Here is a 57,245-nt window from a genome sequence, read left to right as displayed (position 1 = left end):
CATTTGTTAGTTTTCGATTACCTGCGAACGCTTAATAATTTTTGAGTTAAGTCTTCCGCTTGCTCTATTTGCAAAGCTGACATTTTATTCAAAAGGCTATTCTTTATGAAACTAACTTTCAGGTAAAACTCATTGTTATTAGTAGTTTGCATTGCGTATTCAGCAAAAGCAACAGCCTTTACAATGTTTGGTTGCAATGTCGCGGGGTCAAAGTGTTGAAACCCCTTGATTAAACGAAGTTGTGATTTTTCACCACCATTCACTGCAAGTTTTTGAGCTAGTGCGTATTTCATATTAATGAATTTTACTCGATGCTCAAATACTACTTGTTTAGAGCTTGTGTCTACTCCAGTACTTTCAAAGTACTCAATGTCAGAAACAGCCCAAAGCTCATTTAAAGCGTCATCGGAGCCTTTTTCTATTGCTAATAATAAGATTTTAATAAAATTATGCTCTTCATTTTTTAGCTCTGAACAAAGGGCGAACCTAGATGAAACATCTTCGATGAACTCATAAGGCTCACCAATGCGAGTGGCTTTATCTATCCACACCGTAAGTTCATCTCTCGTCTTGGGTACACCTTTGCAGCGCCTAACGTTCTTTGCAGATTCTAATAGTTGTTGAGGGCTTAAACTTGGTGTGTTTGAAGTGTTCTTATTATTAGTTCTAGTCGCTGAGGTTTTAAAGTTAGAGGGTTGAAAAGCCTGAGGTTGAGCCTTTTCGATTTGTGCATTGCTAGAAACGTCGGTTTCAAAAGGGGCGTTAATTAGAAGCAAAGTAATACTAATAGCAATCGTAGAAAAAATGACAATTCGTTTCACTAAGCTTTCCTAGGTAAACTAACGCTTTGCTAATAGGAAAATAATGGTTGGCTATAATCGCGGAGCGATGGCCAACTGTTATTTTTCCTTTTAAGCAACTTGTTATGATTTTGCAGTCTTTTTATGTCTAAATGCCGCCATTTTCTGATTCCTCGGGTGTCCCCAATCACCAATGATTTCGACCTTTAGTCCAGCTAGCTCAGCTATATATTCAATCTCTTGATTCGAATAATGAAATGGGTCTCGGTCATATTTTGTAACCTTCCCACCAGGCTTCTGTTCCAGGTCATCCAAATAAGCAGGGAAAGGAGATTCAAAGTAAGTAGCGTAATAAGTACCTGTTTCCGTTAGACTCTCTCGTGCTTTGATTAAACACTTGACAACATTCTGAAGCGGTAAGTGAGTAAATAATGAAATCGAAACCATATAATCAAACTGCGTTCCAAATTTTTCAAACTCAAAGCTGTCACTTACTATCAAATTTGCCTGTTTTTCTTCTAGTTTATATTCTTCTATTTCTTTGTAAGCTGCTTTAATAAGGGACTCATTAATATCAACACCGTGATAGTGTTGAAGATCTAAATAGTCTATATATTTAACACCTCCTCGAAGGCATCCACAACCTATATCTAGCAGTTTGTGCTTAGGTTTCAATCCTGAGTTTACAAGAAATTCAAACTGGAGTGCTCCGATTTCATCCCACATCCCACCAACGAATCCCCTATGCTTTTTCTCTTCAATATCTTTGCTAGATAATTGTCTAAAATAGGAATTTATACCTTCCATTATGTTCATATATTTGTCCAAGTTAATTTACGGAATCATAACGCCTGGTTAAGAGGCGAGTTTTAGCTTGCTAAAATTTTTGCCGAAGGCTCGAGCAAGCTTTTACGAGACCTTCTTTAACCACTTGTATGGATAATACACCCACCAAATTTAACTATTTCCGGTAAAGTGAGACCCAAGCCTTAGCTGCAACTAAGGCCTTTCTATTTGGTAGTTCGATTAGGCATAGGCTCCTCAGTTGAGAGACCGATAACAAGAATGAACACCAAATAGGACTCCAAGCAAAATACTCGAATAGTCTACTGGGTCTCGAACCCGCATTATGCAAGCAGGAGTTAGCTTATTATGAAATCAGAAATGAAGCAAAACATTAACGTCGGTGTCGATACTGGTAAATTTCAGCTCGACATTTACATTCGTCCTCTCGATATTTTCTTTAGTGTCAGCAATGATGAAAACGGAATACGGGAAGCCGTCAAAACGATAAAGCAGCACCAACCCGAACGCATTATTATAGAGGCCACTGGCCGACTCGAAATGCCTTTCATTATGGCTTGTGCAAAAGCCAATTTACCGTTTGTAATTGCTAATCCAATACACATAAAGCGCTTTGCTGGAGCCATTGGTCAGTGTGCTAAAACCGACAAGCTCGATGCGCAGATCATTGCTCATTACGGTGAAGCTATTCAGCCTCCACTATCCACGTTAAAGCCAGACACAATGCAAGCTATGAGTGATTTAGTTGCTCGCAGAAGCCAATTACTGGGTATGCAAACTATGGAAAAGAACCGCTCACAAGTACTCTCTAAAAGTCTTCAAATGACAATAAAACCGATATTAACAGCACTTAAAAATCAAATAGAAAAAGTTGAAAGTAGAATAGTGTCACTCATCGAAAGTTGCCCAGATTACCAGGCCAAAAACACCATCCTTCAGAGCATGAAAGGCATAGGTAAAATTGCTTCAGCTTCAATTATTAGCAACCTACCTGAGCTTGGTTATATGACAAATAAACAAGCCGCCTCACTCGTTGGAGTCGCCCCCATGAACCGAGAAAGTGGTGTATTTAAAGGGAAACGAACAGTCCAAGGTGGAAGACATCAAGTGAGAACGGTTTTATACATGGCAATGATGTCCGCCATTCAATCAAATCCGGTTTTTAAGGAGACTTATCAGCGGTTAGTTGAAGCAGGAAAGCCTAAAAAAGTCGCCATCATTGCGTGTGTCAGAAAGATGGTTGTGATCTTGAATTCGATGCTAAGAGACGGTGTATTGTGGGAAGCGCCAAAAGCTAAGATTTAGCTATTGACGCCATAGTCTCTTGTTAGGTGAATTGTGCTAAATCAACTCTTTCTCTAGCACCTAGTTTTCTTAAATGAATTGCTTCGACGTAGCGTCTTATTATTTGCCAACTCTCATCATTGAGTACCTGTGAACGCGGCAGCTTAACTGTCATGGTCAAATTTTCTTGATTAGGTTCAGGAGCTTGGCTTAAAAGTTGCCAGTAAGCCGCTCGTTCGGAAGCTACGTATTTAACAAGTATTGCTACAGGTAAAAGATCCCATAAATAGTTATATGTTGATACATCTAGTGTAATCCGCTCATACAACCCGTCAGAAGTTACATTTGATTCTTGTGATGCTTTTAACTGAACAAGTAATTCTCTTGATGATGCTCGATTACTTTCAATTATACCAACTACTAGGTCTACACCAATATCGGGATTCGGTTTATCCGCAGTCCACCCTCTTGGCATCACCGCTCTAAAATGCTGTTCTGAATCAGCTTCTAGCATATTATTTTCTATTATTATTGGTCGTTGCATACACTACACCTCCTGATTCACCTAACGCCTGGTTAAGAGGCGAGTTTTAGCTTGCTATAATGTTTGCCGAAGGCTCGAGCAAGCTTTTACGAGACCCTCTTGAACCACTTGTTAACTATCACTAGCCAACGTTGAATATTCAGAAAACCACTTTACCTAAATTCCTTTCTAAATCAACTCGCTAATTACTCAGAAAAACTAAGGCCTACTACTCGAATAGTTCGGAAGCCAAGCCATGAGCGCGGCGATGGTAAGAACCAAAAGAAAAAAGCTCCAAAGCTTTTAGCAACTTTAAGCAACAGAAGTTGAAACTAATTTAAACCTTGCTGAACGTTCTTATTGATTTGAACTTTCAATAGCCAAGCGGCTAGGCTTGGCGTTTCGTGATACTGGCCAATAGTTTTTGAAAGCAGACTCAAAAATTCAGAATAAAGAGAAAAGGGGACTTTAATTTAATGACACCAATATATTGCGACAGATTAATTATATTGCAGAATTTTACGTGAAGTTAACGCCTGGTTAAGAGGCGAGTTTTAGCTTGCTAAACTATTTGCCGAAGGCTCGTGCAAGCTTTTACGAGACCCTCTTGAACCACTTGTTAACTATCACTAGCCAACGTTTAATATTCAGAAAACCACCTTACCTAAATTCCTTTCTAAATCAAACGTCTATTTACTCAGAAAACCGAAGGCCTACTACTCGAATAGTTGAAAAGCCAAGCCATGAGCGCGGCGATAGTAAGTACTAAAAGAAAAAAACTCCAAAATCTTTAGCAACCTTAAGCGACAGAAGTTGAAACTAATTTAAACCTTGCTGAACGTTTTTATTGATTTGAACTTTCAATAGCCAAGCGGCTAGGCTTGGCGTTTTGTGATACTGGCCAATAGTTTTTGAAAGCAGACTCAAAAATTCAGAATAAAGAGAAAAGGGGACTTTAATTTAATGACACCAATATATTGCGACAGATTAATTATATTGCAGAAATTTATGTGAAGTTAACGCCTCAATAAGAGGCTAAAAATTAATTGGTTATACTTTAGCGGTGTTTGCGTTGTAAACCAATTGGTTTTTGTCCACTTAATTGACTTGTTATTTGCCCGTTGTTGCAATAGTATTAATGCGCAATGATTATGCGCATGAGGTGCGATATGAGAAATGAAAGCTTTAATAAGCCATCCAAAAAAGCCACTAACCTGAGCTTAAGCAGTGATTTACTAGCTGAAGCTAAGCGATTAAATATCAACCTATCAGCAACGATGGAAAAGGCATTAAAACAAGAAGTAAGCGAAAGGTTAAGTGAAGAGTGGTTAGAGAAAAATAGCGATGCAGTTAATGCATGTAATAAGTTAACTGAAAGTTTTGGTCTATTCTCCGACGCTTACAGGAAGTTTTGATGTCTCAATTTTTTCTATATAAGAACCAAGACAGCTCTTCTTCAAAAGCGTACCCATATTTTGTTAACGTACAGTCAGATTTGTTAAGCAGCTTGGATTCCAGAATGGTTATACCATTAACTCCATTAGAGCTAATTGAATCGAAAGCGCCGAGTTACTTGTGTCCAATTATTCATATAGAGCAAGGTGATTTTGTTATTTTGACTCAACAAATGACGAGCGTACCAGTGAAGATACTAAAAGATGAAGTAAACGACCTAAGCACATTTCGAAATGAAATTGTCGCTGCACTCGATTTCCTGATTACGGGCATATAACGCCTAATTAACAGGCAAAAAATAGTTGGTTAAAATAAGCGACGAAGGAGCAAAAGCCAACTGTTTTTTGTCCTTGTTTAATTTCTTGTTAGCTTTCTATTCAAATGCACTCTGAATCAGCTGATATTATTGCGCCGTAGATATTGTGATCGCCTTCTAATACAACTTTTCCTTGCTCAACGAAAGTGACCAACATTTTACTATTTTCTAAACGATGAATAGAAGGCTTAGCTATATTGCCAAAGTCATGTTGAACAACTAACTCTTCATTACCTAACCCACCATTAGTATTTATACATCTACGCCACAAGGACAAACCTTTTCCTTCCTGAATAGGATAAACATAATAAATATCAATATTACCATCAAGCCGTAAAATAGCTTTGGCATCATGAACAGTATCATCAGTTAGGGTAATAGGAGTATATTCACTCCATGTTTGACCATAATTATTCGAGACTCTAAAGTGTGATTTCATTATATAAATAGGCTTTCCGTTAGATTTTTTTTTACTTGAACCGAAAGACTTTTGAAACAGATAAAGTAGTTTTCCATCAGAGAAAGATGAAAGGTGAGGCATAAAGCCAGAATTTCCGATATACCTTGGTGTTTCAAATTTAACACCATCTTTACTGACTGAAAAATACAACTTACAACATTTTTTATCGGTATAAACAAGAGCAACATTGTTATTATTCATGGCATGCCAACGGGCATTACTTGATGGTGATAACGTTATTTCTAAAGATATTTTTTCTTGTTCTACGAGAGCGGAATCTTTTAATTTTGCTCTGTAAGCAATAGCATCAGATTTAAATCTATTTGATTCAATAAAATAAAGCCAATCTACTCCATCTATTCTTACGTGGCTTATAGAAGATCTAATCAATGTGTTTTTATTAGGTAAAACAACTTTAGCGGTATCAAATTCAATCTTTTCGTTTAATACGGTTAACTCTGCATAGTGCAAATCTCCTTCATTCATTTCAAACCCTTTCCATGATTCATATACTAGAGTACTTGTATCTTTATTTTGAATTAGAGCGCTAATATATTGAATTTCTGGTGGGTATTCGATTCGGGAAATACTGTCTTTCTGTAGAGGTAGTTCGTTTGCAGATAACGAAAACATGCTAATCATAAAAGTTATGAAAATGAATAACTGTTTTTTAACAGATTTATGACTGCACTGCATGATGGTTCATCCTTGAAAGCTAACGCTCCGTTAAGGAGCGAGTTTAGGCTTGCTAAACTTAGTGACGCAGGAGCCCGGCAAGCCGTGACGAGACTCTCTTAAACGCCTTGTTATAGCTCTGCAATATGGGAGAGTGTTTCAGGATGCCTTTGCACTAATTTCAAAAGCGTAACAGCTTGTCCATTTGGAGCACTTCGGCCTTGTTCCCAGTTTTCCAATGTGCGAGATGAAGTGTGAAGTAAGTGGGCAAATACACCTCTAGACATATTAAATTGCTCTCGAAGGTTTACAATTTCGTCTGGTGATATATTTAAGTCAGTTATATCATTAACTTCATGATTTTTTAAAGTCAGTTTACCTTTTGAGTGCTCTTTAGCCTCTAGTAATGCAGAGCTTAATTCATTAAATAAGTTACGATTGCTCATTGCGCCATGCCTCCATAAAGGATTTTAGTTGTTTCTTTTGTTCCGATGTTAAATCAGACACTTCGTTCTTTGCATATATAGTCAAAAGATAAAAGCGGTGCTTGTGATCTAAAAAGTAATAGATAACTCTAGCACCTCCACGCTTCCCTTTTCTTTTGCTAGCGACTCTAATTTTTCTTAGGCCGCCAGTGCCTTGAATAACATCGCCAGCCTTTGGATTTGACATTAACTCAGCTTGGAAAAGTCGAAAATCTTCCTCTGATAGATAATCATTTCTCCACTTTTCAAAAATGGATGATTCAATAAAAATACTTTTCATCAGCCAAGTATACGCAAATTGCGTACAAAGACAAGTGAAGGAATTGAGAGCTATAACGCCCCACTAAGAGGCAAAAATAGTTGGTTATAATTGCGACGCAGGAGCAAAACCAACTGTTATTTGTCCTGCTTGAGTGGCTTGTTAGGGGCTGCCAGCCAGAAAGCTAATGCTCCTACCATGCCACATACACCTAAAAATGATACACCTTGTAAAAACTGTAACCAACCATCTAAAGTGGGCACGCCATCAATCATAGTTTTTACACCATTTACCGAAGCTGATGTTTTCATTTCAGGATACCTTAGCGGCCATGTGAAAATTGCCATTGGTATAGCTCCTAAAACAAAGCCTGAAATTAAAGTAGCCCACCAATTAACCGAATTAAGCTTACGTAACAGAAAGTAAGTAGGAAGTCCTAAAAACACAACAAAGCCAGCTGAAACTGTAATACAGATAGCTAGAAAGCCTCGCGTACGCACCCAGATATAAGGATCATCATGCTCGAAAGTAACAAATTGACCATACAAGTACCAAGCAGTAATTAATAATGCTGGTAAAAGTATGGCTGCCAGAAATGCGAAGACAATCTTCATAGGCCCCTAACGCTTGCCTAACCGGCGCGAAATAGCAGGCTAAAATTAGCGACGAAGGAGCGCAAGCCTGCTGTTTTGCGTCCTTAGGTTTAGGCACTTGTTATACCTACTTTACCCAATGGATGTCTGTAATTACCATATAAGTAAAACCAGTTTTATCAGTAGTTCTGTAAGCGCCTTTAGCATTTAAAAGGTAACTTGTGATTGAAGTCATTTCCCAACCATCTACCTCATCGGCAGACCATTTTTCATTGATGAGAGCTTCATAATTTTTAGATACACCATACTCTTTCACTTTATGCATTTGGTCTTTTACATTGTCTAAAATTGTGTTGTTCGCCCAAGACCAAAGCCAAGTATCAGACTTAGTAGAAACGGAGCCTACGAATTGTACTTTAGCAATAACTACTGGCTTACCGTCGTTGGAAAACACCAAAGTTCCATTCTCTTGATCCCAGTCGAATCGTTCATGCTCTCCGATTTTATACTCAGCCATAATCGACTCTTGCTTTTCTGACAGAGAGTTATGAGCAGTTGTGACAAAACCCACCCAATCATCTGAAGCATTGGCGCCAGATGCAAATAAACTAAATATTGATGCTATGAGCTTCTTCATACTTTCCCAGTAGGTATAACGCCTGGTTAAGAGGCGAGTTTTAGCTTGCTATAATGTTTGCCGAAGGCTCGAGCAAGCTTTTACGAGACCCTCTTGAACCACTTGTTAACTATCACTAGCCAACGTTGAAATTAATAGAAAACCACTTTACCTAATTTCCTTTCTAAATCAACTCGCTAATTGTTCAGAAAACCGAAGGCCTACTACTCGAATAGTTGATAAGCCAAGCCATGAGCGCGGCGATAGTAAGTACCAAAAGATAAAAGTCCCAAAACCGTTAGCAACTTTAAGCAACAGAAGTTGAAACTAATTTAAACCTTGCTGAACGTTCTTATTAATTTGAACTTTCAATAGCCAAGCGGCTAGGCTTGGCGTTTCGTGATATTGGCAAATAACTTTTTAAAGCAGACTCAAAAATTCAGAATAGAGAGAAATGGGGACTTTAATTTAATGACACCAATATATTGCGACAGATTAATTATATTGCAGAATTTTACGTGAAGTTAACGCCTGGTTAAGAGGCGAGTTTTAGCTTGCTAGACTGTTTGCCGAAGGCTCGTGCAAGCTTTTACGAGACCCTCTTGAACCACTTGTTAACTATCACTAGCCAACGTTTAATATTCAGAAAACTACTTTACCTAAATACCTTTCTAAATCAAACGTCTATTTATTCAGAAAACCGAAGGCCTACTACTCGAATAGTTGAGAAGCCAAGCCATGAGCGCGGCGATGGTAAGTACTAAAAGAAAAAAGCTCCAAAACCGTTAGTAATTTTAAACATAACTTGTTGAAACTAATTCAAACCTTGCTGAACGTTCTTGTTGATTTGAACTTTCAATAGCCAAGCGGCTAGGCTTGGCGTTTCGTGATACTGGCCAATAGATTTACAAAGCAGGAACTCAGAATAAAGAGAAAAGGGGACTCTAATTTAATGACACCAATATATTGCGACAGATTAATTATGTTGCAGAGTTTTACGTGAAGTTAACGCCTGGTTAAGAGGCGAGTTTTAGCTTGCTAAACTGTTTGCCGAAGGCTCGAGCAAGCTTTTACGAGACCCTCTTGAACCACTTGTTAACTATCACTAGCCAACGTTGAATATTCAGAAAACCACTTTACCTAAATACCTTTCTAAATCAAACGTCTATTTACTCAGAAAACCGAAGGCCTACTACTCAAATAGTTGATAAGCCAAGCCATGAGCGCGGCGATAGTAAGTACTAAAAGAAAAAAGCCCCAAAATCCTTAACAACCTTAAGGGACATTTGTTGAAACTAATTCAAGCCTTGCTGAAGGTTCTTATTTATTTGAACTTTCAATAGCCAAGCGGCTAGGCTTGGCGTTTTGTGATACTGGCCAATAGCGTTTCAAAGTAGACTTAAAAACTCAGAATAAAGAGAAAAGGGGACATTAATCTAATGACACTAATATATTGCGACAGATTAATTATATTGCATAATTTTACGTGAAGTTAACGCCCGCCTAACACGCAATGTGTTGGCATGGCTTTTTGCGATGTTTGCCAAAACCATGACGACTAATCATTGTCGGAGTTAAGGCGCTTGTTAGCATTACTTATCAACCAAGACAGGTTCTTATCCGTTGGATATGCACTTTTTTCAACTGGATATTTCAAACGATACTGCAACATATGTTCATAATAGCGATGATTCACTGGGAACTGAAGGTTTATATAATCAAAGTAAATTGAACGTGACTCAACCAAATTGCGATTAATTTCAATAGATGAATCTAAATTGCTCTCCAAAAATGAAATGGTTTTCTCTTTGCCGTTTTCACGCAATGATTTTAAAGCGACGAAATTTATCGATGCATCAACAAATAGCATATCAGCACCAGCATCTTTTAATCCTTGGTTATACGCATAAACGAACACAGTCACTATAGAGGTAATTAAAATTACTATTTGTAAAAAAATTCTCATGATGTGCAACTACTTCCTTGTAATGCTAACGCCTGGTTAAGAGGCGAGTTTTAGCTTGCTATAATGTTTGCCGAAGGCTCGAGCAAGCTTTTACGAGACCTTCTTTAACCACTTGTTAGCTTTAATTACTTCCCTTGCTTTTGTTCTGGTGGTTTTACTTTCGGCATTGGTGTTCTAGTTGATGACGGTGGCAATTGTCTATTTTTTGCATCAGTACTACTTTGTCCCGTTAGTTTTGGGGTATTGTTTTGGGATTTTGTCATAGTATATTTCCTTAATAGTATGTTGAATTTAAATATACATCAGTTTCAGTCTCGGCTGCGGTAAGAACTGCTTTATCTTTAGGTAAAGTTATTCCTTTCAAGCACTTGTTTTCTGCAGAAAGTGCATCGTCTTTCAAATCAGCCCATTTTGTATGAATTACCTCTTCAGTCAATTTTCCCTCAGCGACAAAGTACCAATCTCGTTCCGCTTTTAGCGCTATCAACGAGAGCATATCGGCTAATTTATTCAACGCTGACAATCTTTTTTTGAATGGAAGTAAAGGTTTAATGGCGGTTATTACTTGTGACACTGCAATAATTAAAGCCCAAACAAATTGGTAGTCTTCCCATAATGCCCACGCAGCTATACTTGTTGAAGAAGTTATAGCTAGAAATATATTAATCATTTGATCATATTTATTTTGTTTGACCGCGTAGCCTTGAACATAATAAACATGCACTTTTAATTCTTTGAGTTGGTTCCAATATCTCTGTTGATACATGACTATCCTTGTAAAGCTAACGCCTTGCTAAGAGGCGAAAAATTGTTGGCTAAAATTAGCGACGAAGGAGCAAAAAGCCAACTGTTTTTTGTCCTTTTGAGCAACTTGTTAGCTTTACCTTGGTGTGTGATAAAGCATGACAGCAATCTTTACTGTTCTATTTCTGTCACCGTTTAGATGAAACTCGTAATTGAACCATGTTTCATCTTTTTCGTTTACAAACTTAATAAAGTTTTCATGTTCATTAACTGATGATTTGGCAACGTCAACTGCACTACTGAAATCTTTGTTTGGTACAAACATAATTACAGCAGCCTTTGAATCTCGCCAAGTCAGGTAACCCAACAATTGGCTTATAGTCGCTAGAAAGCTTTTTTGGCCTTTCCAAAACTTACACTCACCAATAAATACATTAGTATTTTCATAGCGCAAAAGAATATCTGTTTTTCCCGTTTTGTTAAAAGTTTCGCCAGTCGCAGAACCATTGAAATTTGGTTCAAGCATCATTAGAAAGTGATCCCTTAAATGCTCTTCCTCCTTTTGTGCATATAGACTTGGTAAACGTTCAAACTCTTTGCCTACATCGTGAATCATCTGAAGGATATCGTTATATACTGATTGGTCTAAGCTTGGCTCTGGGCTATATCCTACTTCATTGACTTCAGGCTTATTTAGGATAACCTTTTTTCGTTTCTGCGGAGCAGGAACGGCAAAGGTTGGTGATGTTTCAGAAGTCTTTTTTATGGGTACACCCAATGAAGCTAAAACACCTGACTTTGCTCTAACTCTACTTTTATTTGATTCAAACGCTGATTTAATTTGTGTCTCAAGACTAGAGTTAAAGCGCTCTACATCTCGTTGAACATGAGCTAGTTGTTGCATGATACTTTTAAGGTTTGCATCTTTTTCTCTAACAATGCTCTCAGGGTCATTAAAAAAGTTAATTATTTCAAAACAGAATTCATTTCCATTTACTTCTATGTTCATTGACCACATAAGGCTAGTACTTGGCACACAGTGTAATAATTGAATATTTCCGCTTATTGGAACATGGAATTTAATAACATCTTTCTTATAAGATTTACCAGAGTAAACATGAAGTGAGCTAGGGAAGTGTTCTGCGGGAATCATTCTTTCAGACGAGGAAGCATAAATTTGATCTTCATGTATTTCTAATTGCTCAATGACCGCTTCTGAGAGTTTATGCGCAATGTAGTCGCTTTCGTTTACATTAAGAATATAGTCATCTTTTAGTGATTCCATTGATGATAAAACATTGGATTTAGATGCTTCGAGAAAATCACTAAGCTCTCTTTCACCAAAAACTCGACTTGTTCGCATGTGCTCGAATATCCTTATGTAAAGCTAACGCCTCAATAAGAAGCTAAAAATAGTTGCATATACTTTAGCGACGTCGGAGCAGGAGGCAACTGTTTTTTGTCTTTCTTAATTGACTTGTTATGTTTTTGGTACCAAAATATATTTAATATTGGTACTGGAGGTTGGTATGGCGAAAAATACAAGTGTTACATTAGGTGAACATTTTGATTCATTTATTTCTCAACAATTAGAGTCTGGTCGGTATGGATCTGCAAGTGAAGTTCTAAGGGCTGGTTTACGAGCTTTAGAAGATCAAGAATTGAAAATGAACAATTTAAGAAATATGTTGATTGAAGGAGAAAATAGCGGAATAGCTGACTATTCATATGACACACTCTTAAGTGACTTGGATAAAGAAAATCATTGATATGAAATTTAATTTATCTAAAAAAGCTAAATCAGATTTAATAAAAATTGCTCGCTACACGCAACTTAATTGGGGCAGGCAGCAGAGAAATGACTATTTGAAATTACTTGATAGTGCCTTTCATCAAATTGCAGCAGAGCCTGAACTAGGTTATGCCTGTGACTACATTAGAGAAGGCTACAGAAAAAGACCGCAAGGAAGCCATGTAATTTATTACAAAGAATTCGGAAGAGAAGAGATTGTAATTATTCGAGTTCTGCATAAAAGCATGGATGTACACCGGGCTCTCTGAAAACATAACGCCTGGTTAAGAGGCGAGTTTAGCTTGCTAAAATGTTTGCCGAAGGCTCGAGCAAGCTATTACGAGACCCTCTTGAACCACTTGTTACATGTACGTTGTTAGCCATTCCCAAATTTTACCAAGGTCAATCCAGGCTGGTGATTTAATTAAACCCGATTGGAAAGCAGCAAAGAAAGCCAATATTGCCGTAAGCCTCAGCATCCAAGAGTTTGCAGACTTTGCAGACTTTGCTCTCGCTGTTTCAATTTGGTACTGCTCTAGAGTAGCAATAGCCTTGCCAGTAATTATAAAGTCAAAGCTACCGCCTTGGTTTTTCAACTCACCCGATGAAACAAAAGAAGATAAATACAAATCCATTTTCTTTCGTAGCTCTGTTTTCTGTGGGTGTAAATACCACCTAATTGAATACATATAACTCATTAGATCAAGCGATGAAAATGATTTATGAGGTTCTTCTGATTGTTTAGCAATAATACTTTCTAAAACCTTCATTCTCTTTGGGAGTTGCAAGGTTTTCTTGTTGAAGAAATATTGTGGAACAGAATGTTTTGCTAAAGCATAAAATGATTGCAGCTTATAAAACCAAGTCCACTCATGAAGGATATAATCCCAAACACCATTATATGTATGTGTTACTAATCCGTGATAATGCTCAATTCGTAAGTTTAAGCCACTATAAAGTGAAAAAGGAATTACAGCATCAGTACGGAAGCCACCACCTTCAAAGTGATTACCATTTAGTCCATTTTCTTCAATAGAATTAACTAACATGATAGGAGCATCGCCTTCGTAAAGGCTTATGGAGTAGCAATTAACTTGCTTTCCTGATTCTCCAGTTCTAGGTATTTGCAAAGGGCATGGCTTGTTTAACAGCCTACTCAAAATCCATTTCGTAACTTTATTCATGCCACCTCAAGTTGATAGTACATGTAACGCCTAACTAAGAGGCAAATAATAGTTGGTTAAAATAAGCGACGAAGGAGCAAAAACCAACTGTTATTTGTCCTGCTTGAGTTTCTTGTTAGGTTTTTCTGCTCTAGAGAGGTCAATAATTGCCGATTTTACAGGCATTGTTAACTCCATTGATTTTATAGTTGATTTTGATTTAACCACTATAGTGCCTTTAGAGTTATCCCAAAGGAAGAGAAAACCACCAGCCCAACCCACATACTTTTGATTAGATATTTTGCCATTTATTTTAAATATTTGATCACTAACTTTTGCTCGTTCAGCGTGAACTGCTCCCCAACCATAGGAATATAATAAGGTTACAGATAAAATACTAACGACAAGAACCCTAAGTTGTTTGTTATTAATATAGTCTTTGGCAAATTCTGCGTCACCGATCATTATAATAACAGGAACACTTAAGAAAACCGCAACTTTGAACCAGCGAGTATTACCGACCTCGAAAAATATAAGATATAAAGCGAAAGCTACAATAACCAGTGCCATAAGTCGAAAGAACCAACGAAAGTATTTTGCTTCTGGGAGATCTTTACCTCCTCCAGCGGGCATTTTTTTACTTAATGGAGCTGTAACTACATTACCTATAGTAAGTCCAAATACAATGAATATTGATGAGTAAATTAATGGGTATAGTGCATTCTTGATTACATCAGTTAAAGCTATGTATTCGAGGACATTAACATTAAAAGTCCCCCAAAATCCAAATAAGTACAATAGTGATACCACCAAACTATATGGGGCAATAAATGTGATTATTTTCTGCAAAATTTATGCGACTCCGATGAAAACCTAACGCCTGGTTAAGAGGCGAGTTTTAGCTTGCTAAACTGTTTGCCGAAGGCTCGAGCAAGCTTTTACGAGACCCTCTTGAACCACTTGTTAACTATCACTAGCCAACGTTGAATATTCAGAAAACCACTTTACCTAAATTCCTTTCTAAATCAACTCGCTAATTACTCAGAAAAACTAAGGCCTACTACTCAAATAGTTGAGAAGCCAAGCCATGAGCGCGGCGATAGTGAGTACTAAAAGAAAAAACCTCCAAAATCCTTAGCAACCTTAAGCGACCGATGTTGAAACTAATTCAAGCCTTGCTGAACGTTCTTATTGATTTGAACTTTCAATAGCCAAGCGGCTAGGCTTGGCGTTTTGTGATACTGGCCAATAGTTTTTTAAAGCAGGTTTATAATTTCAGAACAAAGAGAAAAGGGGACTTCAATCTAGTGACACCAATATATTGCGACAGATTAATTATATTGCAGAATTTTACGTGAAGTTAACGCCTGGTTAAGAGGCGAGTTTTAGCTTGCTACACTGTTTGCCGAAGGCTCGAGCAAGCTTTTACGAGACCCTCTTGAACCACTTGTTAACTATCACTAGCCAACGTTGAACATTCAGAAAACCACTTTACCTAAATTCCTTTCTAAATCAACTCGCTAATTATTCAGAAAAACTAAGGCCTACAACTCGAATAGTTGAGAAGCCAAGCCATGAGCGCGGCGATAGGAAGTACTAAAAGAAAAAAGCTCCAAAGCCTTTAGCAACTTTAAGCAACAGAAGTTGAAACTAATTTAAGCCTTGCTGAACGTTTCTTATTGATTTGAGCTGTCAATAGCCAAGCGGCTAGGCTTGGCGTCTAGTGATTCCGGCAAATAACTTTTTAAAGCAGACTCAAAAACTCAGAATAAAGAGAAAAGGGGACGTTTAAATCCGTGAAACTCTTATATTCCGAAAGATTAATTATATTGCAGAATTTTACGTGAAGTTAACGCTTCGCATAAACCGCGAAGCAAGTTGGACGCTTTTTTGCGCCGTGTGTTTTGCAAAAAACCGGCCTGCTTGCGGAGTCAGATTTGATGCGTTTGTTATAAATACTAATACACAAGTACCCTTTTTATAACACTACCTGTGGAGTATATTATGTCCTCACTTGGGCAAGAATATTTAGGTGTAGACAATTCACAAGGTTGATTAGGTTTATCAAAACAGAAATCAAACCGAGTTTGAGTTTTTACTGGCTGAGTGAGAATGCTTTTAGGTAAATCTGACCATTTCCAGTTTTTAATCACATCTTCAGCCGCTTTAGAAAAGTGCTTATTTGTCGAAGTTATAACAGTTATGTCTCTAACTTCATTTTGTGGTGTGATTACATATTCAATGGTGGCGCAACCTTCAATAGACTTCATTACAGCCTGTTTTGGATACCTAGCAGGAAACCGATTTAGTTGACTCCATTTCGAAGATTGAATTTCATTGTGAGTAACTGATAAGTGCGAATACTCTTTCTCCACTTTCGTTGATGCACATCCACCAATAATAAGAGTAGTGATTAGAATGCCAATATAATTTTTCATAAACGAAACTTCCTTGTATTTATAACGCCCGTATAAGCAGCGAGCAATGTGGGACGCATTTTTGCGCCGTTTCTCTTATGCAAAAATCTGGCACACAAGGTGAGTCAGCTTTATGCGCTTGTTATTTCGACGGTACACTTCGGTCTGTCAGGAATACCGGCATTTAATACACTCGTCAGCTCAGAATAAAAATGACACTGAGTGCTCCTTTTACCTACTATTTCTAATCGAGGCGAATACCTTATCGAAGCTAGCTTCTAATCCGTATTCACTGCGCTTAGAAATACCATGAAATATTTCGTAAAACAACGTACCTCAAGTCCAGTATTTTGCCGAACTGAGTCCAGTTTAACAATTGGCTGTTGAGCTTCATTCCTACCGTCGTTATAACGCCTGGTTAAGAGGCGAGTTTTAGCTTGCTATAATGTTTGCCGAAGGCTCGAGCAAGCTTTTACGAGACCCTCTTGAACCACTTGTTAACTATCACTAGCCAACGTTGAACATTCAGAAAAGTACTTTACCTAAATACCTTTCTAAATCAAACGTCTATTTATTCAGAAAACCGAAGGCCTACTACTCGAATAGTTGAGAAGCCAAGCCATGAGCGCGGCGATGGTAAGTACTAAAAGAAAAAAGCTCCAAAACCGTTAGCAATATCAAACATTATTTGTTGAAACTAATTCAAGCCTTACTGAACGTACTTATTTGTTTGAACTTTCAATAGCCAAGCGGCTAGGCTTGGCGTTTCGTGATGCTGGCCAATAGCCTTTTAAAGCAGACTCAAAAATTCAGAACAAAGAGAAAAGGGGAATTTAATTTAATGACACCAATATATTGCGACAGGTTAATTATATTGCAGAATTTTACGTGAAGTTAACGCCTGGTTAAGAGGCGAGTTTTAGCTTGCTAAACTGTTTGCCGAAGGCTCGAGCAAGCTTTTACGAGACCCTCTTGAACCACTTGTTAACTATCACTAGCCAACGTTGAATATTCAGAAAACCACTTTACCTAAATTCCTTTCTAAATCAACTCGCTAATTACTCAGAAAAACTAAGGCCTACTACTCAAATAGTTGAGAAGCCAAGCCATGAGCGCGGCGATAGTAATTAACAAAAGATAAGAGTCCCCAAACCGTTAGCAACTTTAAGCAACAGAAGTTGAAACTAATTTAAGCCTTACTGAACGTTCTTATTGATTTGAACTTTCAATAGCCAAGCGGCTAGGCTTGGCGTTTCGTGATACTGGCCAATAGCCTTTTAAAGCTGACTCAAAAATTCAGAATAAAGAGAAAAGGGGATGTTCAAATCCGTGAAACTCTTATATTCCGACAGATTATTTATGTTGTGAGATCTTTGTGAAGTTAACGCCTGGTTAAGAGGCGAGTTTTAGCTTGCTATAATTTTTGCCGAAGGCTCGAGCAAGCTTTGACGAGACCCTCTTGAACCACTTGTTATATTTCTTTTTGCAATGAGCTTACTTGACCCTCAATACTGTTATCAGGAATACGCTTACTAAGAATATCTAATAACTGGTCATAACTTGCTGACTTATAATGATAGTTGTGAGAGATCGTTGCAATAATAAGAGCAATTGCCGCGTAAGCAAACTCCTTTGAGTCAATGTAGCCTAAGTACATACAAAGAACAGTTATGAGCATCAGTACTAACAGGAAAAGCTGTACAAGATGTTTGGACTTCCGTTCTCGGATAGCTGATTTAACTAATCCAATTTCTTTGTCTGATAATTCCATTTTTGATAAAACTCCACTGGAAATATAACGCCCGTATAAGCAGCGAGCAATGTGGGACGCATTTTTGCGCCGTTTCTCTTATGCAAAAATCTGGCACACAAGGTGAGTCAGCTTTATGCGCTTGTTATTTCGACGGTACACTTCGGTCTGTCAGGAATACCGGCATTTAATACACTCGTCAGCTCAGAATAAAAATGACACTGAGTGCTCCTTTTACCTACTATTTCTAATCGAGGCGAATACCTTATCGAAGCTAGCTTCTAATCAGTATTCACTGCGCTTAGAAATACCATGAAATATTTCGTAAAACAACGTACCTCAAGTCCAGTATTTTGCCGAACTGAGTCCAGTTTAACAATTGGCTGTTGAGCTTCATTCCTACCGTCGTTATAACAGCGTATTATGCAGAACTCCGCATTTGCACTTACACAAAGCACGAGTTGCTAACGCTTTTTAATTTAATATAAACAAAACTTTATATGATTATTTATCACATTACTAGGCTCATAAGTTCTGGATATAGAGAAGTATATTGAATTTATGGGGTTCAGGTTTTTCTCGGTTTGTTTTATCGGAGTGTTGGTAACTTATTGTTTTATAAAACAGCGTGTCAGATACGGAGGGTTAAGGTGTAGTACAGTTTTCTCGGATTGGGTTTTATAAAGTGGATATTATATTTATTTTCGTCTAAAACTACTGGTTAGAAAACCAGTGGAGGGCGTATGGCACGTTCACAGTTTATTGAAACTATTCGAAAGCAGCTTCGTGCTCGTCACTACAGCATTCAAACGGAAAAAGTTTATTTAGCTTGGATTCGAGATTACATTCGATTTTGTAATTATCGTCATCCAGATGAAACGGGTAATACGGAAATAGAAGAGTTTTTGAGTCACTTAGCCAATAGCCGAAAAGTGAGTGCTGCAACCCAAAATCAAGCCTTGTGCGCGTTGATTTTTATGTTTCGACATATTCTAGATAAGGAGATTGAAGGCCTCAGTTATAGCTTCACTAAACGAGAAGTAAGAATGCCCACTGTGCTTGACGCTGTTGAAGCATCAACCATTATTTCTAATATGACAGGCAAATATCAATTAATCGCTTCTTTGTTATATGGATCAGGTTTACGAATAAACGAGGCTTTAAAGTTAAGAGTTCAGGACTTGAACTTTGATAACAAAACGATTTTGGTGTTTAGAGGGAAGGGTAAAAAAGATCGTTACACAATTTTACCTGAATCGTTAATTCCTAGCTTAAGAAACCAAATTGAAGCAGCAAGATGTGTGCACTTTAAGGACTTAGAGGACGGTGAAGGTTTTAGTTCAGTTGGTCCGGGGCTTAAGAAAAAATACGGGAGTGCATTAAAAGACTTTCATTGGCAGTTTTTGTTTCCATCTTCAGTTCGGTGTGTCCACCCTTACGATGGTTATGTTTGCCGACATCATATTCATGAAACTGCATTTAGAAAGCAGTTGCGAAAAGCTGTGTTAGCAAGCCAAATCACCAAGCGAGTTACTGCCCATACATTTAGACATTCATTTGCGACTCAACTTTTACATATGGGAACAGATATTAGGACCGTACAAGACTTACTAGGTCACAGCGATTTGAAAACCACAGAGATTTATACGCATGTACTAGGCAGTCGCTTTGGTTTCACGCGCAGCCCAGTTGATCTCGCTAACTTAAATAAGCCTTAACCTAGGTATCGAAAAAGTTGTGCTGTGACTTGTCCTGCAACTTTGTGTTTAACAAGTTCAAACCGTGATGAAAACTCACTGTTTTCAAGAGAAAAGTTAGCGTCATTTTCCTTTTCTATGTAAAGGATGGTATCAACCTTGAGCTTTTCGCTTTCTATAAGAGCGTTAATCGTTGGTTCAATAAGGTTTTTGTGAAATGGAGGGTCGATAAAAATGAGGTCAAATTTCTCATTTATATTCAGTATTTTCTGGAAAAAGTCACCTTGTATAACAGTGACCTGTGTATTTGCGTTTAAAGCTTGGCAGTTTTCTTTGAGTTGCAATGCAGCTTGTTTGTCTTTTTCAAAAGCAATTACTTGCGACGCACCGCGAGAGGCGGCTTCAAATCCAAGTGAACCTGCACCTGAGAAGCAATCTAATACTTGTGCGTTTCGTACATCTGTCATGAGCCAGTTAAATAAAGTCTCTTTAAGTCGGTCGGTTGTTGGACGCAAGCCTTCTTTGTCGTGAACTTTTAATCGTCTTCCTCGCCATTGACCGCCAATTAGACGAATTTCGCCTTTGGTTGTACTTTTTGATGGTTTCTTTTTGTTGCGGCTTGGGAAATTTGAAGATGGTTTCAAAGTTGCACCTTTATTCGTCAATTGAATAGTTAAAATCTGTCTGGATTTACGATAACATACTGCGCATATTATCCCGCTCATGCGTTCACATTTAAAGGTTTTTTTAATGGCAAAGAAGTCAGGTTTCTTTTCTTGGTTTAGTAAAGATAAAAAAGAGGCTCCTAAAGTAGAGGAGTTACCAGTAGAAACAGCAGAAGAAGCGGTAGACATTCCCGGTTCAGATGCCGTTTCGGATTCCGCGAATAGGGATGTCGCCGACACTAATTTAATAGAAGAAACAGTTGATGTAACTGTTGACTCAGCACAGGCAGTTGCTCCAACTTCTACAGACACAGACACAGACACAGACACAGACACAGACACAGACACAGACACAGACACAGACACAGACACAGACACAGACACAGACACAGACACAGACACAGACACAGACACAGACACAGACACAGACACAGACACAGACACAGACACAGACACAGACCAGCTGGTGTATGAAGAGTTAGTTGTTGAAGAAACTATCGTTTTAGCGACTAATGACTTAAAAACTGAAACTGAAACTGAAACTGAAACTGAAACTGAAACTGAAACTGAAACTGAAACTGAAACTGAAACTGAAACTGAAACTGAAACTGAAACTACGCTACAGCCTCAGCCGCAGGAAAAGTTAGGTCTGTTTGAAAGATTAAAGCGCGGGTTAGCTAAAACACGTCAGCAAATTGGTGGTGGTTTCTTATCTCTGTTTGCGGGCAAGCAAATTGACGATGAGCTTTACGAAGAACTTGAAACACAGTTGTTAATGGCTGATGTGGGTATGGAAACCACAATGAAGTTAATTGACAGCCTGACGGATCATGCAGATAGAAAGCAATTGAAAGACGCCGACGCACTTTATGGCCTATTAAAAAGCGACATGACTGAAATACTTGCTAAAGCGGATCAACCGCTAGTAATTCATAATGAAGACGGCCCATTTGTTATTTTAATGGTAGGCGTAAATGGTGTTGGTAAAACTACGACTATTGGTAAATTAGCGAAGCAATTCCAGCAGCAAGGCAAGTCAGTGATGCTAGCCGCGGGTGATACGTTTAGAGCGGCAGCCGTTGAGCAACTTCAAGTTTGGGGCGAGCGTAACAATGTTCCAGTAGTTGCACAGCACACGGGTGCTGATAGTGCGTCGGTTATTTTTGATGCTTATCAGGCAGCAACAGCTCGAAATGTTGATGTTTTAATTGCGGATACTGCAGGTCGTTTGCAAAACAAAGATAACTTAATGCAAGAACTTGAAAAAATAGTTCGTGTTATGAAAAAGATTAACGCCAAAGTACCTCATGAAATCATGCTAACCATTGATGCGACAACCGGTCAAAACGCCATGAGTCAAACTAAGCTGTTTAATGAAGCAGTTGGGTTAACGGGTATCACGTTAACAAAACTGGACGGCTCAGCTAAAGGCGGAGTGATTTTCTCAGTGGCAGCGCAACACAATATCCCAATTCGTTATATAGGAGTTGGTGAAGGTGTTGATGATTTACGAAACCTTTGAGCACAAAGCCTTCATTGATGCGTTATTTGATTAGACATTTTAAGCAACAAGGCTTAGGTTAATCGTTACAAAAATATAATTATAAGAATCATAGAGCGGCAATGTCGCTCTGACGTTTAGGGAAGCGAAATGATCCGATTTGAGCAAGTCAGTAAAACCTATCCTGGAGGCTTTAGAGCACTTGAAAAAGTGTCCTTTGAAGTTGAGAAAGGAGAAATGGCATTTTTGACCGGTCATTCTGGAGCAGGTAAAAGTACCTTATTAAAACTGATCAGCATGATAGAGCGACCATCTATAGGTAACGTTTTTATTAATGATAAGAACTTAAACTTAATTACACCTAGTAAGGTCCCATACGCTCGCCGAGATATCGGCATGATTTTCCAAAACCACCGTTTGTTACAAGAACACACCGTATTCGACAATGTTGCATTGCCTTTAGTTATTGAAGGTTACACGCAAGGTGAAATTGCCAAACGAGTGCACGCTGCCTTAGATAAAGTAGGTTTATTAGATAAAGCGAAGTACTTACCAAAGATACTTTCAGGTGGTGAACAGCAACGAGTTGGTATTGCCAGAGCCGTTGTTAATAAGCCCCCGTTATTATTAGCCGACGAGCCAACAGGTAATTTAGACCCTGAGTTGTCTAAAGAAATCATAAACGTATTCCAACAGTTTAATGACGTAGGTGTTTCGGTGCTAATCGCAACGCATGACCTTGGTTTGATTGCCAGAATGAGAAATCGAACACTCACACTTAAAGGCGGGCAAATGATCAGCGATGGTTTGTCTAACACATCAACGGATATGGGCTTTTAAGGGTTGTCGTTATGAGCATATTATTTAATTCTGAACAATCAGGTGCGTCAAAACAAAAAATAAGTCCATTCCAGCGATTTCTATTTTTTTGGATTAACAATGCGCGACAAATAGTAACCAGTTTAGGTGAGATTTGGCGCACGCCAATTGCGTCAGTTATGACTATTTTGGTAATGGGTTTGTCATTAACTCTACCTGCAACACTTCATATTATTGTTAAAAATGTACAATCTATAAATGTTCAATGGGATAGCGCTTCTGAAATAAGCTTGTTTTTAAATGAAGACCTTTCCGAGCAACAAATATCAAGCGCCATTCGACGAATTAGTGCCTATGACGAAATTGAATCGTTACGCTATATAAGCAAAGACGATGCGTTAGTGGAGTTTAAAAAGCTGTCTGGTTTTGGACAGGCGTTAGATTACCTGCAAAACAATCCATTACCGGCTTCCCTCATTGTGACGCCACAACCTCAATATCGCCAAGCGGAAACCAGCAAAGCTATTGCTATATAAGTTACAAAAAGAGCGAGAAGTAGACTTCGGTAAATTAGACATAGATTGGTTAGCACGATTAAACGCCATCGTTTCTATGCTCGAAGAGTCTGTTATCACCGTTGCTATATTGCTCCTGGTATCTGTTGTTTTGATTATTGGTAATACTATTAGGTTGTCTATTATTTCTAGGCGTGAAGAAATAGAAGTGATGAAATTGGTTGGCGCTACAGAGTCCTTTATCCAAAGACCATTTGTATATACTGGGATTTGGTATGGCCTTATGGGCGGATTAGTGGCATTTATCGTCTTAGCTTTTGTGGTCTGGTGGATGCAATCTGCGCTGGTGGATATATCTGGTTTATATATGTCAGACTTTGAGATCCAAGGCTTAACCTTTTCAGAGTTTGTTACTTTAATGCTATTAGCCTCTGGTTTAGGCTTCTCTGGAGCTTACTGGTCTGTGCATCGCCACATACGAGAAATTGAACCTTCATTAGACTAATCTAAAAGTTAAAATTATACGTATTTAATAACTAGAGCGTATTTAAGAAGGCGGATTTATCCGTCTTTTTTTATACATTTTTATTAAATATTGATGACAATCCTACATTCCCCCGATCATTTTGTAGATCTATCGCATTGTTTTATATCTATATTTCTTTTTTATAAATGTCGCTCATACCTATAGATCTTTTTGTTCTATAAATAGTTAAAATAAAATTAGCACTCTATAAATGAGAGTGCTAATATCAATCTCAGTTAACCAATTCAGGTTTCTAAAGGAGCTTCATAATGAGTCAAGTTGATAAATCAATGGCATTAGCCCCAACGCCTCAAACTGGTAGTATCGAGTCGTACGTGTCTTATGTTTCTGGCATTGATATGTTATCTGCAGATGAAGAACGTGAGCTAGCGTACAAGTTGTATGAAGGCGGTGATTTAGAATCAGCACGCCAATTAATCTTTTCGCATCTTCGATTTGTTGTTCATATTGCCCGTAGCTACTCAGGCTATGGTTTACCTCAAGCTGATTTAATTCAGGAAGGTAACATTGGTCTAATGAAGGCAGTAAAACGTTTTAATCCTGAAGTTGGTGTTCGTTTGGTTTCTTTTGCAGTGCATTGGATAAAAGCGGAAATTCATGAATTTGTATTAAAAAACTGGCGCATCGTTAAAGTTGCGACAACCAAAGCTCAACGTAAATTATTCTTTAATCTACGTAAGTCTAAAAAACGTTTAGGCTGGTTTAACAATGATGAAGTAGCAACGGTTGCTGAAACATTGGGTGTTTCTAAAAAAGAAGTGCTGGAAATGGAATCTCGCATGAGCAACTACGACATGGCGTTTGATATGGGCGTAGATGATGATGATTCTGACACTGCGGCGTATTCACCTTCATTATACTTAGAAGCGAATAACTCTGATATGGCTGAAAACATTGCGAACGAGCAATGGGAAAAACGTTCAAATCAACGTTTACTATCAGCAATTAAAACGTTAGATGAGCGTAGCCAAGACATTTTGCATAGCCGTTGGTTGGACGACAACAACAAAACAACATTGCAAGAGCTTGCTGACAAGTATTCTGTTTCAGCAGAACGCGTTCGTCAGTTAGAAAAAAACGCGATGAAAAAGATTCAAGGTTTATTGGCTGCATAAATCCTATAAAAAGGACTTATCCTCGCTAAAAACTAACGTATAATTAAACCAGCTTCGGCTGGTTTTTTTGTTTGTGTATTTGGTGAATTAAAGAGGTTTGGAATGATTGGAAATATAAAAAAAATGCGTTCAACGTTATCGGATAATAAGGTGACGTATTCCTTACCTGTTGGTAGTGATGAAATTGATTTGTCAGCTCGTATTGGTACTCAATTAACGCTGACACACACAGGCAATATCAATTGTTCTAATTGTGGTAAAAAAACCAAAAAGAGCTTCTCTCAAGGATTTTGTTTTCCATGCATGAGAAAACTGGCCGCTTGTGACATGTGCATTATGAAACCAGAAACTTGTCATCATGCAGAAGGTACGTGCAGAGAGCCTCAATGGGGCGAAGACAATTGTATGATCCCGCATTATGTTTACCTTTCAAATACATCTGGCCTAAAAGTGGGTATTACTCGACATACTCAAATCCCAACACGATGGATAGACCAAGGTGCAACGCAAGCTTTACCTATTTTTAAAGTAAAAACACGTTTAATTTCAGGCTTGGTGGAAGTTGCCTTGGCGGATTTTATTGCCGACAAAACAAATTGGCGAGCAATGCTGAAAGGCGATAACGTGGAAATGGATTTAAAACAAAGAGCGGCAGAGTTGATTCCACAAATAGACGCTCGACTTGATGACATTAGGCTTAAATATGGTGCTGATGCAGTTGAACTTTTGGATGAAAATATCGTTGATATTGCATTCCCTGTTACGCAATACCCAGAAAAAATAAAGTCTCACAACTTTGACAAAGAGCCAGTAGTAACGGGCATTTTAGAAGGCATAAAAGGTCAGTATCTAATTTTTGATACAGGCGTGATCAATGTCAGGAAGTTTACTTCTTATGAAGTTGAAGTGGTGTAGCTCACTTGAACCTTAGGCTTGTAAGCTAGAACCAACTATTCGCTGATGGTTGGTTCTTGTGTTTGATAGTCTGGTCTTTGGCCAGCAAACTGAATAACTGGTGAGGTAGGAAGCAAACTTGAAAGCGGCACTAGTTCAATGCCCGCAGCTTCTAACTCACCTATTTGTTCCTGCAATACTTCATACGTTTCACCATAAGGGTGACCAATACCAATCGCCATGCCATAGTTTTTCGCGATATTAATAAGTCGTTTAAACTGCTTTCTTATTTGTTTTTTATCGCGGTGATGATCTAGAAATATGTTTCTATGCAAAGCATTAACGCCCCACTCAGATGCCACTGATTCTATTTTGCTGTGTTTGGTTGTTTTGCTATCAAGAAAAAACATATTGTGCTGACGCAGTAACTCCATGGTCCAGGCCATTGGTTGCTCCATTTGCGTTAACAAACTGCCCATATGATTATTTACACCAACAGCATAGGGAATGTCTTCCAGAGCGGATATAAGTGTTTGCTGGTATTGTTGTTTTGTCATGTCTGTAAGCAACGCGCCAGGACCTAACAGTCGATTGTGTTGGCGGGCTTGCATAGGTAAGTGAATAATTACGTCACGTTTATTTTGCGCTGCTAGTTTAGCGTATTCTGCGCCAAGCGGGGTGTGCGGAAGCACTGCGAAGGTTAAAGCCGCATTTAAGTTTAATAATTGTCGGTCTGATTTTTTGTACCCAATGTCGTCAATGACGATTGCCACTTTACCGGCAAAAACATTAGGCACAAAGAAACTCAGAGCCAAGGCTATAAAGCCAATCCATTTTATTTTTAAGCGCACGTTAATAATCTATTTTTATATTAATTTTTATATTTGATTACATTAAGCCTCTTCAGTTATATCTGAATGATGGCTTGATTGAATTTTAAACAATTCTTGTAGTTATGTTGTGATTATAACGAACTGATCAGTAATGTCACCTTTATCAGCAGTTACAACTTATTTGCACCAGCGAGCAGGATCAACGGTTTTACCTTTGTAGCGTATTTCAAAGTAAAGACCCGGAGATGATTTACCACCACTTTGTCCTAACAGTGCCACAGGTTCGCCTTTTTCTACAAAGTCACCGGCTTGTTTTAGCAGGGCTTGGTTATGTCCGTATAAGCTCATGTAACCTTTACCGTGATCAATTACCGTAACCCAGCCAAAGCCTTTTAACCAGTCGGTATATAAAACAATGCCGTCGGCTATGGCGTTAACGGGTTTACCTAAGTTGCCATCAATCATTACGCCTTTCCAGCGCATAGAGCCTTGGCGTCGTTGACCAAACCGTTTTGAAATACGACCTTTTGCAGGCCAAGACAACTTTTTCTTTAATTTAAACAAACCAGCTAAATCTTCTGGGCGAGGAACTGCATTTTGTTGTGCTTTTTCTATAGCCAGCGCTAATCTCTGTTGGTCTGCTTGCAGTTGTTCTAACTTATTAGCGTCGGTAGCAATGCGTTTATTTAATTTAGCTAACGCATTTTTTCGGTCATTTTGTCGACTCACCAACTGAGAGCGTTCTTGTTTTTGCTGTTCTTTTAACTCAAATAGTTGCTGCTTTTTTTCCGCTAAGTCGACGGCTATTTCGTTCAGTCTTGATAAGGTATATTCAATCTCGTCGAGTTGCTCAATTCGAGCGCCATTTAGTTTTCGATAATAGGTGATCAGGCGTTCAAGTTGGGCAGGATCATTTTGATTGAGTAAAAGTTTGGTGTAATCATGCTTTCCGTTTAAGTAAGCGATACGAACCATTTCACTAAGAATTTTTTGTTGCTGTTTTTGCTGCTCTTTTAATTTGTTTTGTTCTTGTGTGAGCTTTTTAACTTTTTTGTTGAGTCCATCGAGCTTATTTTGAGTCTGCTTTAAGGCAATAACTAACTCTGATACCTTGAGTTCCGCTCTTTTAAAGGTATTCTCAAGGGAGGACTTTTCATCCATTTTTTCTTCTAAAGCAAGTGCTTGTTGGCGAATTTGCTCTTTAATAGCGGCTAGCTGTTTGTTCGACTTCTCAAGTTGAGTAGCTTGAACCGGTGCAGCATTGAAACAAAAAAGTCCAATAGCCGCACCCAATAAAATACGCACAAGTCCTTGTGTCATCATTTTAGTTTACCAACATTAACGGTTTGCCCGTCATTTCTGCAGGTTGTTCCATTCCAATCAAATTTAAAATCGTTGGAGCAACATCACTTAGTTTGCCGTTTGCTACTGTTGTGGCTGGTCTTCCTACATAAATAAATGGAACTGGCTCACTTGTATGTGCAGTATGTGCTTGGCCTGTTTTTGCATCACTCATTTGTTCTGCATTACCATGATCCGCAGTGATAAGACATTCTCCGCCCACTTCACGCAGCGCTTCAACCACACGGCCAACACAATGATCTACCGCTTCACACGCTTTTACAGCGGCGTCAAAAACGCCAGTATGGCCAACCATGTCGCCATTTGGATAGTTCACAACAATGAAGTCGTAATCTTGTGATTTAATAGCTTCAACAAGTTTATCTGTCAGTAATTCAGAGTTCATTTCAGGCTGCAAATCGTAGGTAGCTACCTGCGGTGAAGGAATCAACTCGCGTTTTTCACCATCAAACAAGTCTTCACGACCACCAGAAAAGAAAAACGTAACGTGTGCATATTTTTCGGTTTCAGAAATTCGCAGTTGAGTTTTGTTATGTTTTTCTAACCATTCGCCTAATACATTATCTAGCGAAGCTGGTGGGAATGCAGATACGGTTTTAATATTTGCAGCATATTCTGTAAGCATTACAAATTCAGACAATTTTGGCGTGGACTTTCGTTCAAAGCCATTAAAGTCAGCGTCAACAAAACTGCGAGAAATTTCTCGTGCTCGGTCTGCTCTGAAGTTCATAAAAATTAATGTGTCGTTGTCTTCAACTTTTGCTGGTGTGCCAATGACAGTCGCTTTAACAAACTCATCATTTTCATCACGAGCATAAGCATTTTCTAAGCCTTCAACCCCAGACGTTGCAGTAAATTCCGCAGTACCTAATGTCAGCATGTTATAAGCGGCTTCAACTCGGTCCCAACGATTATCCCTGTCCATTGCATAATAGCGACCAATTAACGACGCTACTTTTCCAGACTGAGTTTTTTCAAAATGAGATTCAAGTGTTTCAATGGAGGCTTTTGCACTGCGAGGTGGCGTATCACGTCCATCAAGGAAAGCGTGAACATATACTTTTTTTGCACCGCGTTGTTCGGCCAATTTTACCATCGCTAAAATATGATCTTCATGGCTATGAACACCACCAGGTGATAACAATCCCATGATATGAACAGCACCATCTTTTGCTAGTGCATCATCTACTGACTTCACAAGGGTTGGGTTTTTGAAAAACTCACCATCGTCAATGGCTTTGCTAATGCGAGTAAAGTCTTGATAAACAATTCGGCCCGCACCTAAGTTAACATGGCCAACTTCAGAGTTACCCATTTGTCCGTCTGGTAAACCTACATCCATGCCACTACCTGAAATAAGTGTGCTTGGACACTCGTTCCAAAGTTGGTCCAAAACAGGCGTTTTAGCGTGTGCAATGGCGTTATTTGAAGTTTCTTCTCTATGGCCCCAGCCATCTAAAATGCAGAGTACAAATGGTTTTTTATCAGACATAACTTACTCATCAGATTGGATAAATTTTAGATTGATTATTCTAACGTCAAATGCGCATGAAAGTCACAAAAATTTAGCTTTTGGACTCTTTCTTATATGTAGGTATAATCGCGCGACTTTAGTTGTAAAAATGGATTAAAAATAAATGGCGCAATTTATCGAGTTTTTAGGAAACCACGTATACATGACGGCTGCGTGGGCTATCTTATTTGTTTTATTAGTATCGAGCTATGTTTCTGGCGCGATGTCTAAAGTAAAAACGGTTAATTCACACGAAATGACGATGTTGGTTAACCGCCAAAATGCGGTAGTTTTAGATATTCGTAAGACGGCAGAATTTAACAAAGGTCATATTACTGACGCAGTTAACTTGCCGATGGAAAAAATCACCAAAGAGCAGTTTGGTTCACTTGAAAAAAATAAGTCGAACCCAATAGTAGTAGTATGTAATGCAGGTATTTCAGCTAAAACGGCAGCAAACGCTTTAGTGAAGTCTGGGTTTGAGCAAGTGACTGTTTTACAGGGCGGCATGCAAACGTGGACAAGTGCAAACTTACCAGTAATTAAAAGCAAATAAGTCGATTAAGGTTTACGATGAAACAAGTTGATATTTACACCAAGGCTTATTGCCCATTTTGCGTTAGAGCAAAGTCACTTTTAGATTCTAAGAACGTGACTTACAACGAAATTAAAATTGACCAACAGCCAGAGCTTAGAGCGCCAATGATTGAGCGTGCTTCTGGCAGACATACGGTGCCACAAATTTTTATTGGTGACGTACATGTTGGCGGTTGTGACGAGCTTTTTGCATTAGAGTCACAAAACAAATTAGCAGCGTTACTTTAGTTCACTCTTTTTCAAAGTAGCGTTAATCGTATTTAAAACAATAATTATAATTTTCAGGAATATTTATGACAGACCAAACTACAGCGGCTCAAGAAGAGCAAGGCGCACCACAATTCTCAATTCAACGTATCTTCTTAAAAGATCTTTCTTTTGAAGCGCCAAACGCACCAACTATTTTCACTAAAGAGTGGAAGCCTGAAGTTAAGCTTGATCTTGATAACAAGAGCACGCAAATTGAACCTGGCGTATTTGAAGTTGTATTATCAGTAACAGTAACGGCAACCGTTGAAGATCAAACTGCATTTTTATGTGAAGTTCAACAAGCGGGTATTTTTGTTTTAGGCAATATGCCTGAGCAACAAATGGCTCATATTCTTGGTGCATTCTGTCCAAATACATTATTCCCATATGCGCGTGAAGCAGTTTCTAACTTAGTAAACCGTGGTACGTTCCCAGCATTGAACCTTGCACCTGTTAACTTTGACATGTTATTTGCTCAATACATGGAGCAAGCGCAGAAACAGGCTGCTGAAGGCCAAGCTCTAGATTCTTAATCTATGACTATTGCTAAAAAGTTTAAAATTGCAGTATTAGGTGCAGGCTCTTACGGGACTGCACTGGCGTTTTGTTTTGCCCGCAATGGCCATGAAGTCATTATGTGGGGACGCGATAAAAAACAAGTCGCCGATATGCAATCTTCACGAGAGAACGCTAAATATCTGCCGGGTGCTACTTTCCCAGAAAGTTTGCATGTTACTGACGACCTTGAGTTTGCAGTAACACAAGCTGAAATTCATTTGGTTGTAGTGCCAAGTCACGTTTTTTCGGATTTGCTAGTACAAATAAAACCAATGCTGCCATCGAATGCGAAGCTGTGTTGGGCGACAAAAGGATTAGATCCTGAGTCGGGTCGTTTACTGCAAGATGTAGCAAAAGATGTACTTGGTACTGAACCGTCATACGCGGTACTGTCAGGGCCTACTTTTGCAAAAGAAATGGTGAAAGGCTTACCAACCGCCATTTCTTGTTCTTCAGAAGATGATGATTTTGCCCAGTTGTTATGTGATTTATTGCATTGTGAAAGAAAGTTTCGTGTTTATAAAAACAAAGACTTTACCGCTGTTCAATTAGGTGGTGCGGTTAAAAACGTAATTGCTATTGGTGCTGGTATGGCCGATGGTATTGGTTACGGTGCAAACGCAAGAACGGCATTAATAACCCGTGGTTTAGCGGAAATGATGCGACTGGCTTCTGCACTTGGCGCGGATCCTCAATCTTTGATGGGCATGGCGGGTCTTGGTGATTTAGTATTAACATGTACAGATAACCAGTCTCGTAACCGTCGCTTTGGTTTAGCGTTAGGGCAAGGTAAGTCTGTTGATGAAGCAATGACTGAAATTGGTCAAGTGGTAGAAGGTTACCGCAATACTAAAGAAGTTCACATGCTGTCACAAAGAGCGGGTGTTGAAATGCCAATTACTGAGCAAATCTACCAAGTTCTTTATCAAGATAAACCTGCGGAATACGCAGCAATGGCGTTATTAGCTCGCGATCCTAAAAGCGAATAAAGTTAGTCTGCGTTATAAATCAAACTGAATACCTAAAGGCTGACAATGCAAATTTATACATGCATTTGTCGGCCTTCTTTTGCAAAAAAGAAACTAAAGGGTAAACGGTCTGCAAATAATCTTGTATTCAAAAAGTCCAATAACTCATCGCTGCTCGATGGGTCTAAACAAGACATACACAACATTTTTACATCTGCTGCATTTGCCAACTCTATGGCATCACCTAAACAACTATGTCCATTACCCACATGATTAGTCATATCGGCGTTCATATATCTTGCATCGTGTATTAACAAGTCAGCGTATTGGCAAAACAAACACCATTCTTCAAAGCTGTGGTAGTTGTGCTGTGGTGGTGCGAACAGTTCATTGTTATTGCAAATAACCACGGTTTTGTCATCACAAGTTATTTTGTAAGCGGAGCCGCCGCCAGGGTGATTGACCTTCATGGCTTGCACTGAGAAATCACCAATTTGCACAGGCTCAGGTAAATTGAATTTGGTTTTCTTTATAGTAATTGTGGATGGCAAGAGATGAAATTTATCAACGGTATAGGTCTTATTAATTTGATCCAATATAGCGATGTCATGATCTTCATTAGTATTGGCGGGATAAATCATTATTTGCTGCTGTGGCTTTTTAATAGAATCAAAAAACGGAAAACCTTGAATATGATCCCAATGATGTTGGCTCAATAATAAATGGATAGGATCGCGGTAATCCTCAAATTCATGGCTGGCGAACCTTAAACCTGAACCTGCATTGATTAGTAACTTTTGACCGTCATTACTGGTTAACAAAATACAATGTGTATTCCCTCCAAACCTTTGGGTTTCGGGTCCTGGCGTGGGTATTTGAGCACGGGCACCATAAAAGGTGATTTTCATTTATTTTCCTATTTGTCGTCAGTATTAGCTTAAAAAACAGACTAATTAAACATTAACACACAAATGTTAAAAGGAAAGTTGGAAGCTGGAGGATTGAGGGTAATAAAAAAGGCACTGCTTTAAACAGTGCCTTAATTCGTATTTCATAGCTGCAGTCTATTTGATAACAGAAGCTACTAAATAACAGCAAACTACTTAATAACTAGCCATTACTTAGCAGTATCTCGTTACTTTATAGTAATAAATTACAGAATAAACTTACTTAAGTCTTCGTCTTCGATTACTTCGTCTAAGTTGTCTTTAACAAAACTAGCGTCAATAACAAAAGATTCGCCGGTACGGTCTGAAGCATTGTAAGAAATCTCTTCAATCAAATGCTCTAGAACAGTATGAAGTCTTCGCGCACCAATGTTTTCGTTTTTCTCATTGACTCTGAAGGCCGCTTGAGCGATTTGTTTAATACCGTCTTCACTGAATGTTACAGTCACGCCTTCTGTCGCAAGTAGCGCTCTGTATTGTTCAGTTAAAGAAGCATTTGGCTCAGTTAAGATACGCTCAAAGTCTTCAGGTGTTAATGCATTTAGCTCAACACGAATTGGTAGTCGACCTTGCAGCTCAGGAATTAGATCTGAAGGTTTGCTCATTTGGAAAGCACCAGACGCAATAAACAACATGTGGTCTGTTTTAACCATGCCGTATTTTGTAGTGACTGTGCTGCCTTCTACTAATGGTAATAGGTCGCGCTGCACACCTTCACGTGAAACATCCGCGCTGTTAGCGCCTTCACGCTTACAAATTTTGTCGATTTCATCAATAAAAACAATACCGTTTTGTTCAACAGCTTCAATGGCCATTTCTTTTAAATCGTCATTGTTAATTAACTTTGCCGCTTCTTCATCTAGCAACATTTTAAAAGCTGCAGCTACTTTAAGCTTACGTGGCTTAGTTTTATCACCAGACAGGTTTTGGAACATGCCCTGCAGCTGAGATGTCATTTCTTCCATGCCAGGAGGCGCCATTATCTCTACGCCAATTTCTTTCTGGGCAACGTCGATTTCAATTTCTTTATCGTCTAGTTCACCTTGACGAAAACGCTTACGAAGCACTTGGCGGGCTGAGCTTTCTGGTTGGTCAGATTCTACGACTTGACCAAACGTATCGCGAGCTGGCGGTAACAACGCATCTAAAATACGTTCTTCAGCGGCTTCTTCAGCTTTGTGTTTGTTCTTTTCGATAGCAACTTCACGCGTTAACTTAACGGATATTTCCGTAAGATCGCGAATGATAGATTCTACTTCTTTACCAACATAACCAACTTCTGTGAACTTAGTGGCTTCAACCTTAATGAATGGTGCGTTAGCTAACTTAGCTAAACGACGGGCAATTTCAGTTTTACCAACACCTGTTGGACCAATCATAAGTATATTCTTAGGTGTAATTTCAGCGCGTAGTGTTGGTTCTAACTGCATTCTGCGCCAGCGATTTCGTAGTGCAATAGCCACTGATTTTTTCGCATTGTCTTGACCAACAATGTGTTGATCTAATTCATGAACAATTTCTCTAGGGGTCATTGATGACATGGAATAACCTTAATTCTTATATGTTGCGATTGTTACAATTCTTCAATAGTTAAATTTGTATTGGTATATACACAAATTGAACCAGCAATATTTAAGCTCTTTTCAACAATGTCTCTAGCGCCTAACTCAGTGTTTTCCAACATCGCCGTTGCAGCAGCTTGCGCAAATGGGCCACCAGAGCCAATAGCGATAAGATCATTTTCAGGCTGAATAACATCACCATTACCAGAAATAATGAGTGACGCCGTTTCATCTGCTACTGCCAATAATGCTTCTAGCTTTCTTAGCATTTTGTCAGTGCGCCAGTCTTTAGCAAGCTCAACCGCTGCTTTAGTCAAATGACCTTGGTGCATTTCTAATTTAGCTTCAAACTTTTCAAATAAGGTAAACGCATCGGCGGTGCCGCCTGCAAAACCTGCGATTACTTTGCCTTTGTATAAACGGCGAACTTTAACAGCGTTGCCTTTCATTACAGTATTGCCAAGTGACACTTGTCCGTCACCACCAAGTACAACTTCTTTTCCACGTCGTACAGATACAATTGTGGTCATGAATAATCACTCCAGATTTTTTAAATAAGTCTAGCTTATGTAGGGATAATTATGGGGAATTCAAGAGGTGGCGTTAAATGCTTAACGCCATAGCCAGATTTGGCAGCCTCTGATGTCATTTCGCTTTAGGATATGACGCGTTTTTTCAGCATCACGCTTACGCTCAAATGGACCTAAAATGACTTTGTACCACATGCCTGATGTGCCTTGCGAAGGGATAACTTGAGATTCAAAGCCAGCAAATGCGATACGAGCTTTAAAGCCTTCTGCGTCTGATTGACTGCGGAAACTAGCGCACTGCATTTTGTATGGGCCGCGATCTTTAAGCTCTTCAGATTCTACTTCAACGTTCTTGTTTTCAAGCTCTTCTATAAAAGACCACTCTTCATCTTCAGGAGGTGGGGGCAGTGGCTTTGATTTTCTTACTGCTTTTTTATGAACAGTAGGGGCTTGGTCCTGAAAGTCATTGGAATCGTCTTTAATAAACAGCAAGCCGCCAACAAAGGCTGCTATTAAGCCTGCTACTACTAACATCTTAACCACTGGAAACGGGCGACCTTTAGGTGCTTCTTGTTTGGGTGCTTTTTGTCTTTTTTTCTGACTAACGTAATCTTTGTTTTTCATAGGGGCAGAGAGCCTTAATACTTTAACTTAAATCAATTGGGTCAACATCGACCGACCAACGGATTCTATTATCCTTTTGAATGGTATCCAAGTTTTCTAACAACCAATTAACTAATTTGTGCAAATAAGGACGAGATTGGCTTTGAATAGTTAACATATGTCGGAATTTGCCCGCTTTTCTGGTCATTGGGGCCGGAGTCGGTCCTAACATTAACAGGCCTTCGTAATCATGCAAGTAATTAGACAAGTTGCTCAACCATTCAAGACCCAAGTTAGGAACCGTGGTTTCCGCTCTAATTACGATGTGATGAGAGTAGGGCGGTAAGTTCAACATTTTGCGTTCGCTAAGAGCAAATTTGGCAAAGTCTTTATATTCGTTGTTAACTAAATCTTGGATAACGGGGTGTTCAGGAAACTTAGTTTGTAACCACACTTGCCCTTTTACTGAACCGCGACCTGCTCGACCTGCAACTTGCACCACCAATTGCGAAAGTTTTTCAGCAGCTCTAAAGTCACTACTAAATAGCGCGCCATCAACATCAACAATGCCCACTAAGCTCACATTTGGAAAGTGATGACCTTTGGCAATCATTTGGGTGCCAACTATGATCATTGGCTTGCCTGAGTTAATTTGATTTAGTTTATTATCAAACTCACCTTTTTTACTGGTGCTGTCTCTATCTAAACGAACAACGTCTACATTTGGAAATAACGTCGCCAAATTTGTTTCTATTTGTTCCGTACCTACGCCAACTGGCGTCATTCGAGTTGAACCACAGCCCAAGCATTGATGCAACGTTGGGTGCTGGAAACCGCAATGATGGCAAATAAGTAAGTTGCTGCCTTTATGATATGTCGTAAAGCTACTGCAACGTGAGCATTCAGTCAGCCAGTGGCATTCTTCGCACATTAAAACGGGAGCAAAACCACGACGGTTAATAAACAACATAACTTGCTGGCCGTTATTGATTTGTTTAGCCATTTCATCAATTAATGGCTGACCTAATGACGCTTGGCTTTGGCATCGGTTTAAGTCGAGTAAATGCGTGGTGGGTAGTTGACTATTACCTGCACGCTTCTGTAATTGAAGATAACTAAATTTACCCTGTTCAGCATTGTATAAACTTTCAAGGCTTGGCGTGGCCGAACCCAATACAACTGGAATACCCGCTTGGTGGGCTCGATACAGCGCTAAACTGCGACAATGATACTTAAAGCCATCTTGTTGTTTAAATGAAGCGTCGTGTTCTTCGTCAATGATGATCATGCCTAATGATTTAAAAGGCAGAAAAATACCAGAAACGAGTAGCAATAACGATACGAGCGTGGCCGCTTCTAGTTTGTTGCCAGGTATCAAAACGCTGTTTGTCTGTCATGCCCGAATGCCACAGCGCAACGGGAACATTAAAACGTTGTTTAAATCGCGCGATAGTTTGTGGTGTAAGGCCTATTTCAGGCACACAAACCAATACCTGCCATTGATTCAGCAAACGATGTTCGATGGCTTGTAAGTACACTTCGGTTTTGCCACTACCTGTCACACCATCAATTAAAAAGCATTGGTGATGATCAACCGCATTAATCGCCGCAACAGCAATAGCTTGTTCAGTATTTAACGACAACCCTTCATTAACATGTTGAGTTTCGACTTTACTGGTGTTTTGTCCGCATGTAGCCCATTGCGCCCAGTTTTGATCAACAAACTTTTTAATGGTGGTACTAGGTACCTCTAATTCAGTTAACTCGCTGCGGGTATAAGCATTATTAGCGAGCAAACCTCTGAGTTTATGAAGTTGCTTGGCATTTTTTGATAATTCGTCTGCAGAAGGAAACTTGTCGCCTTTTTGTAGCGTTTTAGGGAGCTGTTCATCAATGGTTTTGATGCTTCTGAGCGCGCCTGGCAACGCCATTGAAAAAACATCGCCAATGGGATGTTGGTAATAATCCGCTGCCCAGTTTAATAATGTGAGTTGAGAATCATCAAAGCTAGGTTCGTTGTCAATTAAGTCATTCGCAGCTTTAAGCTTGGCGATGTTTTGGTCAGTATTAGTGTCTACCGCGATAACAATGCCAATGAGAGTCTGGCGTCCAAACGGAACGGAAACACGTTGGCCAATGCTGACTTGGTTTTTTAGTCGCTCAACATTGTCTTCATTTGCTGTAAGAGCGGCAGGCATTAAATAGTCGAACAAGCGCCTTAAAGGCACGGGCAGGGCAACGTGTAAAATAACTTGCGAAAATAATGTCATTAACTAGCAGGCCTTTGCTTCTCTTGACAACAAGTGAACAATCACTTACTTTTTTACTGTTATAAACAAAGCTTTATATTGTATTATTGAGCTTAAAACAGACAAGTAAGGTTAAAATGCGTCGTCTTATATTTAGTATTTTTGTAGCAGCTTTTATTGGTATTTCATCCAGTTCGGTGGAAGCCCAAGAAGCTCGTATTTATTCTACAGAAGGATACTGTATTCTAGCATTTGAGCAAGTAGATCGTGAGTTCTTAGTTAACTACGAAAAGAAGTTAGGTTTTAAACCTAAAAACAAGCTTTGTAATCGTGTAACCCGCTTAGTCTCTGAGTTTCAGCCTGCTAAATGGGACTTTCAATTTGGTCAACCGTATCCAGGTAGCGGTATCTATTTAAGCCCTGAGTTAGTGGCAGAAATTAATAAGGCCAAGCAGCGACAACGTAAAGCAAGAAAGTAATGAAAAGAAAATAGCGGTGGCTTTTAATTATCGCTTGATCTTTACCCGATACTCATTATAATTCGCGCCCTAATTTTATATAAATCTCGTATGGTATTCGGCATTATTTTTAATAAGTGACCGTTTGGCGATACGGCCCAATGAGGTAATCCCATGCAAAAAGATATTCACCCTAAATACGAAGAAATTAACGTTTCTTGTTCTTGTGGTAACAAGTTTGTAACTCGTTCTACAATCTGTAAAGACTTACACTTAGACGTTTGTTCTGCGTGTCACCCTTTCTACACAGGTCAGCAACGTAACGTTGACACTGGTGGTCGTGTTGATCGCTTCAAGAAACGTTTCAGCATGTTGGGCAAAAAGTAATTTTGCTAACTTGCAAAAGAAGCACCTTCGGGTGCTTTTTTTATGTCTGAAATTCAAAACAGTAAATTTTTAGTCCTCTAGACGTTTAACGCCATAAAACCTGCCGTAGTAATTTTTTTCATACAGTTCAATTCTTAACATTTAATTCGACGTTCAAATCCTAACTAAATTCTTCCATTTGATGTTAACTATACGCTTTTGTATCAAACGTAAGCTTATTGAGTTTATTAGTACTAAGTCTGTTTTTTACGGCGTTTGTGCGCTTTGTTGTAATAAATTAACCAAGTGGTATGAGTTGTCTTATATGGTGTAAGTTCTTGTCGTGAATGGCTTTCCAATGCCGTACAGTGGCGGCGTTTACTCACTCCAATGGAACGTATTAATGTCAGACTTTAAGCAACGCGCACTCGATTATCATAGCCAACCATCTCCAGGAAAAATTTGTATCAACCTAACGACTCCAGCTGAAACGGTTGAAGACCTAGCACTTGCTTATAGCCCAGGTGTGGCTGAGCCAGTGAGAGAGATCGCGGCGGATCCTGACAATGCATACAAATACACAGCTAAAGGCAATACGGTTGCAGTGATTAGTAATGGAACTGCTATTTTAGGTTTGGGTAACTTAGGGCCATTAGCTTCAAAACCTGTCATGGAAGGCAAGGCGCTGTTATTTAAACGTTTTGCTAATATCGACTCTTTTGATATCGAAGTAACGCATAACACCGTTGATGATTTCATAAATACCGTAGCGAATATTGCAGACTCTTTTGGAGGTATTAATTTAGAAGATATAAAAGCGCCAGAGTGTTTTGAAATAGAACAAGAATTAAAGCGCCGATGTAATGTTCCTGTTTTTCATGATGATCAACATGGAACCGCTATTGTCACTGCCGCGGGTATGCTCAATGCACTAGAAATACAAGGTAAGCAAATTCACGATTGCACTATTGTATGTCTAGGAGCCGGTGCTGCCGCTATTGCATGTATGGAGCTACTGATTAAATGTGGTGCACAGCGTGAACGAATTTACATGCTGGATAGAAATGGCGTTATCCATACAAGAAGAGATGACTTAAACGAATATAAACAACTATTTGCTAATAATACCGACAAAAGAACATTAGAAGATGTGATTGAAGGTGCAGATGTGTTTGTGGGCGTATCGGGCGCTAACTTGTTGTCTGCAGAGGCGTTAAAGTTAATGGCGCCAAATCCAGTGGTATTTGCTTGCTCAAATCCAGATCCTGAAATTAAGCCTGAATTGGCATTAAAAGTAAGAGACGATTTAATAATGGCGACGGGCCGTTCTGATTACCCTAACCAAGTGAACAACGTGTTGTGCTTTCCATTTATTTTTAGAGGTGCACTTGATGTAAGAGCAACGGCTATTAATGATGAAATGAAAGTGGCCGCCGTTGAAGCGATTCGAAATTTAGCGAAAGAGCCGGTGCCGGAAGAAGTATTGAAGGCATCTGGTGTCAGTAGTCTGACATTTGGTCCGCAGTACATTATTCCAAAACCGATGGATCCGAGATTATTAAAGAATGTCGCAAGAGCCGTATCCATAGCTGCGGTAGAAAGTGGTGTTGCTAAATTAGATTTACCCGCGGTTTAGCTGTGAGCTTGATGTACCTTGCCCTTGTTATTGGCCGGTTGCATGTTAAATGAATAAAACAGGTAATTGCCGATGTAACAAAAAAGCCAACATTAATTGTTGGCTTTTGCATTTAACGGAGAGAAAAATCGTTAATCGTTAATCGTTAATCGTTAATCGTTAATCGTTAATCGTCTAGGGTCGGAATGTCTTTGCCCATCTCAGTAAGGATTTTTCTTACTTCTTCAGGTATTTGATCTGGATTTTCTTTTTTCAAATCATTATCTGATGGTAACGGCTGTCCTGTAAAAGCATGTAAAAATGCTTCACACAGCAGTTCGCTGTTCGTCGCGTGTCGTAAATTCTTTACTTGTCGACGAGTTCGTTCGTCAGTTAGTACTTTGAGTACATTTAGCGGGATCGATACCGTGATCTTTTTAACTTTATCCGCTTTTTTTCCATGTTCTGCGTAGGGATGAACATATTCCCCATTCCACTTAGCCATAAAACACCTGATCAAGAATTACTGCTTACACGACATTGCTGCCGCTTTTAGTTGTTGAAATTGTATTGTATTACCAAAATTAGTCAAACAATCGATTGCTAAATGGAAACACTGCTAGACGTCTCCACTATTATAAATGGCAATTCCCGCAATAAACAGAGGGTTTTATCGATGAAAACCTATTTAACACTTTATTTTGTTAGTGCATATGCATAAGCTGAACTAACTATTTGTAAATAAAAAAGTAACGATCTGATGAGAAGCCAAATAAAAAAAATCAAGACGGCACTAACTGTGAAAAAAAATGCTCCTGTGAATGGCGACGGTAAAAATAAAGCTGAATTGTCACAGGCAAATGATACTCAAGAAAGTGAAGAGTCGTTAGATGACATTAGTATGCAAGAGATGTGGAAGAAGCTTCATATTCAAACCAAGCATATTAATGAACAGCTTCTACAGTTAAACAATCACAAATTGGTGCATACCTATAACTCATTGCCTAGGTTTATTTGGTTTAGTTTATTAAAAGGCATCGCAGTGGGTTTAGGCAGTGTATTAGGTGCCACTGTGGTTCTATCTTTTGTGGTTTATATTTTATCTCAAATGGAATTTATTCCTATTATAGGCGAATGGGTTTCGGCCATTCTAGAGGTTGTTAGAGGACCAGAAGGCAACTAGTTTTTATAAACAATAAAGTGTCATAGCGTAATCTCATTTTATTCTGCTGAAAATAAGGGCTTCATTGCCCTTTTACTTTTTTTACGGAACAAAAATAGGCATAATGCGCCCTCAAAATTTAAAGGCTCAATGGAGTATCCAATGTCGATAGAATCAACACTTCAAGAACGCGGAAATAACACGTGTGAATTATGCAACAGCCCAGATAACTTGTCTGTTTATGCTGTATTGCCTAAAGCGGGTGATAACTCAGACGACTGCGTGTTGGTTTGTGACAAATGTGAGAGCGAATTAAACAGTACTGACACATTAGACGTTACCCATTGGCGCTGCATAAATGACAGCATGTGGAGCCAAGTGCCTGCAGTTCAGGTATTGGCATGGCAACAGCTGAAGTTGTTAACTAACCAAGGTGAAACTTGGGCGCAAGACTTGTTAGACATGATGTATTTAGAAGATGAAACGGCAGCATGGGCAGAGTCAGGTTTGGCACATAGAACCGCTGGCGGTGACTCAGAACACGTAGACTCTAATGGCGACAAGTTATCAGCAGGCGACAACGTCTATTTAATCAAAGATTTGCCAGTTAAGGGCGGTGGTTTTACCGCTAAACAAGGTACGACCGTTAGAGGCATTTCATTAACGAATAACCCTGAGCACATTGAAGGGCGCGTTAATGGACAAAAGATTGTTATCCTAACTAAGTTTGTTAAAAAAGTATGATTGAAAATGCGGGCAACTCGCGTTCGATTACGACCAATCAAACGGGTGTTAGTGAAGATTTAGAGAAAGTGGTTAAAAAGCATTTGAGTCACGAATTCAAAAAGCCTTTTGCGCCATTTTCGCTGCAGACTTTTGAGCAACTATCAGCAAAGGTAACGGCTTTTTTAGCTGAAGATTCTAATCGTTATATTATTTTAGATTCTTGTTGTGGTGTAGGTGAGAGCACTGTGCATTTAGCGGCAGAAAACCCAAATGCGCTAGTTGTTGGTATTGATAAGTCAGAACATCGCGTTGAAAAAATTGAGCACCACTTGGTTCATAAAGTATCGAACTTTGTTATTTTACGTGGTGATCTTAATGATTTATGGCGCCTTATTGCTGATACGGACTGGCCGATTAAATCTCACTACATTCTTTATCCAAACCCGTGGCCAAAAGCAAAACATTTACAACGAAGATGGCATGGTGCCGCGGTGTTCAGTAGTATTCCTAAATTAGCGGAAACCTTAATTGTTCGCAGTAATTGGAATATCTATATTGATGAGTTTGCTCAAGCCCTTGAAATAGCGGGTTTAAAGCCAAACGTTAGTGAGTACAGAAGTGACGTAGCCATGACCCCGTTTGAGCGTAAGTACTGGGCAAGTGGACAACAAAGCTATCAATTAACCTGTAGCTTAGAAAATTAGCATTTTGCAGGACCGCATTTTGTCTGCTTAACTACAGACATTATTGTTAACTTCCAGTAAAGTACCGAAAAATTTAAAGACAACCAAACTATTTAAAATGTCAGATAAACGTTTAGCCGCTGCGTCGGAAGAGAATTTATTTAGGATCTTCACTATCCCTGAAGCTCCAGATTCAACATTGGCGCGGATAGAGCAAGAAGTATCACAAAATCTTGATGGTTTTTTACGTGACAATATTGTTGCTGTAGAAAAGCCTCTTTCTGAAATTGAACAGGACTTTCAAGACTCTGTGGTGCCTGAGCACCCGCAATTTGTTTCTGCATTAGCCGATGAGTTGCTAGATAAGTTGGTTGCACAATCTGTACACACGTCATCGCCAAGCTTTATTGGCCATATGACGTCGGCATTACCGTACTTCTTATTACCACTGTCTAAGCTGATGGTGGGTTTAAATCAAAACCTCGTAAAAATAGAAACGTCTAAAGCCTTCACCCCGTTAGAGCGCCAAGTTATTGGAATGTTGCACCGTATTGCCTATGGTGGAACTCGTACTGAAGCACATAACGACCAATATTATAAGTCAGTTATGCACAGTGCAGACACGTCACTTGGAGCGTTTTGTTCTGGTGGTACAGTGGCCAATATCAGTGCGCTGTGGATTGCTCGTAATACGTTACTAGGACCAAATGGCAGTTTTAAAGGCGTATCTAAAGAGGGCCTTTTCCGTGCGATGAGCCATTACGGTTATTCACGATTAGTGGTTTTAGTTTCTGAGCGTGGGCACTATTCTTTAGGCAAAGCTGCCGATGTATTAGGTTTAGGCCGACAAGATATTGTTTCGGTAAAAACCGACGAAAATAACAAAATATGTATTGAGTCATTAGAACAGCGGATCACTGAGCTTAAAGCTGAAAACGCAGGCATATTGTCATTAGTTGGTGTGGCTGGTACCACAGAAACTGGCAACATTGACCCATTAGATAAGATGGCTGATATTGCTGAGCGAGAAGGTATTCACTTCCATGTAGATGCAGCGTGGGGCGGTGCGACAATGATGTCGAATAACCAACGTCCACTTCTTAAAGGCATAGAACGTGCGGACTCAATAACCGTAGACGCTCATAAACAAATGTACGTGCCTATGGGTGCCGGCATGGTGTTATTTAAAGATGCGCACTCTACCGATGTTATTGAACATCACGCAGAGTATATTCTACGTAAAGGCTCTAAAGACTTAGGCTCACATACGTTAGAAGGCAGCCGTCCAGGTATGTCGATGCTAGTTTACGCGTGCCTTAAAGTAATGGGTCGCAGTGGTTACGAAATGCTAATTGATAGAAGCATAGATACCGCTAAGTACTTTGCAGATTTGATTAATGCAGAAGATGACTTTGAACTGGTTTCCGAGCCAGAGTTATGTTTATTAACATATCGTTATGTACCCAAAGTAGTTAAAGACTACATGGAAACCTGTGATGCGGAAGAAAAGCATATCATCAATGAGTTGCTAAATGACTTAACGCGTTTTATTCAAAAGAAGCAGCGTGAGTCAGGACGTTCTTTTGTATCAAGAACACGTTTAACGCCTAAGGCGCATGACGGACAAACGATTACTGTATTTAGATGTGTCTTAGCAAATCCATTGACCACTAAAGACATACTTAAAGATATATTGGCGGAACAAAAAGAAATAGCAAAAGAGAGCTGGAGAAGTTTACCGGCGATCCTCAAGAAAATCGCCAGTCTGTAATGACTGGCACACGACTAATAATAGTGCCCTTCAGTTGAGGCCACCCTAAAGCTAAAACAGTTCTTCAGCTTAAACAGTTCTAAAATTAAGATAGCTCAATCGTCAAAATAGCCCTACGATTAAGACAACTCGACGGTCAGGTTATCTATCAAGCGAGCTTTACCAACAAATGCAGCCACAAGAATAACCGCTTGTAAGCTGCTATCTGTAACCTTACCAAAATCACTGCTATCTCTGATTTCAATGTAATCAGGCTTTAAGCCTGCTAATTCAATCATCTCTAGTGCAAATGTCTGCATTTCATTGATGTTACGAGCGCCGCTTTTAAGGGCGTCTTGCACCGCTAGCAATGTTTGATATATCACTGCCGCTGTGGCCTTTTGGTCATCGCTAAGGTAACCGTTGCGAGAGCTTTTAGCCAGGCCAGATACTTCACGAACCGTTGGCACAGGCACAATGCTAATAGGCATGTTTAGATCTTTTACTAACGTTTGAATCAAACGAACCTGTTGATAGTCTTTTTGTCCAAATAACGCCGTATCAGGTTGCACCATATTAAATAACTTAGTCACAACCGTCGCAACACCATCAAAGTGTCCTGGTCGCTGGGTAGCTTCTGCACAGTGCTCAAGTTCATTGTTTGGTACGGATACCACAGTTTGTGCTTTAAGTCCGTTAGGATACATATCAGCAACGGTTGGATAAAACACCACGTGGTTGTTCACCGCTTCAAGCTTCTTACAATCGGCGTCAAAAGTTCTTGGGTATGCGTCTAAATCTTCGTTTTCTCCAAATTGCATTGGATTAACAAAAATTGAAGTGATAACAAAATCTGCGTATTTATGGGCTTGCTGAACAAGCTCAATGTGACCTTCGTGAAGGTTGCCCATCGTTGGTACAAAAGCTACGGTTTTACCGTCTTTGTAACATTGCTGACGCCACGTGCGTAATTCACTTAAAGAGCTAATAATTTGCATAGGAATAGAATACTTACTTAAACCAGCGTGCTTCGTCTGGGAACGCACCGCTTTGGACTTCATCAATATACAAGCTCACTGCCTGTTGTAAATTGCCAGTGATCTCAATGTAATTTTTAGAAAACTTTGGAATATAACCTGAGCTAATCCCTAAAATGTCATGCATCACTAAAATCTGACCATCAGTGCCATTTCCTGCACCAATACCAATGGTTGGGATAGACACGGCTGCCGTTATTGCATTTGCCAAGTCTACTGGCACACATTCCAACACTAATAACTGAGCGCCGGCTTTTTCTAAGCCTTTGGCATGTTCAATCATTTCATTAGCTTTGTCGGCGTCTCTGCCTTGTATTTTAAAACCACCAAACACATTAACCGACTGAGGCGTTAATCCTAAATGACCACAAACAGGAACACCATTTTGCGTCAGTTGCTTTATGGTTTCATAAAGCCATTCGCCGCCTTCAATTTTAACCATGTTTGCACCAGCGGCCATTAACTCATGACTGTTTTTAAGTGCGGTGGCTGGGCAGCTGTAACTCATGAATGGCATATCGGCAATAACAAGCGCATTTTCAGTGCCTGCTCTTACGCATTTGGTGTGGTAAGCAATTTGTTCATTGGTCACACTCAAAGTGCTGTCTTGACCATGCAATACCATCCCCATTGAATCGCCAATTAACATTACATGAATGCCTTGTTGGTCAAATAACCCAGCGAAACTGGCATCATAGGCGGTGATCGCTGCTATTTTTTCGCCATCTTGCTTCATTTTGAGTAGCTTGGAGGTAGTAATTTTGCTCATTCTTTTATCCAGAATTAATCGCTAAATAGCGTTCATGTCATTAAAAGGTAATTGTTTTGCAATATCACTTAGTATTGAACCACAAGGCAATACTAAGTTTGGTGTTATATCTAACAGCGGATAAACCACAAACTCGCGATCTTTTAAGCCGTAATGCGGTACGGTAAGTTGCTCATCATTGATGAGGTTATCACCATAAAGCAAAATATCTAAGTCTAAGGTACGTGGGCCCCAATGTTCGCCATTTCGAGTTCGCCCGTGGGCTTGTTCTAACTGACATGTTTTGGCAAACACATCGTGTGCGCTCAATGATGTTTTTAGTAAAACAACGGCGTTTACATAATCAGGTTGGTCAGAAGGCCCCATAGGTTTGCTACTGTATATTTTTGACTGACCAATAAATTCACAGTGCTCTAACGTTGCTAATGCTTTAACTGCCGAGCGAACAGTGTCACGAGGGTTATTGAGGTTTGCACCTAACCCAATATAAACAAGCTCTGTCATGCCTACTGCTCTTTTTTACGACGACGGCTACCGCGATACTTTCCACGTTTTGACTTTGGTTTATCACCATCTTTGCTATCAAAACCAGGCTTTCTGTCGCCGCGAGGTCCTGGAGTCGCATTACTCGCATTAGCTCGTGTTCTTACCGACTTAGCGATAGCTCGTTTGGCTTCATCCGTTTGTTGGTAGTCAGTCCAGAATTGAGCGATGTCATGCAATTCGCCGCCTTCCGCTTCAGCTCTTAATAATAAAAAGTCGTAAGCAGCTCGGAAACGAGGGTTTTCAACCATTTGCATTGGGCGCTTGCCCTCGGTTTTTAATAAACGGTGCTGTGAGCTCCAAATATCTCGCATTGTGGCAGTGAAACGTTTTGGAATGGCCACCGTTTGAACCGCTCTTTGCAATATGTCGCTCATGGCTACTTGGAAAGCATCATAAGGTGACAAGCCGCTTTCAAGTTCTAATTCGCTGGCGTGGGCTTCTAACGGGTACCAAAATAACGCGGCTAAAACAAAGGCTGGAGATATACTTTTCTCAGCATTAATTCTGGCATCTGTGTTTGTTAACATCGTCGCTAACAAACGCTCTTCTTTATCTAAAGGGTTACCCGTTAATACTTGTTCTGCAATTGGGAAGAAGTATCTGAAAATACCAAATTCACGAAGAGCGGCCACGTTATCAACCGCTTTACCGGCTAAAAATAACTTTAACGCTTCGTCAAATAAACGCGCTGGTGGAATGTTGATAAGAAGATGATTTAATTCATAAATAGGTTGTTTGGTACGCGGCGCAATTTGCATTCGTAGTTTCGTTGAGAAACGAATAGCGCGAAGCATTCTAACCGGATCTTCACGGTAACGAGTTTCCGGATCACCAATTAAATCCACCACACCTTTTTCGATATCGGCCATGCCATTGGCAAAGTCTAAAATAGAAAAGTTGCGAATGTCATAATAAAGGGCGTTTATAGTGAAGTCTCTGCGTTCGGCGTCTTCATCTATGCTGCCGTACACGTTATCTCTTAATAATTGACCTTCATCACTTTGGCGTGAAGTTTTTTTGGCTTTGTCTGCGTGACCGTTTTCTTGTGATGTTTGATTGCCTTTGTTATCTGAATCTTCCACTGGTGTGTCATGGTGCCCACGCATTGTGGCAACCTCAATAAGCTCTCGGCCAAACATAATATGAGCTAAACGGAAACGTCGACCAATCAAACGACAATTTGAAAAGCAAGCTTTAACTTGTTCTGGAGTTGCGTTTGTTACAACGTCAAAGTCTTTAGGCTGCAGACCTAGTAAGATATCTCGAATACAACCACCCACTAAATAGGCTTCGTAACCGTTATCTTTTAGTCGATACAAAACTTTTAAAGCACTAGGGCTTACGTCGTTTCTTGAAATTGGATGAGATTCACGTGGAATAAGCGTTGCGTTATTTTCGACAAAAGGCGCTTGTGGTTTTTTAGGACGAGGTTTGCCAGCATGACGTTGAGCAGGACCACGTCGCTTTTCGTTTTTCACAGGGCGCGACGCCGTAGGTGTTTGCTCTTTTTTATCGGCTGAATCTTTGCCAAACCAAGAAATTACTTTTTTAAAAACCACGTATTTACTTACCTAATATTAATCTATTGACCACAAATGACTTTTCATTTGATTGTTAGCGGCGCATTTTACAGCAATATGAGCAAAATAAAAAATAAATGAGCAATTCACTTAAATGAGGATTTCTTGACCTTTAGGTAACCGTGAAAAATCGACAGTTTTGATGGCCCAATCTAGTATTTTAGCGCAGCTCTTTCGCTCAATCTCACTACATTCAGTTATCGGTAACCCTAGTAATTCCAAGGCTTTAACTAGCTCTGGTTTAGGGTTTTTCATATCAATAGGCGTCGCATGGTTTTGTTTACTGAGTTTATGTCCTACTTGACCAGAAATGACCGGCAGGTGAAAAAACTCTGGAGGCGTCATGCCAAACTGTTGGTAAAGAGTGAGTTGTCTAGCTGTTAGCGGCATAATATCTGAACCGCGCACCACATGTGTAATGCCTTGATCAATGTCATCAACTACAACGGCCAGTTGGTAACTGAATAAACCATCGCGACGCTTTATCAGATAGTCTTCGGTTGAAAGCCCCTCAGGCGCTTCCTGCAGTCCGAAGTGAAGATCAGTATAACTATGCAAGGGATTTACTTGTTTAATACGAACAGGATGCGTCTGAAGGTCTAATTGCTTATTTTTACATTGACCATTATAACTGCCGCCCAGTGCTTTGATTTCTTTGCGTGTGCATTCACAGCCATACAGTAGGTGTTGGGCTTCTAAGTATTCAAAACACTCTTGATATCGGTTTATGCGCTGTGTTTGCGTTAAGCAGTTTTGGTCGCTGATACGCAACTGAGACTCTGTTTGTTTGTCACAATCCCAAACAAAACCAAAAGCGGTTAACGCTTCTAAAATTTGCTCGCGGGCTTGTTTTTGAACTCTGGTGGTATCTATGTCTTCAATGCGCACAAACCAAAGTCCATTTTGTGACTTAGCGTGCAGGTAACTACCTAAAGCAGCAAACAATGAACCAAAGTGTAAAGGGCCACTAGGCGAAGGTGCAAATCGTCCGCGGACTTGGGTATTTGTAGTATTAAATTTTTTCTGTTTAGTGAAGGGGTAAGGTGTTGCTGATATCACGGAGGGGGAAAAAGGGTTAAGGCTTAAGCCTTAACCACCCATTTGTTTTTCTTTGATTTCAGAAAGCGTTTTACAGTCAATACATTGATCAGCTGTAGGACGTGCTTCTAAACGACGGATACCAATTTCGATACCACACGTTTTACAGAAACCGAAGTCGTCGCTGTCTATTAGACCTAACGTTTTTTCAATCTTTTTAATTAGCTTACGTTCACGATCTCGTGTGCGTAGTTCAAGAGCAAACTCTTCTTCTTGCGATGCACGGTCTACCGGATCTGGGAAGTTGGCTGCTTCGTCTTGCATGTGATTTTTAGTGCGGTCAACTTCTTCACGCAACTGGTTACGCCATGCTTCCAAAATTTTACGAAAATGGACTAATTGTTCGTCGCCCATATATTCTTCATTTGGCTTTTCTTGATACGGCTCAACGCCTGCTAAGGCTAACAATCCTAGTGATTTCTTTTCTGCCATGCGTTGTTTTTCTCCTAAAATTCAACCGGTTAGCGCACAATTTGTTGTTTTTGTATTAGCAACCAGTGTCTAATGCCAAAAAACGGCGGCTACATATAGCAAAATTAACACTGTTTGACAACTAAAATCCAGATTAATGTTCAAATTGGCTGGTGTGGGTTACAAAAGTTTGATGCGCGTCTATATGGGTATGCAATACTAAAATTTCTACCCCTTTTTGCACCGCTTCATCAATTAAATTTCCATATTTACTATCAACATGTCTGGCTACGGTTACTTTTTTAATACCGGTATGTTGGACTAAAAAAACCAAAACGGCTCTATGTCCTTGATCTACCATCTCTATTAATTCGCGAACGTGCTTTTGACCACGTGTTGTTTTGGCATCAGGGAATGCGCCAAGACCATTTTGCTCATTTAATAATAAAGTGGTGGATTTAACTTCAACGTAACAATAATTACGTTCGTCAGGGGAATTTGGTTCGCTTAGTAAAATATCAATGCGACTATTCTCTTCGCCATACTTTACTTCCGTTTGTAATTTTTTGTAGCCCGCGAGTTCAGGAACTTTATTTGTTTCAATGGCGTCTTTTACTATTGAGTTTGCCGCAATGGTATTCACACCAATAAAGTGCCCATGTTGGTTCACTGTTTTTTCTAGCGTGTGAGCGTACTTACGTTTAGCGTTATCGCTGGTACTGAAATAAGCATCAAAACCAGCGTCCGCACAGCCAGTCATTGCGCCAGTATTCGGGCAATAAATCGTAAACTCTTTTCCGTTTTGTTCAACATCCACTAAAAAGCGTTTGTAACGTTTTAAAATAGTAGCGCTTTCTAGTGTTGCTGAACCTGAACCTGAACCTGAACCTGAACCTGAACCTGAACCTGAACCTGAACCTGAACCTGAACCTGAACCTGAACCTGAACCTGAACCTGAACCTGAACCTGAACCTACCTTTGGACCTAAATTTGAGTCTTCGCTTGTTTTGGAAGCCTTGCTTTTAAGCATGCTGTTTTTCCCAAACGGCAAGATATGAATAATGCCTGCCACTATTAAGCCAGCAACAATTCCGTAAAGGCCGTCCAATAATACACTGGCAATCGTCACTATAATTGAAGGCAAGCTTAAGTCGGTAGCAAGGAAGTTGAGTACAACTTCGCTAATGTGATGTACAAAGCCAATATTGTGAGTAAGCATGCCGCCGCCAACAAGAAACATGGCCACTAAACCTATAACACTAAGGCTTTTCATTAGTTTTGGTGCAAAGGATAACAAGCCCGAACCAAATAAATTTAATATTTTTCTACCAATGCCTTTATCCTCTAATTGCTTCCAATAAAGGCCAACGTCGTCTAACCGAACGATAACAGCGACTAAACCATAAACGCCGACTGTCATTGCAAAGGCGATAAACGACAGAGCAGCAATTTGATTGACCATAGTTGCACCAGCAAAACTGCCCAAAGCAATAATGATAATTTCAGCCGAAAGAACGAAGTCTGTGCGTATCGCCCCTTTGATTTTGTTTTGCTCAAAATTGAGTAACTCTTCAGGGCTTTGTTTTACTTTTTGTAATAGGGCTTGGTGATGTTGTTCTTTCTCATCACTTTTTGATTGAAAGGTTTCTATTATTTTTTCTGCGCCTTCAAAACACAAAAACAGACCACCGAGCACAAGCAAGGGAACAATTAACCAAGGCAAAAATGCACTAATGAGCAGCGCGGCGGGCACCAATATGGTTTTATTTAGCAAACTCCCTTTGGCAACGGCCCAAACAACGGGAAGCTCTCGATTGGCTTTAACGCCACTAACCTGTTCCGCGTTTACCGCTAAGTCATCGCCCAATACCCCTGCGGTCTTTTTAGCGGCGACTTTCGACATTGCAGCTACATCGTCGAGCAACAAAGCAATATCGTCAAAGAGTGCGAAAAAACTGGCAGAAGGCATAACAAACTCCGGTTGGTATTATTTAATCCATAAAAAACCATTATTAAAGATTATTGATCAGGTTGCTACATAAGAATTAAAACAATGATCAACTTTGTGTATTTACTTGTTTGTTAAAAAATAAGTCCCATATTGAACTGACGAAAGAGAATTAGTTCTCTATGATTGATAGATAATTTTTATAAAGATGAGATAGGCGTTATGACAAAATTACTGAATGTACAAATTTCTAAAAATGCAGCACCAGAAGGTTGGGGCGATGATAATCAGTTGAGTATAACTGCCGACGGTTTCACTATTCACATTGGTGACTTGTCTTTAGAAGCTTCTTTACCACTTATTCAGTCGGTAGCTCGCAAAATCCAAGGCATGGGCGTAAACCAAGTTAATGTTCAAGGCGACTGGGATGTTGAACAACAGTGGAGTTTTTACCTTGGTTTAGTGACTGCAAAAGGTGGTCAATCGGTTGCTTGGTTAGCAAACGACAGCAAAGAGTTAGATGCTCGAAAAAAATCCTACGACTGGACTCGCGAGATGACTAACTTACCGCCTGCGGATTTATATCCAGAAGCGCTAGCAAATCAAGCGATTAAATTTATTAAAGAGTTAGGCGGCGACGCTGTGTCTCACTCACTTGTAGTAGGTGATGACTTACTTGAAGCCGGCTGGATTGGTATTCATTCAGTTGGACGTGCAAGTAGTTTTGCTCCAGCATTACTAAGCTTAGACTATAACCCTACTGGCGATGAGTCTGCACCAATTGAATATGCATTGGTTGGTAAAGGCATTACTTTCGACAGCGGTGGTTATTCAATTAAGTCCTCTGAAGGCATGTTAGCAATGAAATGCGACATGGGTGGCGCTGCAACGGTAACAGGCGCATTAGGTTTAGCTATTATGCGAGGCTTAAACAAACGTGTTCGTTTAATTTTATGCTGTGCAGAAAACATGATTGCAGGCAATGCTTATCGTTTAGGTGATGTTATTACTTATAAAAATGGCACTAGTGTTGAGATTGTAAATACCGACGCTGAAGGCCGATTAGTATTGGCAGATGGTCTATTGCACGCAACAGAAATTGGTGCAAAACAAATTATTGATGCAGCAACATTAACAGGCGCAGCAATGATGGCTGTTGGTAGCGATTACAATGCAATGTTCGCGTTAGATGATGCAATGGCTGACCGCGGATTAGTTGCGGCAGCAAAAGAGTTTGAAGGCGCATGGCGTTTACCACTAACTAAAGCACATCAAAATAATTGCCCGTCAGCCTATGCTGATACTGCAAATAGTCGTCCTCAAAAAGGCGGTGGCATGGGTGGAGCATCTAATGCAGCAGGCTTTTTATCGCGATTTGTTAATGAAGAAGGCAGCAACTGGTTGCACATCGACCTAGCTGGCGCATTTAACAATAACGCCACAGGAAAATATGCAGCGGGCGCTACGGCAATGGGCGTTCGTACAATTGCTAACCTGTTAGCAGAATAAATTTTTAGTTAACGAGGCTGTAAAACCGTACGTTAAAACCAGTCACTAAAATTAAAAATGACAAATAAAAAGGCCGGCGCTCTAATTAACTTAGATTGCCGGCCTTCCCATTGGGGGACGTAAAGCGCAGAACTGAACTCTTAATTCTGCAATGAAGCCTTTTTCGCTAATCTAGCGGCATGCAACAACGGCTCTGTATAACCACTTGGTTGATCTTTACCTTTAAGTACAAGATCAAGAGCGGCATTAAAAGCGATAGAATTGTCAAAGTCAGGGCCCATAGGCTCGTATCCTTCAACATCTACGTTTTGTTGATCAACAATCGCAGCCATTTTTTTCATCACCACAACAATGCGTTGCTCACTGCACAAACCATGAGTTAGCCAGTTAGCCATGTGTTGTGACGAAATACGACAAGTTGCTCTATCTTCCATCAATCCAACATTATTAATGTCAGGTACTTTAGAACAACCAATGCCAGCATCTACCCAACGAACCACATAACCTAAAATGCCTTGGGCGTTATTATCCAGTTCATGATTTACTTTCCCTGGTGTTAAAGGCTCGTCTTTGCTCAACAATGGAATGGTTAAAATGCTTTCTAAACGTTTCGCTTCGTCGGTTAACAATTCACTTTCACTGCTTTGTGCAATTAAACTGTCTTGTATCGAAGGAACCGATACTTGATGGTAATGAAGCGCATGCAAGGTCGCAGCTGTTGGAGATGGAACCCAAGCGGTATTTGCGCCTGCTTGTGGATGACCAATTTTAGCCTCCATCATGTCCGCCATGTTATCTGGGATTGGCCACATGCCTTTACCAATTTGTGCTTTACCTAAAAAGCCACTATTCAAACCGCTGGCTACATTTGACTCTTCGTATGAATAAATCCAAGGCATTGTTTTAAGAATAGCTTTTGGCATGAACGGACCAGCTAACATACTGGTGTGAATTTCATCGCCGGTACGGTCTAAAAAGCCGGTATTAATAAACACAACGCGTTCTTTTGCTTCTTTAATACAAGCTCTAAGGTTAACCGATGTACGTCGTTCTTCATCCATAATACCCATTTTTAGAGTATAGCGGTCAAGACTAAGTGCATCTTCAACGGCATCAAATAATTGTTGCGTAAAGGCGACTTCTTCAGGTCCGTGCATTTTAGGCTTAACAATATATATGGAGCCCTTTTGGCTGTTCTTTATTGTAGCCGTTGCTGGCTTTTGAACATCAATTTTACCAATCGCAGCGGTAATAATACCGTCTAGAATACCTTCTGGTACGTCTTCACCATTAAATTGCATTACCGGGTTTGTCATTAGGTGACCAACGTTTCGAACAAACATTAGCGCGCGGCCAGACAAACTATGCTGAAAACCATCTTTGCTGATGAACTCAATGTCACCGTTCATTTTACGTTGGAAAACTTGGCCATTTTTTGAGATGTCTTCTGTCAATTCACCAGACATTAGTCCAAGCCAATTTTTATAAACGGCAATCTTGTCTTCAGCGTCTACTGCGGCAACAGAATCTTCACAATCCATAATAGTGGTTAGTGCAGACTCTACCAATACGTCTTTGATATAGGCCTTGTCAGTTTTACCAACCGGGTGATCTGCATCTATTTGTACAATTAAGTGCAAGTTGTTGTGAGCTAGCACTATTCCCGTTGGTTGGTCTGATTTGCCTTGGTAACCAACAAACTGAGATGGTTCTGCAAGATGTGATGTTTCACCATTCTCAAGAGTGATTACCAGTTGTTCGTTCTCAACGTTAAAGCGACTTACGTTTGTCCAGCAATCATTGATTGGGCAGTGTGTATTTAGAAGCGTTCGAGCATACTGAATAACTAAGTCACCGCGAACTGGATTATAGGCTTTGCCTTTTTCAGCTCCGTTTTCTTCACTGATAACGTCAGTACCATAAAGAGCATCGTATAAACTGCCCCAGCGAGCGTTTACTGCATTAAGTGCATAACGGGCATTCATTACCGGAACAACCAACTGTGGGCCAGCCATGGTGGCTATCTCATCGTCTACGTTTGTCGATTCGATTTTAAAAGGCGCTGGTGGCTTAACAAGGTAATTAATGTCTTGTAAAAATGACTTATAAGAAGCAACGTCTGTAGAGCCAGCATTTAAATGGTATTCATTTATTTGGGCTTGAAGAGCAGAGCGCTTCTCTAATAGTTGTTTATTTACTGGAATAAACCGTTCAAAAATACTTTCGACCTCACGCCAAAATACTTCTTGCGGTAACTGGATTTGTGGTAATACAGATGAGTTTACAAAATCGTAAAAACCAGCATCTATTGTAAGCTGATTTACCTGTACGTCTTTATTGTTCAATTCTTTACGCAATGTGTTTGGCATAACTGACTCGCATTTGTTTAAAAAAGTTAGCGCGGTAATTCTAGATCCGAACCCTTATATAAAAATACCTTTGGTTTTATATGTTCGCCATAAGTATTGTGAATAGTAGTTACTCAGCACCAACATCAACAATTAATCGACGTAACCAAACGTGACCAGCATCATGGTGTAACAAAGGCGACCAGGCCATTTTTAATGCTATCGGAGGGATGTCAAAAGGAGGCTCCATAGTCACAGTGTCAGGGTTATCAGCATAAAGTTCTGCAGCCTTGGTAGGTAATGTCGCAATTAGTCCTTGTTCTTTAGCTAGCCACATTGCCATATGGTAGTGTCTGGTGAATACGCTAATATCGCGTTTTTTACCAAACTTTGACAGCTCATTGTCAACCCAGCCAAGCTTTTGAACCTCATTAGGATCAATGCCTACACCTACGCCAAAGCCAGTTTTACTCACCCAAACATGTTTGTGTTGTAAATAAGTATCTAAATCGAGGTTTGGCAAACAAGGGTGCTTAGCATTAACCATGCAGGAGAAGGTATCGTACCAAATAACTTTCTGATGAAATGATAGTGGGAGATCATCAAATCGGTTGATGGCCATATCAACTTTACCTAGTTCAACATCATGAAAGCTAACGTCCGAAGGCGTAACAATATCAAGGGTTACACCAGGGGCACGACTTCTTAATTTACCTAATACACGTGCCAATAAAGTGGTCTCTGCATAGTCACTTGCCATTATTCTAAAGGTTCTGTTTGATTCTAACGGATCAAAATTCTTTTCTTTTTGAAGTGTTTCTTCCAGTTTTGAAAGAATACTACGGATTACAGGCTGTAATTCTAAAGCACGTGCAGTTGGTACCATTCCCTCTGAAGTTCTTATTAATATTGGGTCGGAGAAGAGTTCTCGTAATCTTTTTAAGCCATTGCTCATAGCTGGTTGAGTAATTGATAGCTTATCTGCAGCTCTTGTTACGTTTTTTTCTCGTAATAATACATCTAGATATACTAAAAGGTTGAGGTCGATCTTACTAATATTCATTTCATGAATTCCATGTATCGAAATTATTTATTTCATGAATCCTAGTCGAATGGCATAGAGTTGTCAGCAGAAAAATTCATGGAGATACAAATTAGTCTCTCCAACTAATAATAAATGATGTGAATAGAGGAAGTGCATATGTCTGCATATACTAACGAAATAGAACTATTGAATGCAATTAAAGCGCGTCACGGTGAAAGCTGGGCTGCTATTGAGCCAGAGTATGCAGCAAGAATGCGAGCGCAGAATAAATTTAAAACGGGCTTAGACATTGCTCAATATACTGCTGAGATCATGCGCAAAGACATGGGCGACTACGACCGTGATTCTTCACAGTACACTCAGTCTTT

Annotated in this window: 58 protein-coding genes and 3 pseudogenes (1 of these 61 running past the window's edge); 24 read left to right on the top strand and 37 right to left on the bottom strand. The window is 39.6% G+C overall.

The window, feature by feature from the left end:
• Nucleotides 1-17: 17 nt before the first annotated feature.
• On the bottom strand, nt 18-821 hold the full coding sequence (locus GNP35_RS12385) for a hypothetical protein (RefSeq protein ID WP_155696411.1): 804 nt from the start codon (nt 819-821) through the stop codon (nt 18-20).
• Between the two features lie 102 nt (nt 822-923).
• On the bottom strand, nt 924-1,616 hold the full coding sequence (locus GNP35_RS12380; protein ID WP_155696410.1) for a class I SAM-dependent methyltransferase: 693 nt from the start codon (nt 1,614-1,616) through the stop codon (nt 924-926).
• A gap of 336 nt (nt 1,617-1,952) precedes the next feature.
• Here GNP35_RS12380 and GNP35_RS12375 point away from each other — a divergent pair, with 336 nt between their 5' ends.
• Nucleotides 1,953-2,909, top strand: coding sequence for an IS110 family RNA-guided transposase (locus GNP35_RS12375; protein ID WP_155696409.1), 957 nt, complete (start codon nt 1,953-1,955; stop codon nt 2,907-2,909).
• A gap of 22 nt (nt 2,910-2,931) precedes the next feature.
• Here GNP35_RS12375 and GNP35_RS12370 read toward each other — a convergent pair whose 3' ends face one another.
• Nucleotides 2,932-3,432 carry a DUF4365 domain-containing protein gene (locus GNP35_RS12370; RefSeq protein ID WP_155696408.1) on the bottom strand — a complete coding sequence of 167 codons (501 nt, stop codon included), beginning with the start codon at nt 3,430-3,432 and terminating at the stop codon, nt 2,932-2,934.
• Between the two features lie 1,148 nt (nt 3,433-4,580).
• On the opposite strand from GNP35_RS12370, the gene GNP35_RS12365 reads away from it, so the two are divergent.
• Together GNP35_RS12365 and GNP35_RS12360 are read left to right on the top strand one after the other, a co-directional pair.
• Complete coding sequence (locus GNP35_RS12365; RefSeq protein ID WP_155695221.1) at nt 4,581-4,826, top strand: type II toxin-antitoxin system CcdA family antitoxin; 246 nt, start codon at nt 4,581-4,583, stop codon at nt 4,824-4,826.
• Entirely contained in the window at nt 4,826-5,143 is a 318-nt protein-coding gene (locus tag GNP35_RS12360; RefSeq protein ID WP_155696407.1) for a CcdB family protein, read from the top strand. The genes GNP35_RS12365 and GNP35_RS12360 overlap by 1 nt, the downstream gene beginning before the upstream one ends.
• A 100-nt stretch (nt 5,144-5,243) precedes the next feature.
• Here the strand turns inward: GNP35_RS12360 and GNP35_RS12355 are convergent, their stop codons facing one another.
• The 9 genes from GNP35_RS12355 to GNP35_RS12315 all read right to left on the bottom strand — a co-directional run bounded on the left by GNP35_RS12355 (nt 5,244) and on the right by GNP35_RS12315 (nt 12,343).
• Complete coding sequence (locus tag GNP35_RS12355; protein ID WP_155696406.1) at nt 5,244-6,338, bottom strand: hypothetical protein; 1,095 nt, start codon at nt 6,336-6,338, stop codon at nt 5,244-5,246.
• 110 nt (nt 6,339-6,448) lie between these two features.
• Nucleotides 6,449-6,763, bottom strand: a complete 315-nt coding sequence (locus tag GNP35_RS12350) for a helix-turn-helix domain-containing protein (RefSeq protein ID WP_155696405.1) — start codon at nt 6,761-6,763, stop codon at nt 6,449-6,451.
• Nucleotides 6,750-6,989 carry a type II toxin-antitoxin system RelE/ParE family toxin gene (locus GNP35_RS12345; protein WP_330997807.1) on the bottom strand — a complete coding sequence of 80 codons (240 nt, stop codon included), beginning with the start codon at nt 6,987-6,989 and terminating at the stop codon, nt 6,750-6,752. Before GNP35_RS12345 ends, GNP35_RS12350 begins: the two co-directional genes overlap by 14 nt.
• Before the next feature lie 209 nt (nt 6,990-7,198).
• A complete protein-coding gene (locus GNP35_RS12340; RefSeq protein WP_155696403.1) occupies nt 7,199-7,675 on the bottom strand; it encodes a hypothetical protein in 477 nt (158 codons plus the stop codon).
• Nucleotides 7,676-7,781: 106 nt separating this feature from the next.
• On the bottom strand, nt 7,782-8,291 hold the full coding sequence (locus tag GNP35_RS12335; RefSeq protein WP_155696402.1) for a DUF6882 domain-containing protein: 510 nt from the start codon (nt 8,289-8,291) through the stop codon (nt 7,782-7,784).
• 1,537 nt (nt 8,292-9,828) lie between these two features.
• Nucleotides 9,829-10,236: a hypothetical protein gene (locus GNP35_RS12330; RefSeq protein WP_155696401.1), complete on the bottom strand. Its 408-nt coding sequence runs from the start codon at nt 10,234-10,236 to the stop codon at nt 9,829-9,831.
• Nucleotides 10,237-10,361: 125 nt separating this feature from the next.
• Nucleotides 10,362-10,499 (bottom strand): hypothetical protein, encoded by a 138-nt coding sequence (locus tag GNP35_RS12325; RefSeq protein WP_155696400.1) that lies wholly within the window; start codon nt 10,497-10,499, stop codon nt 10,362-10,364.
• 11 nt (nt 10,500-10,510) lie between these two features.
• A complete protein-coding gene (locus GNP35_RS12320; protein ID WP_155696399.1) occupies nt 10,511-11,002 on the bottom strand; it encodes a hypothetical protein in 492 nt (163 codons plus the stop codon).
• Between the two features lie 114 nt (nt 11,003-11,116).
• Nucleotides 11,117-12,343, bottom strand: coding sequence for a syntaxin family protein (locus tag GNP35_RS12315; RefSeq protein ID WP_155696398.1), 1,227 nt, complete (start codon nt 12,341-12,343; stop codon nt 11,117-11,119).
• A gap of 166 nt (nt 12,344-12,509) precedes the next feature.
• Between GNP35_RS12315 and GNP35_RS12310 the strand changes: the two genes are divergently transcribed.
• Nucleotides 12,510-12,749, top strand: coding sequence for a type II toxin-antitoxin system ParD family antitoxin (locus GNP35_RS12310; protein ID WP_155696397.1), 240 nt, complete (start codon nt 12,510-12,512; stop codon nt 12,747-12,749).
• A 1-nt stretch (nt 12,750) separates the two neighbouring features.
• Nucleotides 12,751-13,041: a type II toxin-antitoxin system RelE/ParE family toxin gene (locus GNP35_RS12305; RefSeq protein ID WP_155696396.1), complete on the top strand. Its 291-nt coding sequence runs from the start codon at nt 12,751-12,753 to the stop codon at nt 13,039-13,041.
• A 93-nt stretch (nt 13,042-13,134) separates the two neighbouring features.
• Here GNP35_RS12305 and GNP35_RS12300 read toward each other — a convergent pair whose 3' ends face one another.
• The 4 genes from GNP35_RS12300 to GNP35_RS12285 form a co-directional block, all read right to left on the bottom strand.
• Complete coding sequence (locus tag GNP35_RS12300) at nt 13,135-13,821, bottom strand: hypothetical protein (RefSeq protein ID WP_155696395.1); 687 nt, start codon at nt 13,819-13,821, stop codon at nt 13,135-13,137.
• Nucleotides 13,822-14,046: 225 nt separating this feature from the next.
• On the bottom strand, nt 14,047-14,733 hold the full coding sequence (locus GNP35_RS12295) for a hypothetical protein (RefSeq protein WP_155696394.1): 687 nt from the start codon (nt 14,731-14,733) through the stop codon (nt 14,047-14,049).
• A 1,160-nt stretch (nt 14,734-15,893) separates the two neighbouring features.
• Nucleotides 15,894-16,373 (bottom strand): energy transducer TonB, encoded by a 480-nt coding sequence (locus tag GNP35_RS12290; protein WP_155696393.1) that lies wholly within the window; start codon nt 16,371-16,373, stop codon nt 15,894-15,896.
• A 1,450-nt stretch (nt 16,374-17,823) separates the two neighbouring features.
• Nucleotides 17,824-18,123 carry a hypothetical protein gene (locus GNP35_RS12285; protein ID WP_155696392.1) on the bottom strand — a complete coding sequence of 100 codons (300 nt, stop codon included), beginning with the start codon at nt 18,121-18,123 and terminating at the stop codon, nt 17,824-17,826.
• A gap of 722 nt (nt 18,124-18,845) precedes the next feature.
• Here GNP35_RS12285 and GNP35_RS12280 point away from each other — a divergent pair.
• Nucleotides 18,846-19,820 carry an integron integrase gene (locus tag GNP35_RS12280; protein WP_155696391.1) on the top strand — a complete coding sequence of 325 codons (975 nt, stop codon included), beginning with the start codon at nt 18,846-18,848 and terminating at the stop codon, nt 19,818-19,820.
• On the opposite strand, the gene rsmD is transcribed toward GNP35_RS12280, so the two are convergent.
• Entirely contained in the window at nt 19,817-20,443 is a 627-nt protein-coding gene (rsmD, locus tag GNP35_RS12275) for a 16S rRNA (guanine(966)-N(2))-methyltransferase RsmD (RefSeq protein ID WP_230961435.1), read from the bottom strand. The genes GNP35_RS12280 and rsmD overlap by 4 nt on opposite strands.
• A gap of 208 nt (nt 20,444-20,651) precedes the next feature.
• Here rsmD and ftsY point away from each other — a divergent pair.
• The 5 genes and pseudogenes from ftsY to GNP35_RS12250 all read left to right on the top strand — a co-directional run bounded on the left by ftsY (nt 20,652) and on the right by GNP35_RS12250 (nt 25,876).
• Nucleotides 20,652-22,020 (top strand): annotated as a pseudogene (ftsY, locus tag GNP35_RS12270) (signal recognition particle-docking protein FtsY).
• 95 nt (nt 22,021-22,115) lie between these two features.
• A complete protein-coding gene (gene ftsE / locus GNP35_RS12265; protein ID WP_155696389.1) occupies nt 22,116-22,805 on the top strand; it encodes a cell division ATP-binding protein FtsE in 690 nt (229 codons plus the stop codon).
• An 11-nt stretch (nt 22,806-22,816) separates the two neighbouring features.
• Nucleotides 22,817-23,804, top strand: a pseudogene (gene ftsX / locus GNP35_RS16365) (permease-like cell division protein FtsX).
• A gap of 290 nt (nt 23,805-24,094) precedes the next feature.
• On the top strand, nt 24,095-24,961 hold the full coding sequence (gene rpoH / locus GNP35_RS12255; RefSeq protein WP_155696388.1) for an RNA polymerase sigma factor RpoH: 867 nt from the start codon (nt 24,095-24,097) through the stop codon (nt 24,959-24,961).
• Between the two features lie 102 nt (nt 24,962-25,063).
• Nucleotides 25,064-25,876: a DUF2797 domain-containing protein gene (locus GNP35_RS12250; RefSeq protein ID WP_155696387.1), complete on the top strand. Its 813-nt coding sequence runs from the start codon at nt 25,064-25,066 to the stop codon at nt 25,874-25,876.
• Between the two features lie 35 nt (nt 25,877-25,911).
• On the opposite strand, the gene GNP35_RS12245 is transcribed toward GNP35_RS12250, so the two are convergent.
• The 3 genes from GNP35_RS12245 to gpmM all read right to left on the bottom strand — a co-directional run bounded on the left by GNP35_RS12245 (nt 25,912) and on the right by gpmM (nt 29,542).
• Complete coding sequence (locus GNP35_RS12245; RefSeq protein ID WP_330997806.1) at nt 25,912-26,706, bottom strand: divergent polysaccharide deacetylase family protein; 795 nt, start codon at nt 26,704-26,706, stop codon at nt 25,912-25,914.
• Between the two features lie 159 nt (nt 26,707-26,865).
• A complete protein-coding gene (locus tag GNP35_RS12240; protein ID WP_155696386.1) occupies nt 26,866-28,011 on the bottom strand; it encodes a murein hydrolase activator EnvC family protein in 1,146 nt (381 codons plus the stop codon).
• A gap of 1 nt (nt 28,012) precedes the next feature.
• A complete protein-coding gene (gpmM, locus tag GNP35_RS12235) occupies nt 28,013-29,542 on the bottom strand; it encodes a 2,3-bisphosphoglycerate-independent phosphoglycerate mutase (RefSeq protein ID WP_155696385.1) in 1,530 nt (509 codons plus the stop codon).
• Nucleotides 29,543-29,687: 145 nt separating this feature from the next.
• Between gpmM and GNP35_RS12230 the strand changes: the two genes are divergently transcribed.
• The 4 genes from GNP35_RS12230 (at nt 29,688) to gpsA (ending at nt 31,956) form a co-directional block, all read left to right on the top strand.
• On the top strand, nt 29,688-30,119 hold the full coding sequence (locus GNP35_RS12230) for a rhodanese-like domain-containing protein (RefSeq protein ID WP_155696384.1): 432 nt from the start codon (nt 29,688-29,690) through the stop codon (nt 30,117-30,119).
• A gap of 17 nt (nt 30,120-30,136) precedes the next feature.
• The gene (grxC, locus tag GNP35_RS12225) at nt 30,137-30,388 is read left to right on the top strand and encodes a glutaredoxin 3 (protein ID WP_155696383.1); all 252 of its coding nucleotides are present in this window, start codon (nt 30,137-30,139) and stop codon (nt 30,386-30,388) included.
• Nucleotides 30,389-30,453: 65 nt separating this feature from the next.
• Nucleotides 30,454-30,942: a protein-export chaperone SecB gene (gene secB / locus GNP35_RS12220; protein ID WP_155696382.1), complete on the top strand. Its 489-nt coding sequence runs from the start codon at nt 30,454-30,456 to the stop codon at nt 30,940-30,942.
• 3 nt (nt 30,943-30,945) lie between these two features.
• Nucleotides 30,946-31,956: an NAD(P)H-dependent glycerol-3-phosphate dehydrogenase gene (gene gpsA, locus GNP35_RS12215; RefSeq protein ID WP_155696381.1), complete on the top strand. Its 1,011-nt coding sequence runs from the start codon at nt 30,946-30,948 to the stop codon at nt 31,954-31,956.
• 53 nt (nt 31,957-32,009) lie between these two features.
• On the opposite strand, the gene GNP35_RS12210 is transcribed toward gpsA, so the two are convergent.
• The 6 genes from GNP35_RS12210 to GNP35_RS15310 all read right to left on the bottom strand — a co-directional run bounded on the left by GNP35_RS12210 (nt 32,010) and on the right by GNP35_RS15310 (nt 37,847).
• Nucleotides 32,010-32,843, bottom strand: coding sequence for an MBL fold metallo-hydrolase (locus GNP35_RS12210; RefSeq protein WP_155696380.1), 834 nt, complete (start codon nt 32,841-32,843; stop codon nt 32,010-32,012).
• Between the two features lie 245 nt (nt 32,844-33,088).
• Nucleotides 33,089-34,423: an HslU--HslV peptidase ATPase subunit gene (hslU, locus tag GNP35_RS12205; RefSeq protein ID WP_155696379.1), complete on the bottom strand. Its 1,335-nt coding sequence runs from the start codon at nt 34,421-34,423 to the stop codon at nt 33,089-33,091.
• Nucleotides 34,424-34,455: 32 nt separating this feature from the next.
• Nucleotides 34,456-34,974 carry an ATP-dependent protease subunit HslV gene (gene hslV / locus GNP35_RS12200; protein WP_155696378.1) on the bottom strand — a complete coding sequence of 173 codons (519 nt, stop codon included), beginning with the start codon at nt 34,972-34,974 and terminating at the stop codon, nt 34,456-34,458.
• An 81-nt stretch (nt 34,975-35,055) separates the two neighbouring features.
• On the bottom strand, nt 35,056-35,598 hold the full coding sequence (locus tag GNP35_RS12195) for an SPOR domain-containing protein (RefSeq protein ID WP_155696377.1): 543 nt from the start codon (nt 35,596-35,598) through the stop codon (nt 35,056-35,058).
• 22 nt (nt 35,599-35,620) lie between these two features.
• Complete coding sequence (gene priA, locus GNP35_RS15315) at nt 35,621-36,955, bottom strand: replication restart helicase PriA (RefSeq protein ID WP_196492515.1); 1,335 nt, start codon at nt 36,953-36,955, stop codon at nt 35,621-35,623.
• Nucleotides 36,876-37,847 (bottom strand): primosomal protein N' family DNA-binding protein, encoded by a 972-nt coding sequence (locus GNP35_RS15310; protein WP_196492514.1) that lies wholly within the window; start codon nt 37,845-37,847, stop codon nt 36,876-36,878. The genes priA and GNP35_RS15310 overlap by 80 nt, the downstream gene beginning before the upstream one ends.
• A gap of 116 nt (nt 37,848-37,963) precedes the next feature.
• Here GNP35_RS15310 and GNP35_RS12185 point away from each other — a divergent pair, with 116 nt between their 5' ends.
• The 3 genes from GNP35_RS12185 to GNP35_RS12175 all read left to right on the top strand — a co-directional run bounded on the left by GNP35_RS12185 (nt 37,964) and on the right by GNP35_RS12175 (nt 40,286).
• Nucleotides 37,964-38,305 (top strand): hypothetical protein, encoded by a 342-nt coding sequence (locus tag GNP35_RS12185; protein WP_155696376.1) that lies wholly within the window; start codon nt 37,964-37,966, stop codon nt 38,303-38,305.
• A gap of 153 nt (nt 38,306-38,458) precedes the next feature.
• Nucleotides 38,459-38,671: a 50S ribosomal protein L31 gene (rpmE, locus tag GNP35_RS12180; RefSeq protein ID WP_155696375.1), complete on the top strand. Its 213-nt coding sequence runs from the start codon at nt 38,459-38,461 to the stop codon at nt 38,669-38,671.
• 382 nt (nt 38,672-39,053) lie between these two features.
• Nucleotides 39,054-40,286: a malic enzyme-like NAD(P)-binding protein gene (locus tag GNP35_RS12175; protein ID WP_155696374.1), complete on the top strand. Its 1,233-nt coding sequence runs from the start codon at nt 39,054-39,056 to the stop codon at nt 40,284-40,286.
• A gap of 166 nt (nt 40,287-40,452) precedes the next feature.
• Here the strand turns inward: GNP35_RS12175 and metJ are convergent, their stop codons facing one another.
• Entirely contained in the window at nt 40,453-40,770 is a 318-nt protein-coding gene (gene metJ, locus GNP35_RS12170; protein ID WP_155696373.1) for a met regulon transcriptional regulator MetJ, read from the bottom strand.
• Between the two features lie 294 nt (nt 40,771-41,064).
• On the opposite strand from metJ, the gene GNP35_RS12165 reads away from it, so the two are divergent.
• From GNP35_RS12165 to panP, 4 genes are all read left to right on the top strand, one after another.
• The gene (locus GNP35_RS12165; protein WP_196492513.1) at nt 41,065-41,448 is read left to right on the top strand and encodes a DUF5665 domain-containing protein; all 384 of its coding nucleotides are present in this window, start codon (nt 41,065-41,067) and stop codon (nt 41,446-41,448) included.
• A gap of 141 nt (nt 41,449-41,589) precedes the next feature.
• On the top strand, nt 41,590-42,171 hold the full coding sequence (locus tag GNP35_RS12160) for a PhnA domain-containing protein (RefSeq protein WP_155696372.1): 582 nt from the start codon (nt 41,590-41,592) through the stop codon (nt 42,169-42,171).
• On the top strand, nt 42,168-42,857 hold the full coding sequence (gene trmB, locus GNP35_RS12155; RefSeq protein WP_155696371.1) for a tRNA (guanine(46)-N(7))-methyltransferase TrmB: 690 nt from the start codon (nt 42,168-42,170) through the stop codon (nt 42,855-42,857). The genes GNP35_RS12160 and trmB overlap by 4 nt, the downstream gene beginning before the upstream one ends.
• A 97-nt stretch (nt 42,858-42,954) precedes the next feature.
• Complete coding sequence (gene panP, locus GNP35_RS12150; RefSeq protein ID WP_155696370.1) at nt 42,955-44,607, top strand: pyridoxal-dependent aspartate 1-decarboxylase PanP; 1,653 nt, start codon at nt 42,955-42,957, stop codon at nt 44,605-44,607.
• 119 nt (nt 44,608-44,726) lie between these two features.
• Here the strand turns inward: panP and panC are convergent, their stop codons facing one another.
• From panC to GNP35_RS15845, 8 genes and pseudogenes are all read right to left on the bottom strand, one after another.
• Nucleotides 44,727-45,584 carry a pantoate--beta-alanine ligase gene (gene panC / locus GNP35_RS12145; protein WP_155696369.1) on the bottom strand — a complete coding sequence of 286 codons (858 nt, stop codon included), beginning with the start codon at nt 45,582-45,584 and terminating at the stop codon, nt 44,727-44,729.
• A gap of 13 nt (nt 45,585-45,597) precedes the next feature.
• The gene (gene panB / locus GNP35_RS12140; RefSeq protein ID WP_155696368.1) at nt 45,598-46,392 is read right to left on the bottom strand and encodes a 3-methyl-2-oxobutanoate hydroxymethyltransferase; all 795 of its coding nucleotides are present in this window, start codon (nt 46,390-46,392) and stop codon (nt 45,598-45,600) included.
• A 21-nt stretch (nt 46,393-46,413) separates the two neighbouring features.
• Nucleotides 46,414-46,896, bottom strand: coding sequence for a 2-amino-4-hydroxy-6-hydroxymethyldihydropteridine diphosphokinase (folK, locus tag GNP35_RS12135; protein ID WP_155696367.1), 483 nt, complete (start codon nt 46,894-46,896; stop codon nt 46,414-46,416).
• 2 nt (nt 46,897-46,898) lie between these two features.
• Nucleotides 46,899-48,317 (bottom strand): polynucleotide adenylyltransferase PcnB, encoded by a 1,419-nt coding sequence (gene pcnB / locus GNP35_RS12130; protein ID WP_330997854.1) that lies wholly within the window; start codon nt 48,315-48,317, stop codon nt 46,899-46,901.
• Nucleotides 48,318-48,608: 291 nt separating this feature from the next.
• Nucleotides 48,609-49,577, bottom strand: coding sequence for a tRNA glutamyl-Q(34) synthetase GluQRS (gene gluQRS / locus GNP35_RS12125; protein WP_330997805.1), 969 nt, complete (start codon nt 49,575-49,577; stop codon nt 48,609-48,611).
• Nucleotides 49,578-49,607: 30 nt separating this feature from the next.
• Nucleotides 49,608-50,048 (bottom strand): RNA polymerase-binding protein DksA, encoded by a 441-nt coding sequence (gene dksA / locus GNP35_RS12120; protein ID WP_155696366.1) that lies wholly within the window; start codon nt 50,046-50,048, stop codon nt 49,608-49,610.
• Between the two features lie 133 nt (nt 50,049-50,181).
• Entirely contained in the window at nt 50,182-51,057 is an 876-nt protein-coding gene (sfsA, locus tag GNP35_RS15850) for a DNA/RNA nuclease SfsA (protein ID WP_230961464.1), read from the bottom strand.
• A 24-nt stretch (nt 51,058-51,081) separates the two neighbouring features.
• A pseudogene (locus GNP35_RS15845) lies at nt 51,082-51,996 on the bottom strand (DUF808 domain-containing protein); the annotation flags it as partial.
• A 201-nt stretch (nt 51,997-52,197) separates the two neighbouring features.
• On the opposite strand from GNP35_RS15845, the gene pepB reads away from it, so the two are divergent.
• The gene (pepB, locus tag GNP35_RS12110) at nt 52,198-53,484 is read left to right on the top strand and encodes an aminopeptidase PepB (protein WP_155696364.1); all 1,287 of its coding nucleotides are present in this window, start codon (nt 52,198-52,200) and stop codon (nt 53,482-53,484) included.
• A 140-nt stretch (nt 53,485-53,624) separates the two neighbouring features.
• On the opposite strand, the gene GNP35_RS12105 is transcribed toward pepB, so the two are convergent.
• Both GNP35_RS12105 and GNP35_RS12100 read right to left on the bottom strand, forming a co-directional pair.
• Entirely contained in the window at nt 53,625-55,853 is a 2,229-nt protein-coding gene (locus tag GNP35_RS12105) for a malate synthase G (protein ID WP_155696363.1), read from the bottom strand.
• Between the two features lie 109 nt (nt 55,854-55,962).
• Entirely contained in the window at nt 55,963-56,895 is a 933-nt protein-coding gene (locus tag GNP35_RS12100) for a LysR family transcriptional regulator (protein WP_155696362.1), read from the bottom strand.
• Between the two features lie 138 nt (nt 56,896-57,033).
• Here GNP35_RS12100 and GNP35_RS12095 point away from each other — a divergent pair, with 138 nt between their 5' ends.
• Nucleotides 57,034-57,245: the 5' end (the start) of an isocitrate lyase gene (locus tag GNP35_RS12095; RefSeq protein ID WP_155696361.1), read on the top strand. It continues 1,384 nt past the right edge of the window; 212 of the gene's 1,596 nt are visible here — the first part of the coding sequence; the start codon lies at nt 57,034-57,036; its stop codon lies off the right edge, out of view.

It is taken from the genome of Psychrosphaera haliotis (assembly GCF_009728465.1).
In the GTDB taxonomy this organism is placed as follows: Bacteria; Pseudomonadota; Gammaproteobacteria; order Enterobacterales; family Alteromonadaceae; genus Psychrosphaera; species Psychrosphaera haliotis.
The sequence above is the reverse complement of the archived record's forward strand: the minus strand, read 5'-3'. Positions and strand labels throughout refer to the sequence as shown.

Bases quoted from the DNA above. Each gene is read 5' to 3' on its own strand.
- GNP35_RS12230 (WP_155696384.1), top strand. From the start codon at position 29,688: ATGGCGCAATTTATCGAGTTTTTAGGAAACCACGTATACATGACGGCT.
- GNP35_RS12355 (WP_155696406.1), bottom strand. From the start codon at position 6,338: ATGCAGTGCAGTCATAAATCTGTTAAAAAACAGTTATTCATTTTCATA.
- hslV (WP_155696378.1), bottom strand. From the start codon at position 34,974: ATGACCACAATTGTATCTGTACGACGTGGAAAAGAAGTTGTACTTGGT.
- panP (WP_155696370.1), top strand. From the start codon at position 42,955: ATGTCAGATAAACGTTTAGCCGCTGCGTCGGAAGAGAATTTATTTAGG.
- GNP35_RS12300 (WP_155696395.1), bottom strand. From the start codon at position 13,821: ATGTTAGTTAATTCTATTGAAGAAAATGGACTAAATGGTAATCACTTT.
- GNP35_RS12370 (WP_155696408.1), bottom strand. From the start codon at position 3,432: ATGCAACGACCAATAATAATAGAAAATAATATGCTAGAAGCTGATTCA.
- panC (WP_155696369.1), bottom strand. From the start codon at position 45,584: ATGCAAATTATTAGCTCTTTAAGTGAATTACGCACGTGGCGTCAGCAA.
- grxC (WP_155696383.1), top strand. From the start codon at position 30,137: ATGAAACAAGTTGATATTTACACCAAGGCTTATTGCCCATTTTGCGTT.
- trmB (WP_155696371.1), top strand. From the start codon at position 42,168: ATGATTGAAAATGCGGGCAACTCGCGTTCGATTACGACCAATCAAACG.
- GNP35_RS12365 (WP_155695221.1), top strand. From the start codon at position 4,581: ATGAGAAATGAAAGCTTTAATAAGCCATCCAAAAAAGCCACTAACCTG.
- GNP35_RS12280 (WP_155696391.1), top strand. From the start codon at position 18,846: ATGGCACGTTCACAGTTTATTGAAACTATTCGAAAGCAGCTTCGTGCT.
- GNP35_RS12325 (WP_155696400.1), bottom strand. From the start codon at position 10,499: ATGACAAAATCCCAAAACAATACCCCAAAACTAACGGGACAAAGTAGT.
- rpmE (WP_155696375.1), top strand. From the start codon at position 38,459: ATGCAAAAAGATATTCACCCTAAATACGAAGAAATTAACGTTTCTTGT.
- GNP35_RS12210 (WP_155696380.1), bottom strand. From the start codon at position 32,843: ATGAAAATCACCTTTTATGGTGCCCGTGCTCAAATACCCACGCCAGGA.
- GNP35_RS12320 (WP_155696399.1), bottom strand. From the start codon at position 11,002: ATGTATCAACAGAGATATTGGAACCAACTCAAAGAATTAAAAGTGCAT.
- dksA (WP_155696366.1), bottom strand. From the start codon at position 50,048: ATGGCAGAAAAGAAATCACTAGGATTGTTAGCCTTAGCAGGCGTTGAG.
- GNP35_RS15310 (WP_196492514.1), bottom strand. From the start codon at position 37,847: ATGACATTATTTTCGCAAGTTATTTTACACGTTGCCCTGCCCGTGCCT.
- GNP35_RS12195 (WP_155696377.1), bottom strand. From the start codon at position 35,598: ATGAAAAACAAAGATTACGTTAGTCAGAAAAAAAGACAAAAAGCACCC.
- gpsA (WP_155696381.1), top strand. From the start codon at position 30,946: ATGACTATTGCTAAAAAGTTTAAAATTGCAGTATTAGGTGCAGGCTCT.
- GNP35_RS12310 (WP_155696397.1), top strand. From the start codon at position 12,510: ATGGCGAAAAATACAAGTGTTACATTAGGTGAACATTTTGATTCATTT.
- GNP35_RS12160 (WP_155696372.1), top strand. From the start codon at position 41,590: ATGTCGATAGAATCAACACTTCAAGAACGCGGAAATAACACGTGTGAA.
- GNP35_RS12240 (WP_155696386.1), bottom strand. From the start codon at position 28,011: ATGATGACACAAGGACTTGTGCGTATTTTATTGGGTGCGGCTATTGGA.
- GNP35_RS12330 (WP_155696401.1), bottom strand. From the start codon at position 10,236: ATGAGAATTTTTTTACAAATAGTAATTTTAATTACCTCTATAGTGACT.
- secB (WP_155696382.1), top strand. From the start codon at position 30,454: ATGACAGACCAAACTACAGCGGCTCAAGAAGAGCAAGGCGCACCACAA.
- GNP35_RS12360 (WP_155696407.1), top strand. From the start codon at position 4,826: ATGTCTCAATTTTTTCTATATAAGAACCAAGACAGCTCTTCTTCAAAA.
- GNP35_RS12345 (WP_330997807.1), bottom strand. From the start codon at position 6,989: ATGTCAAATCCAAAGGCTGGCGATGTTATTCAAGGCACTGGCGGCCTA.
- GNP35_RS12175 (WP_155696374.1), top strand. From the start codon at position 39,054: ATGTCAGACTTTAAGCAACGCGCACTCGATTATCATAGCCAACCATCT.
- GNP35_RS12340 (WP_155696403.1), bottom strand. From the start codon at position 7,675: ATGAAGATTGTCTTCGCATTTCTGGCAGCCATACTTTTACCAGCATTA.
- rpoH (WP_155696388.1), top strand. From the start codon at position 24,095: ATGAGTCAAGTTGATAAATCAATGGCATTAGCCCCAACGCCTCAAACT.
- GNP35_RS12305 (WP_155696396.1), top strand. From the start codon at position 12,751: ATGAAATTTAATTTATCTAAAAAAGCTAAATCAGATTTAATAAAAATT.
- panB (WP_155696368.1), bottom strand. From the start codon at position 46,392: ATGAGCAAAATTACTACCTCCAAGCTACTCAAAATGAAGCAAGATGGC.
- GNP35_RS12335 (WP_155696402.1), bottom strand. From the start codon at position 8,291: ATGAAGAAGCTCATAGCATCAATATTTAGTTTATTTGCATCTGGCGCC.
- GNP35_RS12315 (WP_155696398.1), bottom strand. From the start codon at position 12,343: ATGCGAACAAGTCGAGTTTTTGGTGAAAGAGAGCTTAGTGATTTTCTC.
- gpmM (WP_155696385.1), bottom strand. From the start codon at position 29,542: ATGTCTGATAAAAAACCATTTGTACTCTGCATTTTAGATGGCTGGGGC.
- GNP35_RS12105 (WP_155696363.1), bottom strand. From the start codon at position 55,853: ATGCCAAACACATTGCGTAAAGAATTGAACAATAAAGACGTACAGGTA.
- GNP35_RS12285 (WP_155696392.1), bottom strand. From the start codon at position 18,123: ATGGAATTATCAGACAAAGAAATTGGATTAGTTAAATCAGCTATCCGA.
- sfsA (WP_230961464.1), bottom strand. From the start codon at position 51,057: ATGCTTAAAAGCAAGGCTTCCAAAACAAGCGAAGACTCAAATTTAGGT.
- GNP35_RS12350 (WP_155696405.1), bottom strand. From the start codon at position 6,763: ATGAGCAATCGTAACTTATTTAATGAATTAAGCTCTGCATTACTAGAG.
- GNP35_RS12250 (WP_155696387.1), top strand. From the start codon at position 25,064: ATGATTGGAAATATAAAAAAAATGCGTTCAACGTTATCGGATAATAAG.
- GNP35_RS12375 (WP_155696409.1), top strand. From the start codon at position 1,953: ATGAAATCAGAAATGAAGCAAAACATTAACGTCGGTGTCGATACTGGT.
- pepB (WP_155696364.1), top strand. From the start codon at position 52,198: ATGACAAAATTACTGAATGTACAAATTTCTAAAAATGCAGCACCAGAA.
- GNP35_RS12380 (WP_155696410.1), bottom strand. From the start codon at position 1,616: ATGAACATAATGGAAGGTATAAATTCCTATTTTAGACAATTATCTAGC.
- metJ (WP_155696373.1), bottom strand. From the start codon at position 40,770: ATGGCTAAGTGGAATGGGGAATATGTTCATCCCTACGCAGAACATGGA.
- GNP35_RS12185 (WP_155696376.1), top strand. From the start codon at position 37,964: ATGCGTCGTCTTATATTTAGTATTTTTGTAGCAGCTTTTATTGGTATT.
- ftsE (WP_155696389.1), top strand. From the start codon at position 22,116: ATGATCCGATTTGAGCAAGTCAGTAAAACCTATCCTGGAGGCTTTAGA.
- GNP35_RS12290 (WP_155696393.1), bottom strand. From the start codon at position 16,373: ATGAAAAATTATATTGGCATTCTAATCACTACTCTTATTATTGGTGGA.
- folK (WP_155696367.1), bottom strand. From the start codon at position 46,896: ATGACAGAGCTTGTTTATATTGGGTTAGGTGCAAACCTCAATAACCCT.
- hslU (WP_155696379.1), bottom strand. From the start codon at position 34,423: ATGTCATCAATGACCCCTAGAGAAATTGTTCATGAATTAGATCAACAC.
- GNP35_RS12100 (WP_155696362.1), bottom strand. From the start codon at position 56,895: ATGAATATTAGTAAGATCGACCTCAACCTTTTAGTATATCTAGATGTA.